The sequence below is a fragment of the Dermacoccus barathri genome (assembly GCF_015070805.1).
Taxonomy (GTDB): Bacteria; Actinomycetota; Actinomycetes; order Actinomycetales; family Dermatophilaceae; genus Dermacoccus; species Dermacoccus abyssi.
This window is the reverse complement of sequence record NZ_JADCTK010000003.1, coordinates 396,512-453,361: the sequence shown is the minus strand read 5'-3', so window position 1 is coordinate 453,361 and position 56,850 is coordinate 396,512. Positions and strand designations below refer to the sequence as shown.

Annotated in this window: 51 protein-coding genes, 3 tRNA genes, 1 other RNA gene and 1 pseudogene (2 of these 56 only partly in view); 35 read left to right on the top strand and 21 right to left on the bottom strand. The window is 68.2% G+C overall.

The annotated features are described in order from the left end of the window. On the bottom strand, positions 1-626 hold the 5' portion of the coding sequence (locus IM689_RS07860) for an ABC transporter ATP-binding protein (protein WP_193643539.1). 97 nt of this gene lie to the left of the window's left edge; only the first 626 of its 723 coding nucleotides appear in the window; it begins with the start codon at positions 624-626; its stop codon lies beyond the left edge, outside the window. 213 nt (positions 627-839) lie between these two features. Next, positions 840-1,817, bottom strand: coding sequence for an NAD(P)H-quinone oxidoreductase (locus IM689_RS07855; RefSeq protein WP_193643538.1), 978 nt, complete (start codon positions 1,815-1,817; stop codon positions 840-842). Between the two features lie 101 nt (positions 1,818-1,918). On the opposite strand from IM689_RS07855, the gene IM689_RS07850 reads away from it, so the two are divergent. After that, positions 1,919-2,428: a ferritin gene (locus IM689_RS07850; protein WP_047312532.1), complete on the top strand. Its 510-nt coding sequence runs from the start codon at positions 1,919-1,921 to the stop codon at positions 2,426-2,428. Positions 2,429-2,512: 84 nt separating this feature from the next. Here IM689_RS07850 and IM689_RS07845 read toward each other — a convergent pair whose 3' ends face one another. The 4 genes from IM689_RS07845 to IM689_RS07830 all read right to left on the bottom strand — a co-directional run bounded on the left by IM689_RS07845 (position 2,513) and on the right by IM689_RS07830 (position 5,015). Next, positions 2,513-3,094, bottom strand: coding sequence for a TetR/AcrR family transcriptional regulator (locus IM689_RS07845; RefSeq protein ID WP_193643537.1), 582 nt, complete (start codon positions 3,092-3,094; stop codon positions 2,513-2,515). A 944-nt stretch (positions 3,095-4,038) separates the two neighbouring features. Beyond that, positions 4,039-4,128: transfer RNA gene (locus IM689_RS07840), tRNA-Ser, on the bottom strand. An 81-nt stretch (positions 4,129-4,209) separates the two neighbouring features. After that, positions 4,210-4,725, bottom strand: a complete 516-nt coding sequence (locus tag IM689_RS07835) for a LytR C-terminal domain-containing protein (protein WP_193643536.1) — start codon at positions 4,723-4,725, stop codon at positions 4,210-4,212. Continuing rightward, positions 4,722-5,015 (bottom strand): type II toxin-antitoxin system VapB family antitoxin, encoded by a 294-nt coding sequence (locus IM689_RS07830; protein WP_047312530.1) that lies wholly within the window; start codon positions 5,013-5,015, stop codon positions 4,722-4,724. The genes IM689_RS07835 and IM689_RS07830 overlap by 4 nt, the downstream gene beginning before the upstream one ends. Before the next feature lie 61 nt (positions 5,016-5,076). Between IM689_RS07830 and IM689_RS07825 the strand changes: the two genes are divergently transcribed. Then, positions 5,077-6,621, top strand: coding sequence for a helicase HerA-like domain-containing protein (locus IM689_RS07825; protein ID WP_193643535.1), 1,545 nt, complete (start codon positions 5,077-5,079; stop codon positions 6,619-6,621). Between the two features lie 92 nt (positions 6,622-6,713). On the opposite strand, the gene IM689_RS07820 is transcribed toward IM689_RS07825, so the two are convergent. Then, a complete protein-coding gene (locus IM689_RS07820) occupies positions 6,714-7,520 on the bottom strand; it encodes a LytR C-terminal domain-containing protein (protein ID WP_165357913.1) in 807 nt (268 codons plus the stop codon). Between the two features lie 146 nt (positions 7,521-7,666). Between IM689_RS07820 and IM689_RS07815 the strand changes: the two genes are divergently transcribed. Further along, positions 7,667-7,756, top strand: a tRNA-Ser gene (locus IM689_RS07815). Positions 7,757-7,863: 107 nt separating this feature from the next. Continuing rightward, the gene (locus IM689_RS07810) at positions 7,864-9,201 is read left to right on the top strand and encodes an MFS transporter (protein ID WP_193643534.1); all 1,338 of its coding nucleotides are present in this window, start codon (positions 7,864-7,866) and stop codon (positions 9,199-9,201) included. Positions 9,202-9,270: 69 nt separating this feature from the next. Here the strand turns inward: IM689_RS07810 and ffs are convergent. Continuing rightward, an RNA gene (gene ffs, locus IM689_RS07805) (signal recognition particle sRNA small type) lies at positions 9,271-9,365 on the bottom strand. 134 nt (positions 9,366-9,499) lie between these two features. Between ffs and IM689_RS07800 the strand changes: the two genes are divergently transcribed. From IM689_RS07800 to IM689_RS07770, 7 genes are all read left to right on the top strand, one after another. Then, positions 9,500-12,424 (top strand): DNA polymerase III subunit gamma and tau, encoded by a 2,925-nt coding sequence (locus IM689_RS07800; protein ID WP_227484588.1) that lies wholly within the window; start codon positions 9,500-9,502, stop codon positions 12,422-12,424. A 201-nt stretch (positions 12,425-12,625) separates the two neighbouring features. After that, complete coding sequence (locus tag IM689_RS07795; protein ID WP_193643533.1) at positions 12,626-13,105, top strand: hypothetical protein; 480 nt, start codon at positions 12,626-12,628, stop codon at positions 13,103-13,105. A gap of 11 nt (positions 13,106-13,116) precedes the next feature. Further along, on the top strand, positions 13,117-13,713 hold the full coding sequence (gene recR / locus IM689_RS07790; protein WP_047312527.1) for a recombination mediator RecR: 597 nt from the start codon (positions 13,117-13,119) through the stop codon (positions 13,711-13,713). A gap of 155 nt (positions 13,714-13,868) precedes the next feature. Further along, a complete protein-coding gene (locus IM689_RS07785; protein ID WP_193643532.1) occupies positions 13,869-14,609 on the top strand; it encodes an MBL fold metallo-hydrolase in 741 nt (246 codons plus the stop codon). Positions 14,610-14,683: 74 nt separating this feature from the next. Beyond that, a complete protein-coding gene (locus IM689_RS07780; RefSeq protein ID WP_118914340.1) occupies positions 14,684-15,949 on the top strand; it encodes an aspartate kinase in 1,266 nt (421 codons plus the stop codon). A 53-nt stretch (positions 15,950-16,002) separates the two neighbouring features. Then, positions 16,003-17,046, top strand: coding sequence for an aspartate-semialdehyde dehydrogenase (locus tag IM689_RS07775; RefSeq protein WP_193643531.1), 1,044 nt, complete (start codon positions 16,003-16,005; stop codon positions 17,044-17,046). A 31-nt stretch (positions 17,047-17,077) separates the two neighbouring features. Then, on the top strand, positions 17,078-18,193 hold the full coding sequence (locus IM689_RS07770) for an aspartate-semialdehyde dehydrogenase (RefSeq protein WP_319803836.1): 1,116 nt from the start codon (positions 17,078-17,080) through the stop codon (positions 18,191-18,193). Positions 18,194-18,220: 27 nt separating this feature from the next. On the opposite strand, the gene IM689_RS07765 is transcribed toward IM689_RS07770, so the two are convergent. Further along, complete coding sequence (locus IM689_RS07765; RefSeq protein WP_193643529.1) at positions 18,221-18,625, bottom strand: hypothetical protein; 405 nt, start codon at positions 18,623-18,625, stop codon at positions 18,221-18,223. Further along, positions 18,622-19,005 (bottom strand): hypothetical protein, encoded by a 384-nt coding sequence (locus IM689_RS07760; protein ID WP_193643528.1) that lies wholly within the window; start codon positions 19,003-19,005, stop codon positions 18,622-18,624. The genes IM689_RS07765 and IM689_RS07760 overlap by 4 nt, the downstream gene beginning before the upstream one ends. A gap of 141 nt (positions 19,006-19,146) precedes the next feature. Here IM689_RS07760 and IM689_RS14695 point away from each other — a divergent pair. The 3 genes and pseudogenes from IM689_RS14695 to IM689_RS07750 form a co-directional block, all read left to right on the top strand. Next, positions 19,147-19,920: pseudogene (locus IM689_RS14695) on the top strand (transporter substrate-binding domain-containing protein); the annotation flags it as partial. Positions 19,921-19,986: 66 nt separating this feature from the next. Then, on the top strand, positions 19,987-20,610 hold the full coding sequence (locus IM689_RS14690; RefSeq protein WP_047312645.1) for an amino acid ABC transporter permease: 624 nt from the start codon (positions 19,987-19,989) through the stop codon (positions 20,608-20,610). Continuing rightward, on the top strand, positions 20,607-21,419 hold the full coding sequence (locus tag IM689_RS07750; protein WP_193643527.1) for an amino acid ABC transporter ATP-binding protein: 813 nt from the start codon (positions 20,607-20,609) through the stop codon (positions 21,417-21,419). The genes IM689_RS14690 and IM689_RS07750 overlap by 4 nt, the downstream gene beginning before the upstream one ends. Before the next feature lie 73 nt (positions 21,420-21,492). Here the strand turns inward: IM689_RS07750 and IM689_RS07745 are convergent, their stop codons facing one another. Beyond that, entirely contained in the window at positions 21,493-22,131 is a 639-nt protein-coding gene (locus IM689_RS07745; RefSeq protein WP_193643526.1) for a DsbA family oxidoreductase, read from the bottom strand. A gap of 124 nt (positions 22,132-22,255) precedes the next feature. Next, positions 22,256-23,437, bottom strand: coding sequence for an acyl-CoA dehydrogenase family protein (locus IM689_RS07740; protein WP_193643525.1), 1,182 nt, complete (start codon positions 23,435-23,437; stop codon positions 22,256-22,258). Between the two features lie 103 nt (positions 23,438-23,540). On the opposite strand from IM689_RS07740, the gene IM689_RS07735 reads away from it, so the two are divergent. The 5 genes from IM689_RS07735 (at position 23,541) to IM689_RS07715 (ending at position 29,260) form a co-directional block, all read left to right on the top strand. Further along, on the top strand, positions 23,541-24,317 hold the full coding sequence (locus tag IM689_RS07735; RefSeq protein WP_319803835.1) for a PaaX family transcriptional regulator C-terminal domain-containing protein: 777 nt from the start codon (positions 23,541-23,543) through the stop codon (positions 24,315-24,317). Positions 24,318-24,335: 18 nt separating this feature from the next. After that, the gene (locus tag IM689_RS07730; protein ID WP_193643523.1) at positions 24,336-25,964 is read left to right on the top strand and encodes an acyl-CoA dehydrogenase family protein; all 1,629 of its coding nucleotides are present in this window, start codon (positions 24,336-24,338) and stop codon (positions 25,962-25,964) included. A 16-nt stretch (positions 25,965-25,980) separates the two neighbouring features. Next, positions 25,981-26,790, top strand: a complete 810-nt coding sequence (locus IM689_RS07725; RefSeq protein WP_129664823.1) for a nitrilase-related carbon-nitrogen hydrolase — start codon at positions 25,981-25,983, stop codon at positions 26,788-26,790. A 127-nt stretch (positions 26,791-26,917) separates the two neighbouring features. Beyond that, positions 26,918-28,606: a flavin monoamine oxidase family protein gene (locus IM689_RS07720; protein ID WP_129664825.1), complete on the top strand. Its 1,689-nt coding sequence runs from the start codon at positions 26,918-26,920 to the stop codon at positions 28,604-28,606. Positions 28,607-28,687: 81 nt separating this feature from the next. Then, positions 28,688-29,260 carry a helix-turn-helix domain-containing protein gene (locus IM689_RS07715; protein ID WP_047312513.1) on the top strand — a complete coding sequence of 191 codons (573 nt, stop codon included), beginning with the start codon at positions 28,688-28,690 and terminating at the stop codon, positions 29,258-29,260. Positions 29,261-29,362: 102 nt separating this feature from the next. Here the strand turns inward: IM689_RS07715 and IM689_RS07710 are convergent, their stop codons facing one another. Continuing rightward, positions 29,363-29,812: a hypothetical protein gene (locus IM689_RS07710; RefSeq protein WP_129664827.1), complete on the bottom strand. Its 450-nt coding sequence runs from the start codon at positions 29,810-29,812 to the stop codon at positions 29,363-29,365. A gap of 71 nt (positions 29,813-29,883) precedes the next feature. Further along, on the bottom strand, positions 29,884-31,374 hold the full coding sequence (locus IM689_RS07705) for a sodium:solute symporter (RefSeq protein WP_129665145.1): 1,491 nt from the start codon (positions 31,372-31,374) through the stop codon (positions 29,884-29,886). Between the two features lie 247 nt (positions 31,375-31,621). Here IM689_RS07705 and speB point away from each other — a divergent pair, with 247 nt between their 5' ends. Both speB and IM689_RS07695 read left to right on the top strand, forming a co-directional pair. Further along, on the top strand, positions 31,622-32,644 hold the full coding sequence (speB, locus tag IM689_RS07700) for an agmatinase (RefSeq protein WP_129664829.1): 1,023 nt from the start codon (positions 31,622-31,624) through the stop codon (positions 32,642-32,644). Then, positions 32,641-34,377 (top strand): thiamine pyrophosphate-binding protein, encoded by a 1,737-nt coding sequence (locus IM689_RS07695; protein WP_193643522.1) that lies wholly within the window; start codon positions 32,641-32,643, stop codon positions 34,375-34,377. Before speB ends, IM689_RS07695 begins: the two co-directional genes overlap by 4 nt. 410 nt (positions 34,378-34,787) lie before the next feature. Here IM689_RS07695 and IM689_RS07690 read toward each other — a convergent pair whose 3' ends face one another. From IM689_RS07690 to gabT, 3 genes are all read right to left on the bottom strand, one after another. After that, entirely contained in the window at positions 34,788-36,197 is a 1,410-nt protein-coding gene (locus IM689_RS07690; protein ID WP_193643521.1) for an NAD-dependent succinate-semialdehyde dehydrogenase, read from the bottom strand. Continuing rightward, positions 36,197-37,654 (bottom strand): NAD-dependent succinate-semialdehyde dehydrogenase, encoded by a 1,458-nt coding sequence (locus IM689_RS07685; protein WP_129664835.1) that lies wholly within the window; start codon positions 37,652-37,654, stop codon positions 36,197-36,199. Before IM689_RS07685 ends, IM689_RS07690 begins: the two co-directional genes overlap by 1 nt. A gap of 78 nt (positions 37,655-37,732) precedes the next feature. Next, positions 37,733-39,079 (bottom strand): 4-aminobutyrate--2-oxoglutarate transaminase, encoded by a 1,347-nt coding sequence (gene gabT / locus IM689_RS07680; RefSeq protein WP_129664837.1) that lies wholly within the window; start codon positions 39,077-39,079, stop codon positions 37,733-37,735. Positions 39,080-39,251: 172 nt separating this feature from the next. Between gabT and IM689_RS07675 the strand changes: the two genes are divergently transcribed. Next, entirely contained in the window at positions 39,252-40,136 is an 885-nt protein-coding gene (locus IM689_RS07675; protein ID WP_129664839.1) for a LysR family transcriptional regulator, read from the top strand. Here IM689_RS07675 and IM689_RS07670 read toward each other — a convergent pair. Further along, the gene (locus tag IM689_RS07670; protein ID WP_129664841.1) at positions 40,105-41,724 is read right to left on the bottom strand and encodes an FAD-dependent oxidoreductase; all 1,620 of its coding nucleotides are present in this window, start codon (positions 41,722-41,724) and stop codon (positions 40,105-40,107) included. The two genes, IM689_RS07675 and IM689_RS07670, sit on opposite strands and share 32 nt — an antisense overlap. 6 nt (positions 41,725-41,730) lie before the next feature. Beyond that, positions 41,731-42,648 (bottom strand): AurF N-oxygenase family protein, encoded by a 918-nt coding sequence (locus IM689_RS07665; RefSeq protein WP_129664843.1) that lies wholly within the window; start codon positions 42,646-42,648, stop codon positions 41,731-41,733. A gap of 147 nt (positions 42,649-42,795) precedes the next feature. Between IM689_RS07665 and IM689_RS07660 the strand changes: the two genes are divergently transcribed. The 3 genes from IM689_RS07660 (at position 42,796) to IM689_RS07650 (ending at position 44,725) form a co-directional block, all read left to right on the top strand. Beyond that, positions 42,796-42,872 (top strand) — tRNA-Pro (locus IM689_RS07660). Positions 42,873-42,942: 70 nt separating this feature from the next. Beyond that, positions 42,943-43,251, top strand: a complete 309-nt coding sequence (locus IM689_RS07655) for a PIN domain-containing protein (protein WP_129664845.1) — start codon at positions 42,943-42,945, stop codon at positions 43,249-43,251. 4 nt (positions 43,252-43,255) lie between these two features. After that, the gene (locus IM689_RS07650; RefSeq protein ID WP_193643520.1) at positions 43,256-44,725 is read left to right on the top strand and encodes a class I SAM-dependent DNA methyltransferase; all 1,470 of its coding nucleotides are present in this window, start codon (positions 43,256-43,258) and stop codon (positions 44,723-44,725) included. On the opposite strand, the gene IM689_RS07645 is transcribed toward IM689_RS07650, so the two are convergent. Then, positions 44,722-44,886, bottom strand: a complete 165-nt coding sequence (locus IM689_RS07645) for a hypothetical protein (protein WP_165357915.1) — start codon at positions 44,884-44,886, stop codon at positions 44,722-44,724. The two genes, IM689_RS07650 and IM689_RS07645, sit on opposite strands and share 4 nt — an antisense overlap. Positions 44,887-44,971: 85 nt before the next feature. Here IM689_RS07645 and IM689_RS07640 point away from each other — a divergent pair, with 85 nt between their 5' ends. From IM689_RS07640 to IM689_RS07625, 4 genes are all read left to right on the top strand, one after another. Next, positions 44,972-45,166, top strand: a complete 195-nt coding sequence (locus tag IM689_RS07640; protein WP_129664849.1) for a helix-turn-helix transcriptional regulator — start codon at positions 44,972-44,974, stop codon at positions 45,164-45,166. Positions 45,167-45,370: 204 nt separating this feature from the next. After that, entirely contained in the window at positions 45,371-46,444 is a 1,074-nt protein-coding gene (locus IM689_RS07635; RefSeq protein WP_129664851.1) for an ABC-three component system protein, read from the top strand. Further along, a complete protein-coding gene (locus tag IM689_RS07630) occupies positions 46,441-46,911 on the top strand; it encodes an ABC-three component system middle component 2 (protein WP_129664853.1) in 471 nt (156 codons plus the stop codon). The genes IM689_RS07635 and IM689_RS07630 overlap by 4 nt, the downstream gene beginning before the upstream one ends. Positions 46,912-46,913: 2 nt before the next feature. Next, positions 46,914-48,785, top strand: coding sequence for an SMC family protein (locus IM689_RS07625; protein ID WP_129664855.1), 1,872 nt, complete (start codon positions 46,914-46,916; stop codon positions 48,783-48,785). 64 nt (positions 48,786-48,849) lie between these two features. Here the strand turns inward: IM689_RS07625 and IM689_RS07620 are convergent, their stop codons facing one another. After that, the gene (locus IM689_RS07620; RefSeq protein ID WP_193643519.1) at positions 48,850-49,962 is read right to left on the bottom strand and encodes a tyrosine-type recombinase/integrase; all 1,113 of its coding nucleotides are present in this window, start codon (positions 49,960-49,962) and stop codon (positions 48,850-48,852) included. A 371-nt stretch (positions 49,963-50,333) separates the two neighbouring features. Between IM689_RS07620 and IM689_RS07615 the strand changes: the two genes are divergently transcribed. The 6 genes from IM689_RS07615 to kdpC form a co-directional block, all read left to right on the top strand. Further along, positions 50,334-51,320 (top strand): cytochrome c oxidase assembly protein, encoded by a 987-nt coding sequence (locus IM689_RS07615; RefSeq protein ID WP_165357916.1) that lies wholly within the window; start codon positions 50,334-50,336, stop codon positions 51,318-51,320. A 75-nt stretch (positions 51,321-51,395) separates the two neighbouring features. Further along, positions 51,396-52,589 carry an alpha/beta hydrolase gene (locus IM689_RS07610; RefSeq protein ID WP_165357917.1) on the top strand — a complete coding sequence of 398 codons (1,194 nt, stop codon included), beginning with the start codon at positions 51,396-51,398 and terminating at the stop codon, positions 52,587-52,589. 171 nt (positions 52,590-52,760) lie between these two features. Beyond that, the gene (kdpF, locus tag IM689_RS07605) at positions 52,761-52,862 is read left to right on the top strand and encodes a K(+)-transporting ATPase subunit F (protein WP_197079011.1); all 102 of its coding nucleotides are present in this window, start codon (positions 52,761-52,763) and stop codon (positions 52,860-52,862) included. A gap of 11 nt (positions 52,863-52,873) precedes the next feature. Then, positions 52,874-54,511: a potassium-transporting ATPase subunit KdpA gene (kdpA, locus tag IM689_RS07600; protein WP_129664863.1), complete on the top strand. Its 1,638-nt coding sequence runs from the start codon at positions 52,874-52,876 to the stop codon at positions 54,509-54,511. After that, positions 54,508-56,523, top strand: a complete 2,016-nt coding sequence (gene kdpB, locus IM689_RS07595; protein WP_038569586.1) for a potassium-transporting ATPase subunit KdpB — start codon at positions 54,508-54,510, stop codon at positions 56,521-56,523. The genes kdpA and kdpB overlap by 4 nt, the downstream gene beginning before the upstream one ends. A gap of 1 nt (position 56,524) precedes the next feature. After that, positions 56,525-56,850: the 5' portion of a potassium-transporting ATPase subunit KdpC gene (kdpC, locus tag IM689_RS07590; protein WP_144694304.1), read on the top strand. The gene runs 247 nt beyond the window's last position; only the first 326 of its 573 coding nucleotides appear in the window; its start codon is at positions 56,525-56,527; the stop codon falls past the right edge of the window.

The following is a 56,850-nucleotide window of genomic DNA, read 5'->3' as shown; positions in this document are numbered from 1 at the left end:
CACGAGGCGTGACGCGAGTCGTGGGTGACGAGCAGAACGGCAGCGCCAGCGTCACAGCGGTCACGCAGCACCATGAGCACCTCTTCGCCGGTGACGGAGTCGAGGGCACCGGTCGGCTCGTCGGCGAGCACGAGGCTGCGGTCGCCGACGAGCGACCGAGCGATCGCGACGCGCTGCTGCTGGCCGCCCGAAATCTCCTCGGGGTAGCGGTCGGCGAGATCCTCGAGGCCGACCGACGCGAGCGCAGCGATGCCGGCCTTGCGGGCGTCGCGGGTGCTGAGGCCGTCGAGTTCGAGAGGCAGGGCGGCGTTCTCGGCGGCGGTCAGTGCCGGGACGAGGTTGAGGTCCTGGAAGACGAATCCGACGCGCGTACGGCGAAGCGCCGCCATCTCCCGCTGCGGCAGCCCGACGATCGAGGTGCCGCCGACGAGTACGTCACCGGAGGTCGGAGCGTCGAGGCCCCCGGCCATGTTGAGCAGCGTCGACTTGCCCGAGCCCGACGGCCCCATGACGGCGACGAGCTCGCCCGGGTAGAGCGCGAGGTCGACCTCGCGCAGAGCATGGACGTCACCGGCCGGTGACGTGTGGGTCTTGCTGACGTGTCGCAACTCGAGTGTCGGTTTCATCTTCGTTCCCTCCGTGAGGATCGGTCCGGTTCGCCGTTCCCTCCCCGAGACGACGAATTGGATTTGCTCCCGTTCCGTCCGCGCATACGCAGTATGTATACCCGGTATGGAGATGTATACCGGGTATGTCGATGAGGGCGCAAGGGCGACACGCACGAGCCCACGGCGAGCAATGCGCTCGTCGTGGGCTCGGTCAACGGAGTGGCTGTGCGATCAGACGGTGAGGATCACCTTGCCAATGTGCTGCGACGCCGCGAGCTCGCGGTGGGCGTCGGCCGCCCGGGTGAGGGGGTAGGTGGCGTGCACGATCGGACGCACCGCGCCGGATTCGAGGAGCGGCCAGACGTTTTCGCGCACGTGCGCGACGATGGCGGCCTTTTCCTCGCGCGGGCGTGAGCGCAGACCCGTCGCGGTGATCTGCGCACGCTTGGCGAGCAGCTTCGACAGGTCGAGTTCGGCCTTCGTCCCGCCCTGCATGCCGATGACGACGAGCCGCCCGCTTGGCGCGAGAGCCGCGATGTTGCGTTCGAGGTACTTGGCTCCGACGACATCGAGGATGACGTTCGCACCGCCTTCGGCGTCCATCGCGTCGACGAAGTCGTCCTCGCGATAGTTGATGAGAATGTCTGCTCCGAGCGCCTTGCAGGCGGCGAGCTTCTCCGCCGAGCCGGCCGTCACGGCGACGCGGGCGCCGGACGCCTTGGCGAGCTGGATGGCCATCGTGCCGATGCCACTGCTGCCGCCGTGGACGAGGACGAGTTCGCCGGGTTGGAGGTCGGCCGTGAGGAAGACGTTCGACCAGACGGTGGAGGCAACCTCCGGGAGCGCTGCTGCGGTGACGAGGTCAATGCCGTGGGGGACCGGCAGGATCTGGCCGACCGGGGCCACGACGTACTCGGCGTAACCGCCTCCGGCAAGGAGCGCGCAGACCTCGTCGCCGACCTTCCACCCCAGCGTGTCGGTTCCGACGGCCTCGATCGTGCCGGAGACCTCGAGCCCCGGAAGCTCCGATTCGCCGGGCGGCGGCGGATAGAAACCCTGACGCTGCATGAGGTCCGCGCGGTTGACGCCTGCAGCCGCGACGCGGATGAGCACCTCGTCGCCGGCGAGGTCTGCGGGGCTGGGCGTGTCGACGTCGGCGGGAGTGAGGACGCTCTCGTCACCGAACTCGGGCAGCGTGATAGCGAGCATGTTTCGAGCCTATGTGACGAAGCTCCGCGCGGGACGGGGCGGTTGGTCAGGCTTGCCTCGTCTCACCTGCGCCACGCCGAATGAAGTGGCACGATGCAGATATGAAGCTCAGCGCAGATCTCGAAAAGGCATTCAACGACCAGATCACCCTCGAGTTCGAGGCCTCGATCGTCTACCGCCAGCTCGCCATCGAGCTCGACGCTATGGACCTCCCGGGCATGGCTGCGTGGCTGCGGCACCAGGCGGACGAGGAGATCGTCCACGCCAACAAGTTCATCGACCACTTGCTCGACCGCGACAACCACCCGAAGATCGGCTCCCAGATGGCTCCGAGCGTCGAGGTTTCGACCGTGCTCGACGCCTTCGAAGCGGCCTACGCGCACGAGAAGAAGGTCTCGGAATCGATCCGCGAGCTGTACCGCTCCGCCGATTCCGAGGGTGACCTCGACTCGCGTCCGCTGCTCAACTGGTTCCTCACCGAGCAGATCGAGGAAGAGGCGACGGTCAGCGAGATCGTCGGTCGCGTCGAACTCATCAAGGACGACGGCCCCGGCCTCCTGCGCCTCGACGAGGAGCTCGGCCAGCGCCCCACGCGTTCGACCGAGGGCTGATTCGAGGCTCCTCCGGACGCAGAAAGCGGCCGGTACCTGCTCATCCGAGCGGGTACCGGCCGCTTTTCACGTGCCGGAGAGGCGTCAGGCCGTGGCAGCCACGTGCACGCGGGGAAGCGTGCGCGCCTGATCGATGAGGTGGTGCTCGACGGTGTCGAGCGCTGCAGCCGTGCGGGCTGCGCGTGCCACGGTCGTGGCACCGTTGAGGGCGCAGAGGGCGAGGGTGGCGAAGGAGCGGGCAGCCTCGGGCTCGACGCCACACTCGCGGAGGCCGTCGCTCAGGGTGTCGACGAACGTGGCGAAGACCACGGCGCATCGGTCGAGCTGTTCGGTGTTCTCCGCTGCGACGGTGACGGCGGTGGCGGCGCAACCCACTCCGAATTCGCCGTCGAGAACGTACGCGCGGTAGCCGTCGAGCACCGAACGAACGAACTGCTCGGGGTTGGCGCGGCGGATGGAGCCGATCTTCTCGACGAAGGCCTCTGCGTTTGCATCGAGAGCAGCAAGGACGAGTTCCTGCTTTCCCCCGGGGAAGTGGTGGTAGATCGAGCCGCGCGGGGTGCCCGTTGCCTGGGTGACCTCCGCGAACGAGGTGGATTGGAGGCCGCGTCGCGACAACAGGTCGCAAGCGCCCACGATCATGCGCTGACGCACGTTCTTGGCCATGAAACATCCTCCTGTGGGGCTTGCAGTGCGGTCGTGCCGCCTGCGAGCGATCATGCTGACTGGTGGTCCCACGCCGAGTGCCGTTGGCATGGCACACGATACGCGAATATTTGGACGGTCGTCCGAATCCCTGTTGGGTCCTGGGCCCTGGTCGAACAATGGGTGGCAGCCCGATCGCAAGGCTCTGAAGAAACCAGATGGTTGATTGTTGGTCAATATACCGGACGCCCCCGGGTTGGCGGGCGGAAGAGAGTACAGTGACTTCTTGCTGAGATCGCCCGGATGCGCTGCGAAACGGGTTCCGTTTCGCGGAGTTGGAAAATCGTCCAACTGTGGTGAGGTGGCCCGTTTTGCCCGTCACGTCGGGGGATTGTCGGCCCCGAGTGCGCGCAAAGCGGCGTGACGGGACCTTGGTCCCCACTTTTCGATCTGGTGGAAATGAGGGGCACTTTGGGGTGTGTGGCCCCTCCCTATGGGTGGAGGGTGCGTCCTCAGTGGCTGGAGTGGGCTTCATCGGTCCGTCGAGTGGTCCGATCGACAGGCGGTGGGCCTTCTCCCCCGTGCTTCATCAGATACGAATGGACCCCCACCCAGGGCGACTTCGTCGCTGGTCCTGGGCGGGGGTCCATTCGTATCTGGCGGTGGCGGTGGGAGCCGTCGTGACGCGCGGGGCTCGCTGTCGCTCGCTCGCGCGTCACTCCTCCCAAATCCCCCGTGCTTCATCAGATACGAATGGACCCCCACCCAGGGCGACTTCGTCGCTGGTCCTGGGCGGGGGTCCATTCGTATCTGGCGGTGGCGGTGGGAGCCGTCGTGACGCGCGGGGCTCGCTGTCGCTCGCTCGCGCGTCACTCCTCCCAAATCCCCCGTGCTTCATCAGATACGAATGGACCCCCACCCAGGGCGACTTCGTCGCTGGTCCTGGGCGGGGGTCCATTCGTATCTGGCGGTGGCGGTGGGATTTGAACCCACGGTGGAGTCACCCCCACACACGCTTTCGAGGCGTGCTCCTTAGGCCGCTCGGACACGCCACCGCCAGAAAGATTACAACAGTGGGTCACTGAGTCAAAAACGGGATGACCGGGGCGTGAGGAATGTCGTAAGCCGGCTGCTGATCAGGAGCAGCTGGGTGAGGCGGACGGCTTCTCCGCGGCCTTCTCGAGCGTCGGGAACTGCGGGCCGACGACAACATCGACACCAGCGCCGTCGCGCCCGTCCTGGACGAGCTTCGCGCCCGGGACGCGTGGCTCGACGTACTTCTTGGCGTTCTGGGCTCCGCCCGGACCGAACCGAATCTCGCCCACGTTGGGAATCTTCTTCTTGTATGGGTCGTTGCTCACCGTGCCGACATTGAAATCGTACGTGCGCAAGGCGTCGGCGGCGTCACCGGCAGCGCCCTTCGGCCCGCCCGCGTTGTAGACGTTGACGGGGAACGTGGCCTGAGGCGGCAGCGATGTCGTCGTGCCGCTGGGGCACTCGCCGGCCTTCGGCTTGCTCGGCTGGGACATGAACGTGGCGGCGAAGACGACGGAGCCGATGACCAGGAGGGCGCAGAGCGTCAGGATCGCCAACGAGCGCCGCTCGCGCCGACGGCGGGCACGCTCGAGACCGTTGTCGCGGACGTAGCTCACAGCGAAAGCACCCTGGCGTGGAACGTGGAACGCTGCTGCAACGCGGCGCGCAGGGCGCGGTGCAGGCCGTCCTCGAGGTACAGCTCGCCGCTGTAGGCGACGACGTGCGCGAAGATGTCCCCGTAGAAGGTCGAATCCTGCGAAAGCAGGGCCGAGAGATCGAGCGTGGCGCGGGTGGTCGTCAGATCTGCGAGGCGGACGACACGCGGCGTGATCGGCGACCAGTCCTTGGGCGTCACGAGGCCGTGGTCGGGGTAGGGGCGCGAGTCGCCGACGGCCTTGAAGATCACGGGCTCATTTTATGCGCGTCGTCTACTGCGCGTGCACACACGCGCCGGATATTGTCGCCGCGTGAGCGAAAACAATCAGCTTGAAGCCATCCGCACGGGTTACGCCTTCGAGGGCGGCTCGCTCGACCTCGGGGCTGCCGTCGACGCCGGCACTGCAGCACCAGACGTCCAGGTGCGTCTGCCGCTCGCGATGATGAACCGTCACGGACTCATCGCGGGAGCCACCGGTACCGGTAAGACCAAGACCCTCCAGCTCATGGCCGAGCAGCTCGCCACGAACGGCGTACCCGTCTTCATGGCCGACATCAAGGGCGACCTCTCGGGTCTGGCCGAGCCAGGCGAGTCGAACGACAAGGTCGCGCAGCGTGCGTCCGACGTGGGTCAGACGTGGGAGGCGAAAGGCCTCGAGGTCGAGTACCTCGCGCTGGGCGGTCAGGGCAAGGGTGTTCCCGTGCGCGCCACCGTCACATCGTTCGGCCCGACGCTGCTGTCGAAGGTGCTGGGCCTCAACTCGACCCAGGAGTCGAGCCTCGGGCTGATCTTCCACTATGCCGACAGCCAGGGTCTCGCGCTGCTCGACCTCAAGGATCTGCGCGCCGTCATCACTCACCTCACGTCCGACGAGGGGAAGGCCGATCTCAAGGAACTGGGCGGTCTCTCGTCGGCCACGGCCGGAGTCATCCTGCGCAATCTCATCGCTTTCGCCGACGGCGGCGCCGAGGCGTTCTTCGGTGAGCCGGAGTTCGAGACCTCGGACCTGCTGCGTACTGGCGCTGACGGTCGCGGCATCATCACCTGCCTCGAACTGCCGAGCGTCCAGGAGCAGCCGACGCTGTTCTCCACGTTCCTCATGTGGATGCTCGCCGACCTGTTCCAGGAGCTCCCGGAAGCCGGCGACCTCGACAAGCCGAAGCTCGTCTTCTTCTTCGACGAGGCGCACCTGCTCTTCGACGAGGCGAGCAAGGCGTTCGTCGACCAGATCGAGCAGACCGTTCGTCTCATCCGCTCCAAGGGCGTCGGTGTCTTCTTCGTCACGCAGACCCCGAAGGATGTCCCCGCCGGCGTTCTCGGTCAGCTCGGTAACCGGGTGCAGCACGCGCTGCGCGCGTTCACGCCGGACGATCAGAAGGCGCTCAACGCCACCGTACGTACCTTCCCGAAGAGTGGGTACGACCTCGAGGAGCTCCTCACGACGCTCGGCACCGGCGAGGCCGTCGTCACGGTGCTCTCCGAGAAGGGCGCCCCGACGCCGGTCGCGTGGACCCGCATGCTCGCACCGACGTCGAAGATGGCCCCGGCGAGCGAGGAGACGATGGATCGCGTCATCGGCGCCTCCGCCCTCGCCTCGAAGTACTCCGAGGCCGTCGACCGCGAATCCGCGTACGAGCGTCTTCAGAACAAGTTCGCCCAGGCTCCCGCCGAGAGCGACAACGCCGAGGAAAAGCCCAAAGCCGCTCCGAAGGAAGCAGCGAAGCCGAAGGAGGAGCCCGGCATGGTGAGCCAGGTCGTGCGCTCCAGCGCGTTCAAGTCGTTCATGCGCTCCGCAGGCACACAGATCGGCCGAGAGATCACCCGCAGCCTGTTCGGCACGGGCCGCCGTCGCTGACGCGTCTTCCCCACGGACGAAGCGGGCCGCGCCTTAGGGGGTGCGACCCGCTTCGTCCGTTGAACCGTCGAGGTGAGGCGTGAACGGCGACCTCAGCAGCTCGGTGTCGGTGAGGAGCCCGGAGCCTTCGTCGCCTGTGAGAGCGGGGCCACCTTGCCGCCTTTGAGCCACTTCGACCCGAGGTAGAGGCGCACGTCGCGACCCGTCATGCTGACGTTCGCCTTCTCGTCCTGCAGAAGTCGCGAGCCGGGGATGCTCATCTGGACTCGCTGGGCGTCGGGCAGGCCCTCCTCGTCGTAGACGATGACGGCCGTGTCGTCTGGGTAGTAGGCGCGATCGTTGGCCTTCGCCTCGCTGTGGAAGCCCTGCTTGGCCAGCTGGTTGCTCACCGTCGCAGCGAGTCCGCTCTGGAAGGTCGTGTTGAACACGGCCACCTTGACGTCCTTGATGGGGCGCGGCGGCTGCGGCGTCAGCGTGAAGTCGTTGCCGATGACGACGTCGACCGTCGGGTCGGCCCGTTCGTCCTGGTACAGGTTGGCGTGCGGGATCTGAGTGGCCAGGTTGAGGGCGATCGTGCGCCCGGACTTGCCGTACCGGATCTCCGCGTACTTCGGTGTCGGCCGGTCGTCGGCGAGCGGGTCGTTCGCCACCTCGAGGAGGTTGAGTCCTCGCCATCCGAGGCGCCTGGCGACTGTGGCCGCCTCACCCTTGGAGTCGCTCGCGTTGTACACGTTGGCGTACATCGTCGGCCAGGCGACGGTGCGAGACGGCTTCGGGTTGCCGGCCGGGCAGGTGGGCGCAGCCTTCTTCTTCGGCTCTTCCTTGCTGCTGCAGGCCCCCAACGTCACCGTGAGCGCCATGGCGAGGCAGGCGGCGCCCGCAGCGCGGTAACGAGGCATCGGCAGGCTCCTGATCGACCTTGGAGGGGCGGGTGTCATCGCACGCGCGATGCGTCGTCAGTCTACCGGCCCCAGGAGCGCTTCCCCGGGTGCGCCACGGCCGCACGATTGGGAGTTGAACGCAGGTTTGCAGTAAGGTTTCCGGCGGAGGATTCGCATAGTGGCCTAGTGCGCACGATTGGAAATCGTGTTGGGGATGAAACCCCTCATGGGTTCAAATCCCATATCCTCCGCCACACAGCGATAAGGCCCCGAGACTTCAGCGTCTCGGGGCCTTCGCGTGTCTTGGGGCGACGTGGGAGCCGGGTGTCGCCTGAGGTCGCGGGGCTGGCACCATTGGTCGGTGCCCTCCGCTTCGATGTTCCGCGACTTGCCACGCCCCGCGAAGTGGATGCTCACCAGTCTCGTGTTCGACTTCGTCGGCACCGGCCTCATCATGCCGTTCGCCGTCGTCTACCTCCACGAGGTGCGTGACTTCTCACTCCAGACGGCAGGTGTTCTCCTCGCGCTACCCGCCATCGTCGGGTTGCTCGCTGTCGGACCGGGCGGTGTGCTCATCGACCGCTTCGGTGCGCGCCGCGTCGTCATCGCCGCGGTGTCGCTCGAGATCGTGGCGCAGTTGCTCATGGCCAACGCGCTCACCGTGCCCGTGGCTGCGACGTCGCTCGTCTGCTCCGGTTTGGCTACAGGCGTCATCTTCCCGGCGGTGCAGGCGATGGTCGCCACCGTCATGCCCACCCACCAACGTCAGCACTACTTCGGGCTCAGCTTCACGCTGCTCAACCTCGGGCTCGGCATCGGCGGGATGCTGGGCGGCGCCGTCGTCGACGTGGAGCGCCCCGGGACGTTCGAGCGCATCTACTACATCGACGCGGTCACGTTCCTCATTCCGCTGATGCTCTACCTCGGCCCGCTGCGGCGCTACGGCGGCCCGGTGGCGCACGGCGCTTCGTCGGGCGACGACGGCGCGATGCCGGTCAGCGGCGGGTACCGACTCGTGCTGCGCGACCCGGCGATGCGGCTGCTCGTCGTGCTCGGGTTCGTCACGGCGTTCATCGGTTACGCCCAGTTCGGCGTCGGGTTCCAGGCGTTCTCGCGGACGGTCGCGCACATCTCCACCCAGGTGCTCGGGTGGGCGTACGCCGCCAACACGGCCGTCATCGTCGTGGCGCAGCTGTTCGTGCTTAAGTTCGTCGCCGGACGCCGACGCACCCGCGCCCTGCTCGTCATGTGTGTGCTGTGGGCGATCTCGTGGAGCGTGCTCGGCGTTGCCGGCCTGGCGGGGGAGTCGAACGTCGTACTCGCCTCGGTGCTCGTGTGCGTCTCGGCCGCGATCTTCGGCGTCGGTGAGACCTTCCTGCAGCCGACGCTCCCCGCGATGGTCAACGACCTCGCCCCCGACCACCTGCGCGGCCGCTACAACTCGGCCTCTGCCGGTGCCTTCCACATCGCGGAGATCGTCGGTCCGCCGTTCGCCGGCCTGCTCATCGGGCACGCACTCGCCGGGTGGTACGCCGTCGCGCTCGTCGCGGGATGCGCCGTGGCTGCGTGGGTGACGATCGTCGTCGAGCGACACCTGTCGCCGAAGGTCAACGGCGTCGGCGTGAGCGCGCCGGAAGAGATCGACGTCGAGGGCGAGATGGCGCTCGAGGTGCAGCGCGCGAAGCTCTCGACGGAGTGACGTTCGGCGTTGCCGTAGTGCGATGGCCAGGGCGGCGTGTGCGCTCGCGCGGGGAGTCTGCCGGGGCATGTAAGCGCCCCCCACGTACCTGGAAGAGCTCTCCTACCCTTGCTGCATTCCTGCCCTGGGGGAGTTCGGAGAGGTACCACCACGTGGGGGGCTTGCTCGTACTCTACCGGGCACCCGGCGGCGTCCGCGAATCGCATTCCCCGCCCCGATGATGAGCGGTCGCCGCGGCCCCTGTGCCCGCATGTCCAGGAAACATCGGGTTGTCGGTGGCCACTACTAGGCTGACGCCATGACAACGGCCCTCTACCGCCGCTACCGCCCCGAGACGTTCGCCGACGTCATCGGCCAGGAGCACGTCACCGAACCGCTGATGCAGGCGCTGCGCACCGGGCGGGTCAATCACGCCTACCTGTTCTCCGGCCCACGCGGGTGCGGAAAGACGACGTCCGCGCGCATCCTCGCGCGCTGCCTCAACTGTGAGCAGGGCCCCACGCCCACGCCGTGCGGCGTGTGCGATTCGTGTGTGGCGCTGGCGCGCGGAGGTGCGGGTTCGGTCGATGTCATCGAAATCGACGCCGCGTCGCACGGTGGTGTCGACGACGCGCGTGACCTGCGTGAGCGCGCGTCGTTCGGTCCGGCGAGCAGCCGTTTCAAGATCTACATCATCGACGAGGCGCACATGGTGACGCCGCAGGGGTTCAACGCCCTGCTCAAGATCGTCGAGGAACCGCCGGAGCACGTGAAGTTCGTCTTCGCGACGACGGAGCCGGAGAAGGTCATCGGCACCATCCGTTCGCGTACGCACCACTACCCGTTTCGGCTCGTGCCACCGAAGAAGCTCACCGACTACATGGAGCAGCTTCTCGACGCCGAGGGTGTGGCCACGGAGCCGGGCGTGCTGTCGTTCGTCACCCGCGCGGGCGGCGGTTCGGTGCGTGACTCGTTGTCGGTGCTCGACCAGCTCATCGCGGGCTCCGGGCCCGAGGGCCTCACGTACTCGGGCGCAGCGGGCCTCCTCGGGTTCACCGACGACGAGCTGCTCGACGGCATCATCGAAGCCTTCGCGGCGGGCGATTCCGCGGCCGTGTTCCGTCAGATCGACCGCGTCATCGAGTCGGGTGCCGACCCGCGCCGGTTCGTCGAGGATCTTCTCGAGCGTCTGCGTGACCTCATCGTCGTGCGGGCCGTCGCCGAGGGGGCGGGCGCCGTTCTGCGTGCCGTTCCGGAGGACCAACTCGAGCGGATGCGCAGCCAGGCAGCATCCTTCGGCGACGGCGCGCTCTCGCGGGCGGCCGACGTCATCAACGCGGGGCTGAGCGAGATGACGGGTGCCACCTCGCCGCGTCTGCAGCTCGAACTCATGTGTGCGCGCGTTCTGTTGCCGGGCATCGCGGGGCTCGACGGTTACGCGGCGCGCCTCGACCGCATGGAACGACGCCTCGACATGGGCGAACTGCCGCCGCGCTCGCCGGCCGGCCCGGTGCAGCACGCGCCGGCTGTTTCGCCCGGTGGCCCGGCTCCTGTGCGTCCGCCGAGTGGCGCGGTGTCCCAGGCCCCGTCGGCTGCGCCGAGCGAAGGGCCGCGCGCTCAAGCCGACCAGGCCGATCGGAGTGCTGCGTCGCGTGACGACGGTGCGCGCGGTTCGGGCGACGAACGCGGGGGTGAGGCCGAGCGTCAGGGCCAGCGGGCCCAGGCCGCTGCGCGCGACGACGAGGCCGCGGGTGCTCCGTCGGGCCCGAGCGGCGGTGTCGACGAGACCGAGCGCGAGCAGGTGCAGCGTCAGTTCGAGCAGTCCCAGCGGGCCGGTGGCCCGGGGTGGCAGGGCGAACAGGCGCAGCAGGCATCGCAGTCCCAGCAGTCGCAGGCGCCGCAGCAGCCGACGTCGGCATCCGGCGGCGGGCGCGGTGGCATGTCCACCGACGACATCCGTCGCGCATGGCCGGACGTACTCGATCGCATCTTCCGCATCAAGCGCGTCACGTGGACACTGCTGAGCCAGAACGCGCAGGTGCTCGAGTTCGACGGCGCTCGCCTCGTGCTCGGAGCGTCGAGCAGTGGCCTTGCGGCCACCATGTCGCGCGGGCAGCACCCCGAGGTCGTGCGTCAGGCCCTCATCGAGGCCATCGGTGTCGACGTCACGGTCGAAGCGCGCGCGATGAACGGCGGTGCGCCACAGGCGCAACCGCAGAGTGAGCAGCCCGCCGAGCCGTGGCAGTCGCCGTCACAGGGCGGGGGCTCGCAGGCACAGCGGGGGGCCGCCCAGTGGAACTCGCCGTCGGCGGGCTCCGACCAGGGCGGCCAGTGGAACTCCCCTTCGAAGGGCGAGCAATGGATTTCGCCGAGCGACGGCGCTCAGGCACGTGGGCAGCAGCCTGCTCCGGCCGAGCCGCCCTCGAGCGCCCCGGCGCAGTCGCAGGGCAAACCCGGCGGTTGGCGCGAACGGACGGGCTACCAGGGTTCGGGCACGACAGGTCACGTTCCTGTCGATCCCGCGCAGGCCGGTGACCCGCCCGCGCACGGCACACCGCGTGAGGCGGCCACGCCGTCACAGGACGCCGGTCTCGCCACGGCGGCCGCGCGCAGCAGCGCGTGGGGCTCCGACTCCGACGGCGACTGGTCCTCGCAGGCCGCGCCCGCACCGGACTGGGCAACCGGTAACGACGGGCCGGCGCAGCCGTCATCGACTGCCTCTGCCACGCCCTCACCGGCGCCCGAGGTCGACGCGGGCCCCGCTGACGCCGACGAGCCGACTCCTGACTGGATGGAGGAGGAGCCCGAAACCGACGTCGAGGCGGTCTACGACCCGCTGCCACCCAAGTCGGAGCTCGGGGCCGGAGCCGCGCAGGAGACTGCTGGCGGCGAACCCTCCGGTGACTCGGCGTCCGACGAGGCGACCCCCGACGGTCAGGCGGCTGCCGCAGCCGACCCTCAGGCCGCCGGGCACCTCGCGTCTCCCACGCCCCAGCCCACGCAGGGCGCGGTCGACGACGGACGAACTCTCACGCCGCGTCAGCGCGCTGAGAAGGCAGCCCGGGAGGCAGCGCAGAAGCAGGAGGATGCGCGTCGCGTCAACGGCGGCTCGGCGTACGACGACACGTCGGCGAGCATCGACGACGAAGACATCGAGAACTCCGATGCGGTCGGCCTGCCCGTCATCAAGTCGGTGCTCGGCGGCACGGTCATCAAGGAGGAAGGCCCCGACCAGGGCTCCTGATGATGAGGTCCGGGCGGCTCGGCACGCGGTTGATCGGAAGTCGGCGCAATCGTTCGCGCCGAACTGACCCGGTGGGGGGGCAGAACCGATGCTCTGCTGCGCGACCGGGATGACGGCGGCGGCCCGCACGCGTGCTTTCCCAAAGCGGCTTTCACGTTCACGCTCGAGTGCGACCTCCCCGCGCCGGAGGCGTGGAGCCGTGTGGCCGACAGCGAACGTCACGGTGTGGCGGTGCCGTTCACGAACGTGAGCGGCCCGAAACCTGAGAACCTGCGCGTCGGTTCGCGGCTCGTGGCACGAACGGCGCTCGGTCCGTGCGGCTTCGACGACGTCATGATCGTGCGCGCCGCCGAACCCGGGCGCCTGCTCGTGTTCGAGAAGGTCGGCCGAGTCATCGGGAGAGTGGTCGACGTCCGTTTCACGCCGCTTCCCGCCCTTACCGATGCCCGCGGCATGACCCGTCCGGTTTCCACGGGCGGTGTTCGCCCGGACGCTCCGAGCGCTGACGGCGGGAACGAGCTCACCCGCGTCGAGTGGCGGCAGACGATCGCTGTGCCGTGGCTGCGAGGTCCGCTCACCCCGCTCGGCACGTTCGCGGCCACCCTGGCTTCCCCTCTCGCACGGCGGGGTTACGAGCGCGTCGTCGCGCGGGTGCTCACGGGTGTCGGTGGCGGCGCGTAACCTTTCTCCTTGTGTACGAAGGCGTTGTTCAAGACCTCATCGACGAGCTCGGTCGTCTGCCCGGCGTCGGCCCGAAGTCGGCTCAGCGCATCGCGTTCCACCTGCTCGAGGCCGACGAGGACGACGTGCGGCGCCTCGCCGAGGTGCTGTTACGCGTCAAGGAGACGGTGCACTTCTGCGAGATCTGCTTCAACGTGGCCGAGAGCAACCTGTGCCGCGTGTGCGCTGATCCGCAGCGCGACACGACGATGATCTGCGTCGTCGAGGAGAGCAAGGACGTCGTCGCCATCGAGCGCACCCGAGAGTTCCGTGGGCGTTACCACGTGCTCGGCGGCGCACTGAACCCGATCGAAGGCATCGGGCCGGGCGACCTCCACGTCACCGAACTCATGGCGCGACTCGGCGACAGCACGCTCACCGAGATCATCATCGCGACCAACCCGAACCACACCGGCGAAGCGACGGCGAGCTACCTCGCGCGCCAGATCGGGCCCATGGGCATCAAGGTGAGCAGGCTCGCGTCCGGCCTGCCGGTCGGCGGCGACCTCGAGTACGCCGACGAGGTGACGCTCGGCCGCGCTTTCGAGGGCCGACGCGTCTTCGCCTGACGTTCCCCGAACCCTTCCGTTCGCGGACTTCCGCCGAGGCCGCCATCCGCCTCTCGAGCGACCGATCGCTTACGCCCCTTGACGCATCGTGAACTCGTAGGTTGAGTTCAGGCGCGTCCGATCGGAGTGACGCATCGCGCACCCCGGGGGTCGTCGTGGAACAAGTTGCCGACGGTATGTGGCTGGGGCGCGGTACCGACGTCAACTGGATGCTCGTACGCGACGGCTCCGATCTCACCCTCGTCGACGCCGGGTACCCCGCAGACATCGCGCGCCTCGAAGCGGACCTCCGCAGCATCGGCCACGACCTCGGCGACATCGGTGCCGTCCTCGTCACGCACGCGCACATCGACCACATCGGTGGACTCCAGGGCTTGTTGAGCCGGCACGACGTTCCCGTCCTCATGGCCGCGCAGGAGCTACCGCTGGCTACCGGCGAGCAGGAGAAACCCGGCTCGCGCTCGGAGCTCATGCGGATGGCGTGGCGCCCCAACGTCGCCATGTGGCTGGGGCGTGTCATGCGAAGCGGCGCGCTCCACGACGAACCCCTGCGGGGAGCACAGACGTGGAGTGACGCCGGTCCGCTCGACCTTCCCGGACGGCCGGTGCCCGTCGCGTCACCGGGTCACACGCCGGGTCACACGGCGTACTTCTTCCCCGAACACGGCGTCCTCGCGACGGGTGACGCCCTCGTCACGGCGCACCCGCTCACCGCGGCGCACACCCCGCACCTCCTGCCGTCGGTCTTCAACGCCTCCGACGCCGGAGCTCTGGCCGCGCTGGACGCCCTCGCAGCCGTAGACGCGGACGTCATCGTCCCGGGCCACGGCGACGTGTGGCGCGGCCCGATCGCCCGTGCCGTCGACCCGGCCCGTTCCGTACCAACCAGCATCTGAGCGTCGAAAAAACGCGCGGGGCGCCATCACTACACTCGAAAGCGCCCGAAGCAGTCGACCCCCGGAGCAGCACTGTGAGCCTCGTCGTCCAGAAGTACGGCGGTTCGTCTTTGGCGGACGCCGAGAGCATCAAGCGCGTCGCCCGCCGCATCGTCGACACGAAGAAGGCCGGCAACGACGTCGTCGTGGTCGTCTCGGCCATGGGTGACACGACGGACGAACTGCTCGACCTCGCCGCCGAGGTCAGCCCGGCCCCGCCGAGCCGCGAGATGGACATGCTCCTCACCGCCGGCGAGCGGATGTCGATGGCGCTCGTGTCGATGGCCATTTCCAACCTCGGCCACAGCGCACGCAGCTACACCGGTAGCCAGGCCGGCGTCATCACCGACGCGCAGCATGGCAAGGCCCGCATCATCGACGTCACGCCGGGCCGCATCACCGAGGCCATCGGCGAGGGCCACATCGTCATCGTCGCGGGCTTCCAGGGCGTCAGCCAGGCCACGAACGAGATCACCACCCTCGGCCGTGGCGGCTCCGACACCACCGCCGTCGCGCTCGCCGCCGGCATCAAGGCCGACGTGTGCGAGATCTACACGGACGTCGACGGCATCTTCACCGCCGACCCGCGCATCGTGCCGACGGCCCACAAGATCGACCGCATCACCAACGAGGAGATGCAGGAACTCGCCGCGTCCGGCGCGAAGGTGCTCATGCTCCGCTGCGTCGAGTACGCCCGCCGCTTCGACCTTCCCATCCACGTGCGCAGCTCGTTCAGTCATCACGAGGGCACGTGGGTCGTGAACCAGAAAGAAGGAGACTCCGTGGAAGACCCGATCATCGCCGGTGTGGCTCACGATCGCAGCGAAGGCAAGATCACGATCGTCGGCATCCCGGACAGCCCCGGCCGCGCCGCCGCCGTGTTCAAGGCGATCGCCGGTGTCGGCATCAACGTCGACATGATCGTCCAGAACGTCTCGGCCGGCACGGAGAAGAAGACCGACATCTCCTTCACGGTGCCCAAGGAGGACGCCGGGCGCGGCGTCGAGGTGCTCAAGGCGATGCAGGACGAGCTCGGTTTCGAGCAGCTGCAGTACGACGACCAGGTCGGCAAGCTCTCGCTCGTCGGCTCCGGCATGCGCAGCAACCCGGGCGTCTCGGCCACGCTGTTCCAGTCGCTCGCCGACGCCGGCATCAACATCGAGATGATCTCCACGTCCGAGATCCGCGTTTCCGTCGTCACGAGTGACGATGAACTGGACGAGGCCGTGCGCGTCGTCCACAGCGCCTTCGGCCTCGACGCCGACGGCGAAGCGGTCGTCTACGGCGGCACCGGCCGCTGAGGCGCCCACCCCAAGACTTGTGTGAGGGCGCGTCGCGCCCGGAGGAGAACGAAATGGCGAAGGAACTCAACGTCGGCGTCGTCGGTGCCACCGGCCAGGTGGGCGGCGTCGTGCTCGAACTGCTCGAGGAACGAAACTTCCCGATCAACAGCCTGCGCCTGTTCGCGTCGGCGCGCAGTGCGGGCAAGCACGTCACCTTCCGCGGCGAGGCCGTGACGATCGAGGACGCCGCCACGGCCGACCCGAGCGGCCTCGACATCGCCATCTTCTCCGCAGGTGGCGGTACGTCGAAGGAACTCGCGCCGAAGTTCGCGGCAGCGGGCGTCACCGTCATCGACAACAGCTCGGCGTGGCGCCTCGACCCCGACGTTCCGCTCGTCGTCTCCGAAGTCAACGGCAAGGAGATCGCGAACGCGACGAAGGGCATCATCGCCAACCCGAACTGCACGACGATGGCTGCGATGCCGGTGCTCAAGCCGCTGGCCGACGCCGCCGGCCTCAAGCGCCTCGTCGTCTCGACCTACCAGGCCGTCTCCGGCTCCGGTGTCGCGGGCGTGCGCGAGCTCGCCGAGCAGATCCGCAAGGGCGCGGAGGCCGACCTCGAGAGGCTCGCTCTCGACGGTGAGGCCGTCGACCTCGGCGCGCCGAACAAGTACGTCGCCAACATCGCCTACAACGTTCTTGCGATGGCCGGCTCGGTCGTCGACGACGGCACGAACGAGACGGACGAGGAGCAGAAGCTGCGCAACGAGTCGCGCAAGATCCTCGGGCTGCCCGACCTCGCGGTCGCCGGCACCTGCGTGCGTGTGCCCGTGTTCAGCGGCCACTCGCTGTCGGTCAACGCCGAGTTCGAGCGCGACATCACGCCCGAGCAGGCGCGCGAACTTCTCGCCGACGCCCCCGGCGTCGAGCTCACCGAGGTGCCGATGCCGCTCGTCGCCGCCGGCAAGGACGCGAGCTACGTCGGGCGCATCCGCCAGGACGGTTCGGTCGACGGCAACAAGGGCCTCGTGCTGTTCATCAGCAACGACAACCTGCGCAAGGGTGCCGCGCTCAACACGGTGCAGATCGCAGAACTCATCGCTGCCGGAGAGTAGTTTCCCAGGCTGCGCGCCTATGCTCGAAGGCGTGAACTCGACTCAGTCGCAACGTCCCACCCTGGCCGTCGTCGGCCCCACGGGGCTGGTCGGTCAGGCCGTGCTCGAGATCCTGTCGACCCGCGTCGACGCCTGGGAGGACGTGCGTCTGCTCGGCTCGGACAAGGACGCCGGGCGTCGCCTGCTCGTGGGTGCCGAGGAGGTCGAGGTCGAGGCGCTCGACAGCGAGAGCTTCTACGGCGTCGACGTCGTCATCTTCGCCACGCCGCCCGAGGTCTCGGCCAAGTGGGTGCCGTTCGCGACGGCGGCGGGCTCGCTCGTCGTCGACACGTCCGAGGCCTTCCGTGACGACCCCGAAGTGCCGCTCGTCGTGCCCGAGGTCAACTCGCGCGCCATCGACAACCGGCCGCGCGGCATCGTCGCGATGCCCTGCGGCCCGGCCATCATCATGCTGCCGGTGCTCGCCACGCTGCACGAGCACTGGAATCTCACGCACGTGACGGCGACGTCGCTGCAGGCCGTCACGGGTGCCGGCCGCGCGGGCGCCGAGCGGCTCTTCGCGGAGGTGGGCGCCCTCACCGGCAACCCGCGCGTCGGGCAGATGCCCGGTGACGTGCGCCGGTACGTCGCCGATCTACCGGACGACTCGCCGTTCCCTGCGCCCATCGTGAGCAACGTCGTGCCGTGGATCGGGCGACACTCCGGCCGCGGGTGGGCCAGCGAGGAAACCGACATCAAGCACGAGCTGCGTCATGTGCTGCAGCTGCCGAACCTCAAGGTGGCGGTGACGTGCGTGCAGATCCCGATCGTCACGACCCACATGTCGACGCTGCACGTCAGTTTCGACAAGAAGGTGACGCCGAGTGACGCTCGTCGTGCCATTACCGAGGGCGCGAACGGCGCCATCGTCATGCCCGACGAGGAGGGCGTCGACTGGCCCACGCCCGTCGACGCGATCGGTACCGACCCGGTGTGGGTGGGGCGCGTGCGTCAGGTGGAGAACAACCCGCACACGCTCGACTTCATCGTCTGCGGCGACAACATCCGCAAGGGCGCTGCGCTCAACGCGCTGCAGCTGGCCGAAATGCTCATCGGCGTGGGCCCGTACGCCGTGCGTGAGGACGACGGAGCGCCGACGGCTCACTGAGCGGCGTCGCTCGCAGGTACAACCGCGTCAGGTCAGGTCAGTCTCCGGCGTTCGACCGAGTTGCCGTTCGAGTGAGCGCTGACGCCACAGTTGCCAGAACACGAACGGGGCGAGCGCGAGAACGATCACGGCCAGTGCGTCCCGCAGACCGAAGCTCTCGCCGTCGGCGACGGTGGTCACCAGGCTGAAAAGCATGACGAGAGGGCCGACCACCAGTGTGATTGCGGTCAGTCGCCGCGAACCGTGCTCCTTGAGGAGCGCGGCGCACTGAAGGTCGCGCTCATGCGGATCGTCGAGCCTGCGACGCGCGTGCGTTGCCCTTTTGATGCGCTTGCGTTCTGCGGTGGGCATCGCGTCGCGTTCACCGAGCAACCGCGACGCCTCCATCCGCGTCATCTCGCGGGGTGGGGTGGTGCCGTTCTCGACGGTCATCTGAAGTACTCCTTCGTCAGCCCGAGCTTGCGCTCGACGGCGTTACGGCCAGCACCTTCTCGGAGGGTGAAAGCGGCCACGCCCATCATGCCCACGAAGGCGATCCACGCGGGGACGTCGGTCGGGTCCAGAGCGACGCGCCCGACCTGCAGCACCGCGAGGACGAGGAACACCCAGCGAGCCCAGATGCGCCACCAGCGGGCCTTTCCGAGAAGAGCGATCTGAGTGCGCAGATCGTCGGGGTCCGTGAGCACCTCACCGCGATTCAAGGCCCGGTTGATGCGGCCTTTCGTCGCGCTGTCCGCGCACGTGAATTCGTACTGAAGCGTGGCGATCTCGCCCTTGGACAACTGGGGGAGATTCGGTGGGGCGTCACGCATGCCTGGACCATAGGCCCACGTCCTCGCTCAGAGCACGCCCCCGTCCAGAGACTGCGGTTCGAGGTGCGCCTCCCATAACGTCACGTTCTCGCATCTCAAATAGGAGATATGGGCGCGTGAGCGTACTCTCGACGGGTGAGAATGGCCGACCGTGACGGCCTCGGGGCGCTGCGAGCCCGAGGAATCTTCGTCGCGCTTCTGAGTTTCGTCGCAGCGATCCTGTTCGCCGGAGCGGCTGCTCCCGCAGCCCACGCCGCGGGGAACGACCAGCTGCCGAAGACGCTGCGCGTCGGCACCGAGGGTGTCTACCCGCCGTTCAGCTTTCACAAGGGTGGCGAACTGACGGGCTACGACGTCGATTACTTCCGCGAGGTCGGTAAGCGCCTCGGCGTAAAGGTGCAGTTCGTCGAGACGCCCTGGGATTCGATGTTCGCCGGCCTCAACTCGGGCCGCATCGACATCATCGCCAACCAGGTGACGAAGAACAAAGAGCGCATCGCCCAGTACGACCTGTCGTCGCCCTACGTCACGACCACGGGTGTCGTCGTGACCAAGAAGAGCGACAACAGCGTCAAGAAGCTGGCGGACCTCAAGGGCAAGAAGTCGGCCCAGAGCATCACCTCTGACTGGGCCAACACGGCGAAGGGCGCCGGCGCGAACATCGTGTCAGTCGAGGGCATGGACAAGGCCGCCGCTCTCGTCGAACAGGGGCGGGCGGACGCCTTCGTCAACGACGAACTGGCCGTGAAGTACTACCTCGCCACGCACCCGAACTCGGATCTGAAGATCGCCCTGACGACCGAGGACAAGAGCGAGTCGGTCTTCACTGCCCGCAAGGACACGAACATCACTCCGGCCGTCAGCAAGGTCATCGACCAGATGGAAGCTGACGGCACGTCGAAGAAGCTCTATGACAAGTACTTCACGACGAAGGCCACCGGTCAGTCGACGTGGGACGTCATCAAGGAGAACTTCGGCTCGATGCTCCTGGCAACGGTCAAGGTGACGATCCCGCTCACCGCCGTCGCGTTCGTCGTCGGCCTCGTGCTCGCGCTGGGCGTCGCCCTCGCACGTCTCAGTTCAAACGCTGCCATCTCCTGGCTGGCCCGCGCGTTCATCTCGATCTTCCGCGGGACGCCGCTGCTCGTGCAGTTGTTCATCATCTTCTTCGGCCTGCCGGAGCTCGGCCTCAAGCTCAACCCGTGGATCTCGGCCGGGATCGCCCTGTCTCTCAACGTGGCTGCCTACGCCGCCGAGATCATCCGCTCGGCGATCCTGTCGGTGCCCAAGGGGCAGTGGGAGGCCGCGGAGACGATCGGCATGAGCCGCTCCACGGCACTCAAGCGCATCGTCCTGCCGCAGGCGTCACGCGTTGCTGTTCCGCCGCTGTCGAACACGCTCATCTCGCTCGTCAAGGACACGTCGCTCGCCGCGACGATCGGCGTGACCGAGGTGTTCCACCAGTCGCAGATTGCGGCCGCTCCGACGGGCAAGTTCCTCGGTCTCTACATCACAGCTGCACTCATCTACTGGGTTCTCTGCTTCGTCCTAAGCATCGTTCAGACCCGACTCGAAGACCGACTCGGAAGGCACGTGGCCCGATGACCGATCACACGACCACCCAGGCGACCGGCCCCCTCGTCGAGGTCACCGGTCTGCGCAAGGCCTTCGGTGGCACCACGGTGCTGCGCGACATCGACTTCACGGTGCCCAAGGGCTCGGTGACGGTGCTCCTCGGACCGTCCGGTTCGGGCAAGACGACGGTGCTGCGCTCGCTCAACGTGCTCGACCTGCCGGACGCCGGCGTCGTGCGCATCGGCGACGCAAGCGTCGACTTCTCGGCGGTGACGCGCGGACGTGACGGCCGCGCCCGCGGCGAGTCGGCCAAGAGCGTCGCCGAACTGCGTCGTCAGAGCGGAATGGTCTTCCAGCAGCACAACCTCTTCCCGCACAAGAGCGCGCTGGAGAACGTCATCGAGGGCCCGGTCGTCGTGCAGGGTGAGCCGGTGCGCGAGGCCGAGGAACGCGGACGCGAACTGCTCGCCAAGGTCGGCCTGGCCGACCAGGCGGACAAGTACCCGTACCAGCTCTCGGGCGGTCAGCAGCAGCGCGTCGGTATCGCCCGGGCGCTCGCCCTGCGACCCGAACTGCTGCTCTTCGACGAGCCGACGTCGGCCCTCGACCCCGAACTCGTCGGGGGAGTGCTCTCCGTCATGCGTGAACTCGCCGACGAAGGGCGCACGATGTTCGTCGTCACGCACGAGATCCGCTTCGCCCGCGACGTGGCCGACCAGGTGCTCTTCATGGATGGCGGCGTCGTCGTCGAGCGCGGAACGCCGGCCGAGGTCATCGACGCCCCGCGGATGGAGCGCACGCAGACGTTCCTCAAGCGCATCCTCGACCCACTCAGCTGACGCTGCGCTGGTACGCGAACGCCCCGACCCTGCTCGAACGAGCGGAGTCGGGGCGTTCGCCGGTGCCAGAGGATCAGAGGCCCTCGGTGCTGGCCGTGTCCGGGCCGCCGCCCGGACGCGTGCGCTTGAGCTCGTAGAACGACGTCACCGGGGCGAGCGTGGAAAGGCCGTCCCAGATGGCGAGGCCCTCCTCCTCGTTCGGCATCGCGTTGAGGACGGGGCCGAAGTAGCCGCGGCGCTCGCCATCGTCGTCGGTGAAGACGATGACCGGAACGCCGGTGTCGTCGCCGACGGCGTCGAGCGCGGACTGCATCTCGCTCTCGAGGTGGGCGTCCCACGACGTGTCCTCCGCGGCCTTCGCCAGGTCGGCGGGCAGACCGGCGTTGTAAAGGACCTCGGTGACGAGGGCGTCGTCGAACTCACGGCCCGCGGTGTGCACCTCACGGCCGAAGGCCGAGTACAGGTCGATCGTCGAGGCGCCCTGTTCCGCGGCCGCAGCGATGATGCGGTGGACGCGGTGGCCGCCGCGGTGACCCTCGGAGTGCGGGTTCTCGTTGGGGCCGTTCTCGTCCAGTTCGTCGTTCTTGATGGCGAGGCTGAACGGGCGCCAGGTGATCTCGAGGTCGCGCTGCTTCTCGACCTGGAGGAGCCAACGGCTCGTGATCCAGCAGAAGGGGCACGAAGGGTCGAAGTAGAAGTCGATGCGCTGCATGCTCGTGAGACTAGCAACGCTGGCTGAACGTACCGACCGCTCGAACCCTGTGAGCTTTGGCCCGATCTGTGAGCTGCGCAGCTCACACACCGGACCAGAGCTCACATGTCGAGGTGAGCCGCCGTCAGCGGAAGGCCGGCTCGCCCGTCAGTGCGTTGCCGATGACGAGCTGGTGCACCTCGCTCGTGCCCTCGTACGTCATGACGGACTCGAGGTTGCCGGCGTGACGGATCGGCGAGTACTCGGTGGAGATGCCGTTCGCGCCGAGGATCGTGCGGCACTCGCGCGCCACGGCAATGGCCTCGCGGCAGTTGTTGAGCTTGCCGAGGCTGATCTGCTCGGGCGTGACGCCGTCGCCGTCCTTGAGGCGGCCGAGGTGCAGCGCGAGAAGCATGCCCTTGCTCACCTCGAGCGTCATGTCGGCGAGCTTGCCCTGCGTCAGCTGGTAGCCGCCGAGCGGTTTGCCGAAGACCTTGCGCGACTCGGCGTAGTCGATGGCGGTCTCGAGGCTGTCGCGGGCCGCGCCGATCGATCCGAAGACGATGCCGAAACGCGCCTCCGACAGGCAGGAGAGCGGGCCCTTGAGGCCGCGCACCTCGGGGAAGACCGCGTCGGCGGGCAGGCGGACGTCGGCGAGCGACAGCTCGGCCGTCACCGAGGCGCGCAGCGACATCTTCTTCGTCACCTCGGTGGCCGTGAAGCCGGGAGTGTCGGTGGGCACGACGAAGCCGCGGATCTTGTCGTCCGTCTGCGCCCAGACGACGGCGACGTCGGCGACGCTGCCGTTCGTGATCCACATCTTCGTGCCGTTGAGCACCCAGTCGTCGCCGTCGCGCTTGGCGAAGGTGCGCATGCCGCCGGGGTCGGAACCGAAGTCCGGCTCGGTCAGGCCGAAGCACCCGATGGCCTCGCCCGCGGCCATGCGGGGCAGCCACTCGTTCTTCTGCTCCTCGCTGCCCCAACGCCAGATCGCGAACATCGCGAGGCTGCCCTGCACCGACACGAGCGAGCGGATGCCGGAGTCGGCCGCTTCGAGCTCGTGGCAGGCGATGCCGTACGTCGTCGCCGTCGAACCCGCACAGCCGTAGCCCTCGAGGTGCATGCCGAGCAGACCGAGATCGCCGAGGCCCTTCGCCAGTTCACGCGCAGGCACTGTGGCCTCGTCGTACCAGGTCGGCAGGTGCGGGCGCACCTGGTCGTCGCAGAAGCGACGCACGAGGGCCTGCACCTCACGCTCGTCCTCGGTGAGCAGACCGTCGATGCCGAGGAGGCGGTTGAGCTGGGGGTTGCGCGAGAAGTCACTCATGAATCCATCGTGCCTCACCTCACCTCGACGCCGCGGCGGACTTCTTCGCCCGATTAGTGTTACACCCTTGTCACGGGCGTTGGTGAAACGTAATACTTGGGCCGTGAGGGAGACCGCGAGTGCCGAGGCCTGGGTGCGCGACCTGCGTCCTCTCAGCGCGCGCTCCGCTGCCCTCAGCCTGCTGCTCGGCGCGGAGCCGCCCGAGCTTCGCGGCGCCGACCTCGTGCGTCTCGGGGAGACCTTCGGCATCAGTGGCCCGACGATGCGCGTCGCGCTGTCGCGGCTCGTCGCCGCCGGTGAACTCACGACGGCCGACGGCGTCTACGCCCTCACCGACCGGCTCGCCGCGCGCCAGAAGGCGACGCTCGCGCAACTCGCCCCGGTGACAGAACCATTCGAGGGCGGGTGGGTGACGGCCGTGGTCGTCGGGGCCGGCAGTCGAAGCGCGAGCGATCGGGGAGAGCTGCGTCGGGCCATGAGCGCGGCGCGCTTCGGTGAACTGCGTGAGGGCGTGTGGATGCGCCCGGACAACCTGACCGGGGCCCGCGTCGAGCGCGACGAACTCGTCCACCTCACTGCCATTCCCGATGGCGGTGTAGTGGCCGCGAAGGCCCTCGTCGCCCGCTTGTGGAACCTCGACGAGTGGGCCGCTCGCGCCGAGGCACTCGTCCGCGCCTTCGAGAACCCCGACGTCGACGAGGCCACGCGTCTCGCCGTGGCTGCGGCCACCGTCCGCCATCTGCGCAGCGACCCGATGCTGCCCGAGAGCCTGGCCCCCACGAACTGGCCGGCGCGGTGCCTGCGCCGCACCTACGACGCCTACCGCGCCGAGCTTCGCCGCACCGTCGGCCTCAGCCCCCACCCCTACGCCGCCGCCTGACCCGAACGAGGAGAGACCATGCAGACCCACGAGGTGCTCAACCAGTCCACGCCGCTCGAGGACTACAACCCGGGGGCCTACCCCGTGCTGCGCGAAGCGCTCGAACGGGCGGATGCGGGCGAGTCGCTCGCCGAACTCGACGAGGTCGGTGCGCTCGCCGGTTCGAGTGAGGCACTGCGCTGGGGCGACCTCGCCGAGCGCAACGTGCCGCGGCTGCACACGCACGACCGGTTCGGCAACCGCATCGACGAGGTCGAGTACGACCCGGCCTACCACTCGCTCATGGAGCACGCGACGCGCTTCGGCCTCCACGGGGCGCCGTGGGCCAGCGACGACCCGAACGCGCACCTCGTGCGCGCGGCGAAGTACTCGGCCTGGATCACCGCCGACGCCGGGCACGGCTGCCCGATCACGATGACGTACGCCGCCGTCCCCGCACTGCGCGCCGACGAGGAACTGGCCGCGCGCTACACGCCGCTGCTCACGGCCCGCGGCTACGACCCGAACCTCGCCTACGCGCCGACGAAGCCCGGAATCATCGCCGGAATGTCGATGACGGAGAAGCAGGGCGGCTCCGACGTGCGCGCCAACATGACGAGCGCCACACCGCAGCCCGACGGCACCTACCGCCTCGTGGGCCACAAGTGGTTCACGTCGGCCCCGATGTCGGACATCTTCCTCACGCTCGCCCAGGCACCCGGCGGCATGACCTGCTTCGTCGTGCCGCGCGTGCTCGAGGACGGATCGCGCAACCCGATCCGCATCCAGCGCCTCAAGGACAAGCTCGGCAACCACTCCAACGCGAGCAGCGAGATCGAGTACGAGAACGCCGTCGCCTACCGCCTCGGCGACGAGGGCCGCGGCGTCCGCACCATCATCGAGATGGTCAACGTGACGCGCCTCGACTGCGTGATCGGCAGCGCGACGATCATGACGCAGGGCGTCCAGCGCGCCGCCCACCACGTCACGCACCGTGCGGCGTTCGGCAAGTCGCTCATCGATCAACCGCTCATGCGCAACGTCATCGCCGATCTCGAGATCGAGGCCGAGGCCTCCCTGACGGTGGCGCTGTGGCTCGCAGGCCTCACCGACAAGGCCCACGCCGGTGACGAGCGCGCGGCCATGCTGCGCCGCATCGGTCTCGCCGTGAGCAAGTACTACGTGTGCAAGCGCGGGCCGTCGCACGCCGTCGAGGCGCTCGAGTGCTTCGGTGGCAACGGCTACGCGGAGGATTCGCGGATGCCGCGCCTGTTCCGTGAGTCGCCGCTGCTGTCGATCTGGGAGGGAAGCGGCAACGTCGCCGCGCTCGACACGTTGCGCGCCATTGCCCGTCAGCCCGAGTCGCTCGAGGTTCTCTTCGACGAACTCGACGCCGCTGCCGGAGCCGACGCCCACTTCGACGCCTACGTCGCCGAGCTCAAGAACGAGTTCGCCGACACCGGCGACCTCGAGTACCGGGCACGCACCGTCGTCGAACGCCTCGCCCTCGCGCTGCAGGGCTCGCTGCTCGTGCGTTTCGGTCACCCGGCAGTGGCCGACGGCTTCACCGGCTCGCGCCTCGCCGGCGTACCAGGCAACGCGTTCGGCACCCTCGGACGCGGCGTCGACACCGCGGCGATCATCGAGCGGGTAACGCCGAAGGTCTGACGCTTAGGCTCACACCATGCGAATTGCGGTGATGCAGGCGAACGCGACCGTCGGGGATCAGGCGGCCAATCTGCGGGCGATCGACGAGGCCGCTGCGCGGGCGGCCGGTGAGGGTGCCGACGTCCTCGTCACGCCGGAACTGTTCGTCAGCGGGTACGCGCCGCTGTTGCTGCGCACCGTCGATCCCGACGCCGAGCGCGGCATCCTCGCGGAGCTGGGCCGCATCGCGAAGCATCGCAAAGTGGCCCTCGTCGCGAGCTACCCGCAGGTCGAGGAGCTCGCCGAGGAGAAGCGGCGTCAGTACATCTGCGCCGTGCTCTTCGACGCGAGCGGTGAACTCGCGGTGACGTACCGTAAGGTGCACCTGTTCGGCGACGACGAACCGCGGGCCTTCGCCTGCTCCGAGGCCCCGCCGACGACGGTGGAGCTCGCGGGTCTGCGGGTGTCACTGCTCATCTGCTTCGACGTCGAGTTCCCCGAGGCCGTGCGCGCCGCCGCATTGGCCGGGGCCGACGTCGTTCTCGCGCCGACAGCGCTTGCGGCCGGATTCGATGACGTACCGCAGGTTCTCCTGCGCGCCCGTGCCCTCGAGAACGGCGTCGCGCTGGCGTACGCCAACCACACGGGGGAGGAGGACGGGCTCGTGCTCGGTGGCGGCAGCGTCATCGTCGGGCCCGACGGCGGTCTGCTCGCGGAGGGCGACGACGCACCCCGCATCATCCTCGGCGACGTGACGCGCGACGACATCGACGCCGCTCGCCGTGAGGTGGACTACCTCGGCCGTCGCCGCCCGACGACGTACGCCGCCTGGGAGCGCGACGGCTGAGCTTCTCGGACCTCACATTCGAACAGGTTGAAGACGATGGTTGCTCTCGGAGCAACGTCCGTCGCCTTCTTGTGGCATCGTGGGTTCGCGCGGATCGGCAGTCGACCGCCGAAGGGGTGAAGGTGACATGACAGCAGTGACCGAGTTTCCGAGTGACGGGGCCGCGAAGCAGCCTCCGATCACGATGCTGAACCCTGATTTCCCCTTCAGCTACGACCACTTCCTCGCACACCCTGCCGGCCTCGGCAGCGTGCCCGAGGAGATGTACGGCGCCGAGGTTGCCGTCGTCGGTGGCGGTGTCTCGGGCCTCGTCGCGGCCCTCGAACTCATGAAGATGGGCCTCAAGCCCGTCGTCTACGAAGCCGACCGCATCGGCGGGCGCCTGCGCTCGGAGAGCTTCGCCGCCGCGAAGGACGTCACGGTCGACCTCGGCGGCATGCGCTTCCCCGAGTCGAGCAAAGCGCTCTACCACTACATCGACATGGTCGGCCTCGAGACGGAGGCGTTCCCCAACCCGCTCTCGGAGGTCACGCCGAGCACCGTCGTCGAGCTGGGCGGCGTGAAGCACTACGCCGAGACACCCGCCGACCTGCCCGAGTTCTTCACCCACGTGGCCGACGCCTGGCGCGCCGCGGTCGAGGACGACGCGCAGTTCCTCGAGATGCAGACCGCCATCCGTGAGCGAGACGTGCCCACGATCAAGCGCATCTGGAACGAGTTCGTGCCGCGCATGGACGAGCAGACGTTCTACGGCTTCATCGCGGCGAGTGACGCGTTCAAGAAGGCGGGTTTCGCGGCGCGCGAGGCGTTCGGCCAGGTCGGGTTCGGCACGGGTGGTTGGGACACCGACTTCCCCAACTCCATCCTCGAGATCCTGCGCGTCGTCTACACCGACGCCGACGACCGTCACCGCCGCATCCTCGGTGGCGCCCAGCGTCTGCCGGAGGGGCTGTGGGCGTACGAGCCGGCCGAGATGAAGCACTGGCCGGCCGGCACGTCGCTGCGGTCGCTGCACAACGGAGCTCCCGCGGGGGAGGTGCGCCGCATCCGCCGCGCGGAGAACGGCGACATCGAGATCTCCGAACGCTGGGGCCGCAAGGCGACGTACAAGGCGGCCATCACGAGCTGCCAGTCGTGGCTGCTGTCGACGCGCATCGACACCGAGGAGGCCCTGTTCTCCCCGGAGATGTGGATGGCGCTCGAACGCTCGCACTACATGCAGAGCTCGAAGACGTTCGTCATGGTCGACCGGCCGTTCTGGAAGGACAAGGACCCGAAGACCGGCCAGGACGTCATGTCGATGACGCTCACCGACCGCCTCAACCGCGCCACGTACCTGCTCGACGACGGCCCGGACAAGCCTGGCGTCATCCTGCTGTCGTACACGTGGAACGACGACGCGATGAAGTGGCTGTCGCTCGACGCGACGCAGCGCATGGAGCTCATGCTGCACTCGCTCGCGCAGATCTACCCGGACGTCGACATCGCGAGCCACGTCGTCGGGCAGCCGATCACGGTGTCGTGGGAGTCGGACCCGAACTTCATGGGCGCGTTCAAGGCGAACCTGCCGGGGCACTACCGCTACCAGCAGCGGCTGTTCACGCACTTCGCGAAGAACGACCTGCCCGAGCACCAGCGCGGCATCTTCCTCGCGGGCGACGACATCTCGTGGACGGCCGGCTGGGCCGAGGGCGCCGTGCAGACGGGCCTCAACGCCGTCTGGGGTGTCATGAAGCATCTCGGCGGCGAGTGCAGCCCGGAAAACCCCGGACCGGGCGAACTGCTCGGCGAGTACGGCCCGATCAGCCTGGACTGAAACCGAATTCGGACGGTCTCCCTCGGTGGAACAGCGAACGGGTAGGGTTTCGCGCAACTCAACTCGGGACGAGAGGCGCGCATGAAGTCGCTACCGGTTCAAGGCCTGCGCGAGAGCGTGGCCGTCGGCGCGCGCCTGCGTAACGCCCGCCTGGCCCGCCGCTACACGCTGGAGCAGACGGCTCAGCTCGCCGGCATGACGAAGGGTTTCCTCTCCCGGGTGGAGCGCGACCTGACGTCGCCGTCCGTGGCGTCACTCGTCACGCTGTGTCAGGTGCTGCAGATCGACGTCGGCTCGCTGTTCACGGCGCCGCGCACGTCGCTGGTGCGGCTCGAGGAGGCCTCGCCCGTCGACCTGGGCGGAAACGGCATCGACGAGCGCCTCGTGACGAGCCGCGAGGAACGTGCCGTGCAGGTGCTGCGCGCGGTCATCGCGCCGGGAGGCGCGGGAGAGAACGAGCTCTACGCCATCGACTGCGACGTCGAGGTGTGGCACGTCGTCACTGGCCGACTCGAGGTGCGTATGCACGACGAGACCTTCGAAGTGGGCGAGGGCGACACGCTCACCTTCCCCGGCCGCGAGCCGCACACGTGGCGCAACCTCCACGACGAGGAGACGCTCGTCCTCATGACGCTCGTGCCCGACAGTCGCTGATCGTCCCCACATGCGCGACATGCCGCGCTTGTGGGGAGATCTGCGCACGAGAAAGCCCCATGGGCGCGACATGTCGCACTCATGGGGCCTTCTTGGCGTCGACTACCAGGTCTGGCGCTTGGCCTTGCGCTTGTGCGATGTCAGCAACAGGTAGGCACCGAGGGCCGGGACGCCGACGAAGATGGCCATGCCGATGAACCAGCCGATCGTGTAGGCCGCGCCGCTTCCGTAGGGCGGGTTCTGGGCCGTCGAGCCCAACGCACCCAGTGCGATGATGCCGGCGACGATGGCGAGGATGATGCCGAACGTCGTCGCGACGCCACTGCGCTTCGGCGCCATCCGGCCGTACGGCTGCTGGCCGTACTGCTGGCCGAACTGCTGCGGCTGCTGGTAGCCGCCGTACGGAGGCTGCTGCGGCGCGCCGTAGCCCTGCTGGCCGTACCCGCCAGGCTGCTGGAGGTTCTGCGCACCGTAGGCGCCGGTCTGCCCGCCGTACTGCTGAGGGTTCTGACCCTGCTGCGGGTCGCCGTAAGGGTTCGGATTCTGGGTCATGCATCAAGCAAACGGCGCCCGGCGGTGAGATGCAAGTCACCGTCTGGCGCCGTTCGACGCGTTCGCCTCGATCAGGAGGTGCGAACACCCTCCGTCTCGATACGGCCGCTGACGCGAGCGTCCCACTCCTCGCGCACCTCGGGGCGCACGGGCTTCGTCGCGAGCGAGACCGCGACGAACGTGACGAGGGAGGCGAGCAGGCCGAAGTAGATCGGCTTGTTGTCGAGGATGCCGAGCAGCGGGTCGCCCAGCTGAACAGCGAGAACGGCCATCGTGCCGAGCGTGACCACGGTGCCGACGATCATCGACGCCGCAGCGCCCTGGCCGTTGCCACGCTTCCACACGAAGCCACCGAGGATCGCGATGAGCAGACCGCCCACGAGGATGTCGTACGCGATCGTCAGGGATGCGACGACGATGTCCCCGCCGGCCTTGAGGGAGCTCATCCACGCCGCAATGGCGATGATGACCATGCCCAGGCCGAGCACCCAGGTGCGGTTCTCGCGGATGTTCTTGTCGCTGTGCGGGTCCTCGGCTGACTCACCGGTGGCCTTGGCCTTGCCGGTGATCATCGGCACGACGTCGTTGCGGGCCACGGTCGCGGCGGCGATGAGCGCGCCGGACGCGGTCGACATCATGGCGGCGACGGCGGCGGCGAGCACGAGACCGCCGATGCCGGCGGGCAGGATCTTGTCGGCCACCTCGGCGTAGACGTCGTCCTTCACCTTGATCTTGTCGCCCAGCGAGGCGTGGGCCGCCATGCCGATGACGGCGCCGGCCGCACCGTAGAAGATGCAGTAGATGCCGGCGGCAGCGCCACCCCAGCGAGCGACCTCGGGGGAGCGGGCCGTGAACACGCGCTGCCAGATGTCCTGGCCGATGAGGAGGCCGAGGGTGAAGACGACGAACCAGGTGAGGATCGTCTGCGGGTCGGCGCCGAAGTTCTTGTCGCCGATGAGGTTGAACGCCTGGTCACCCATGCGCTCGCGGATGCCGTCGAAGCCGCCGGCCTTGCTCAGCGTGAACGGCAGCATGAGCGCGAAGATGCCGATCGTCTTGATAATGAACTGCACCTGGTCGGCCAGCGTGATCGACCACATGCCGCCGATGACGGAGTAGACGAGCACGACGCCACCGCCGACGACGATGCACAGCCAGCGGTCCCAGCCCAGGAGAACGTGGAGGACGGTTGCGTAGGCGCCCGTCGACGTCACCGAGAGGAAGATCGTGTAGGCCAGCATGACGATGCTGGACGCGCCGGTGGCCTTGTGGCCGTAGCGCAGGTCGAGCATCTCGCTGACGGAGTAGACGCGCAGCTTCTGGATCGTGCCGGCGAACAGGAGCGAGAGCAGCAGAACACCGACGCCGATGGCGACGACGAGCCACATGCCCGACAGGCCCATCTTGTAACCCAGGCCGACACCGCCGACGGTGGAGGCGCCACCGAGCACGACGGCCGCCATCGTTCCGGTGTAGAGGAAGTAACCGAGGCGACGCCCGGCGACGAGGTAGTCCGAACTGTTCTTGGTGCGCGAGCGACCCCAGAACCCGAACGCCAGCATGGCGACGAGATACAGGACTACGATCGCGAGGTTGAGGTCCACGGAAAGGGCCTCCTTCGCTGGATGGGTGGCACGGCACGGTGTGTCGTCTGCGTCACATGGAGTGGGGGTTCGACCAATGTAAGAGATCGACTCTTAACAAACAACGGATTCCCCTGGGTAAACACGTCCGTTAACCTGATTGTGATCGAACGCACGTGACCTGGGCGTCGCACGACAACCCGGGCCGACCCAAGGAGCTCACGACATGGACCACCCCCGCGTCGAGACGAACGGCCGCATCGGCCCGGTCAACGCCGCCCTCACCCCGCGCTACGCGGGCCTGGGCACCTTCGCGCGCCTGCCGCGCATCGAGGACGTGTCCAAGGCGGACGTCGCCGTCGTCGGCATGCCCTGGGACTCGGGCGTCTCCTACCGCCCCGGTGCGCGCTTCGGTGCGACGCACGTGCGTGAGAGCTCGCGCCTCCTGCGTCCGTTCAACCCCGCGCAGTCGGTCTCGCCGTTCGCGGAGCTGCAGGTCGCCGACGCCGGTGACGTGGCACTCAACCCGTTCAACATCGACGAGGCGCTCAAGACGGCCGAGGAGGCCGCGGCGCAGTTCGTCAGCGACGGCACCTCTCTCATCACGATCGGCGGCGATCACACCCTCGCCCTGCCGCTGCTGCGCGCGCACGCCAAGAAGCACGGCCCCGTCGCGCTGCTGCACTTCGACGCCCACCTCGACACGTGGGACACCTACTTCGGCGCCGAGTACACGCACGGCACGCCGTTCCGTCGCGCGTTCGAGGAAGGCATCATCGACTCCTCGGGCGTCTGCCACGTCGGCACCCGCGGCCCGCTCTACGGCACGCAGGACCTCGAGGACGACGCGCGCTTCGGCTTCGGTGTCGTGACGAGCAACGACGTCATGCGCATGGGTGTCGACGAGGTCGTCGGCTTCCTGCGTGAGCGCGTGGGCGACCGTCCGCTGTACGTCTCGCTCGACATCGATGTTCTCGACCCGGCCCACGCGCCCGGCACCGGAACGCCCGAGCCGGGCGGTCTGACGTCGCGCGAGCTGCTCGAGATTCTGCGCGGCCTGCGCGGCACGAACCTCATCGGCGCCGACGTTGTCGAGGTCGCCCCGCCGTACGACCACGCCGAGCTCACGGGTCTCGCCGCGGCGAACGTCGTGTACGAGTACATGTCGCTGCTCGCCCTCGGCAAGGACGCCCCCGCGGGCGGCCCGGCCTACGGCGAGTCCAACACGACCTACGGGGAGAGCAAGTGAGCGAACAGATCCGTTCGACGGCGGCAGGGGAAGCCGCTCCGAAGATCCGCAACGGTGGCGACCTCGTCGTCGAGACGCTCGAGGCGCTCGGCACGACGACCGTGTTCGGCATCCCGGGCCAGCACGCGCTGGGCCTGTTCGACGCGCTGCGCCGTTCGGGGCTGCACTTCATGAGCAGCCGCGTCGAGAACAACGCTGCTTTCGCGGCCGACGGGTACTCGCGCGTCTCGGGCAAGCCGGCGGCGCTCTTCCTCTCCACCGGCCCCGGCGCGTTGACGGCGCTTCCGGGTCTGCAGGAGGCTTACGCCACCTCGGTTCCGATGGTCGTCGTCGCGTCGCAGGTGCCGGTCTCCGGCCTCGGCGGTGCGCGTCGCGGCATGCTTCACCAGCTCGACGAGCAGCGTCGCGCCGCCATCGACGTCACGAAGTCTCAGCGCACGGTGACGCACCACGCCGCCATCCCGACGGCCATCGAGTCGGCGTGGCTGGAAGCGATGACCTACCCGCGTGGGCCGGTCTGGGTCGAGGTGCCGCAGGACGTCCTGCTCGCCAAGACGGAGATCCCGCCGATACGCACGGCCAACGCCTCCCCGACGCCCGAGGGGCCGCGCCCCGAACTCGTGTGGGCCGCAGTGCAGTTGCTCGCTTCGGCGAAGCGTCCCGCCATCGTCTCCGGTGGTGGTGTGCGCCGCGCCGGTGCGGAGAGGGCGCTGCTCACCCTCGCCGAGAAGCTCGACGCCCCCGTCGTCTGCTCGCCGGGCGGCAACTCGGGCTTCCCCGTCGAGCACCCGCTGTCGATGGGGTCGTGGGTCGAGGACCGTGCGGTCACCGGCCTGCTCGCCGACGCCGACGTCCTGCTCGCCGTCGGCACGTCGCTCGGTGAGGTGACGTCGAACTACTTCACGCTCGAGCCGTCCGGCAAGCTCATCCACGTCGACGCCGAGCCGCGCGTGCTCGAGTCGAACCACCCCGCACTCGGTATCGCGTGTGACGCGAAGGCCGCGCTCGAGGCGTTCGTTTCGGCTTACCCCTCGCAGCCGACGGAAGGTCGCGAGTCGGGCGCCGAGCGGGCCGCGGAGGCGCGCAAGGCCATCGTCGAGCGCCTCGACGGGCAGGACCTCGCGCACGAGCGCGCGTTCATGGACGCCATCCGTGCCGGCATCCCCGACAATGTGCCGACGTTCTGGGACATGACGATCGCCGCCTACTGGGGCTGGAACTGCTGGGACGGCCGCACCGGCGGCTTCCACTCCGGCCAGGGCGCCGGCGGCCTCGGCTTCGCGTTCCCCGCAGCCCTCGGCGGCGCCGTGGCGCTCGCGGAGAAGCGCGGGCTGAAGCTCTCCGACGTCGACGCGGAGTTCTCCGTCGGCGGCAGCGAGCGCGTCGTCGCCGTCGCGGGTGACGGTTCGGCGATGTACTCGATCTCGGAGCTGGCCACCGCTGTGCAGCACGGCATTCCGGTGACGTGGCTCATCGTCGACGACGGCGGCTACGGCATCCTGCGCGAGTACATGGTGGCCACCTTCGGGCAGGCCACCCACACCGAGCTCGCCCGCCCGGACTTCATCACGCTTGCCAGGGCGTTCGGCGTCGAGGCGCAGGAGGTCTCGGTCGGTGACGACGCGGGTTACTCGGAGCTCACCGACGCTCTGCGTGCGACGTTCGACGCGTCGGTCACCGGCCCGCGCGTCATCGTCGTCAAGACGCACCTCGAGATGTTTGCCATGAGCTGACGATCCGTCTCGGGTCGTGCCGCCCGTCGCCTCGCTGATCAGCGGGCGGCGGGCGGTTCGTCGTTGGTGCTGACGTTGGCGCTGGGCAGGCTTTCCTGCGATTGGGTAGGGGCCGCCTCGGCGCAGCCGAGTGTGACGGCCGACGAGCCGGCCGAGATGGCGACGGTCGGCGCCCGCTGACGGGAGTCGCTCGTCGTCGCTGGGCAGACTTCCCTGCGGTTGGGTAGTGGTTGCCTCGGCCCAACCGTTCGCAGGAAACTCTGCCCAACGGTTGCCGGCACCGCGAGGGCGACCATCGCACCGCACCGAAACGAAACGTCCCCACGTGCGCGAGATGTCGCGCCTGTGGGGACGTTTCGTTGTCGACTTTCCCCGATCGCGCGATATCTCGCGCGACGGGGGAGGCGGCGTCACTCGGACGAGGCGGCCGCCTTGTCGCCGGCGATGCGGATCATCCGGTGGTTGCTGAACTCCTCGAACCCGTACGTGCCGAGCTCGCGCCCGAAGCCCGAGCGCTTCACCCCGCCGAACGGCAACTCGGATGACGAGCCGGGCGGCTCGTTGATCGACACCATGCCCGACTCGAGCTGGTCGGCCACGCGCATCGCGGCGTCGACCGACGCCGAGTGCACCGAGGCGCCCAACCCGAACAGAGTGTCGTTCGCAATGCGTACCGCGTCGGCCTCGTCCTTCGCCTTGTAGACGACGGCGACCGGGCCGAAGATCTCCTCCGACCACGCGCGCATCTCGGGCGTGACGTCCGTGAGGACCGTCGGCGTGACGAACGAACCCGCGTGGTCGGGCCGCGTGCCACCGGTGATGACACGAGCGCCCGCCTGCACGGCGTCGTCGATCTGCGACTGGATGTCCTGGGCCGCGTCCTCGTTGACGAGCGGGCCCGCGTCGGTCTTCTCGTCCGCCGGGTCGCCCATGACGAGCGCCTCGACGGCCTCCGAGAAACGCGACACGAACGAGTCGTACGCCTCGTCGCCGATGACGATGAACCGCTTCGCCGCGTTGCACGCCTGCCCCGAGTTCTCGAAGCGCCCGGAAACGCCGTCCGCAACGGCCTTCTCCAGGTCGGCGTCCGGCAGCACGATGAACGGGTCGGAGCCGCCGAGTTCGAGCACGGCCTTCTTGAGGTTGCGCCCGGCGTTCTCGCCGACGGCCGAACCGGCCCGCTCGGAACCGGTGAGCGAAACACCCTGCACACGCGGGTCCTCGATGAGCGAGGCGATTTGCTCGTTCGTCGCGTACAGGTTGGTGTAGACACCCTCCGGCACGCCGGCCTCGCGATAGATTTCCTTGATGACGGCCGCGGAGCGCGGGCACTGCGGCGCGTGCTTGAGCAGAATCGTGTTGCCCAACAACAGGTTCGGCGCCGCGAAGCGAGCCACCTGGTAGTACGGGTAGTTCCACGGCATGACGCCGACGATGACGCCGATCGGCTCCTTGCGCATGAACGCGCGCCCGTCCCGCTCGCCCAGGTCGAGCTCGACGTCGGCCAAGGCCTCGGCAGCGTGCTTCGCGTTGAACCGGTGGATGTCACCGGCCAGCCACACCTCACCCGTCGCGTGCGAGGAGGGCTTGCCCATCTCGACGCCGATGATGCGGGCCAGCTCGTCCTGGCGTGCGTCGTAGAGGTCCGCGACGCGGTTCATCACCGCGACCTTCTCCTCGAGCGGGGTGGCACGCCAGGACGCACGCGCCTCGTACGCAGCCTCGAGCGCGGCCTTGACCTGCTCGTCACTCGCCGTCGGGAAGGTCTCCTCGACCTCACCCGTCAGCGGGTTCGTGACCTTGTAGATGGCGTCCGACATCAGATCGTCATTCCCACGTACTTCGTCTCGAGGTACTCGTCGATACCGTCGAAGCCACCCTCGCGACCGAAGCCGGATGCCTTGACGCCGCCGAACGGCGCGGCCGCGTTGGAGATGACGCCCGCGTTGACGCCGACCAAGCCGTACTCGAGCTTCTCGGACACGCGCATGGCGCGAGAGAAGTCGGTGGTGAAGAAGTACGCCGCGAGGCCGTACTCGGTGTCGTTGGCGCGCTTGATGACGTCGTCCTCGTCGGTGAACGTCTGGATCGCGGCCACCGGGCCGAAGATCTCCTCACGCACGATGTCCGACGTCGGCGACACGTCCGTGAGCACCGTCGGGGCGACGAAGTGACCGCCGGCGGGCACCTCGTCGTCGCCGCACACCTTCGTCGCGCCGTCGCCGACGGCCGACTCGATGAGGCGCTTGACGTTCTTGACGGCCTTCTCGGTGATGAGCGGGCCGACGGTGACGCCCTCGTCCATGCCGTTGCCGACCGTCATCGCCTTCATCTTGGCGGAGAACTTGTCGCCGAACTCCTCGGCCACATCGGCGTGCACGTAGATGCGGTTGGCCGCGGTGCAGGCCTCACCGATGTTGCGCATCTTGGCGGCCATGGCGCCTTCGACGGCGGCGTCGAGGTCGGCGTCGTCGAAGACGATGAACGGCGCGTTGCCACCCAGCTCCATCGAAACGCGCAGCAGCTGCTCGGCGCTCTGCTCGACGAGCTTGCGGCCGACACCGGTGGAGCCGGTGAACGTCAGCTTGCGGGCACGCGGGTCACGGATGAGCGGCTCCATGACGCCACCGGAGTCGGTGGTCGTGATGACGTTGACGACGCCCTTCGGCACACCGACCTCCTCGAGCAGCGCAGCGAGCGCGAGCATCGTCAGGGGCGTCTCCGAAGCGGGCTTGATGACCATGGTGCAGCCGGCCGCGAGGGCCGGGCCGATCTTGCGCGTACCCATGGCGAGCGGGAAGTTCCACGGCGTCACCATGATGCACGGGCCGACGGGCTGCTTCATCGTGAGCAGGCGCGAGGCACCGTTCGGCGCGGGCATGTACGTGCCCGAGATGCGCACGGCCTCCTCGGCGAACCAGCGGAAGAACTCGGAGCCGTACGTCACCTCACCCTTGGCCTCGGCGAAGGGCTTGCCCATCTCGAGGGTCATGAGCGCGGCGAAGTCGTCGGCGCGCTCGGTGATGAGCTCGAACGCCTTGCGCAGCAACTCCGAACGGTCGCGGGCCGGGGTGGCGGCCCACTCGGCCTGCGCCTCGGCGGCCGCGGTGAGGGCGGCGTCACCGTCGGCGGGCGACGCGTCGGCCACCTTCGCGAGCACCTCGCCCGTGGCGGGGTTCGTGACCTCGAGGGTCTTGCCACCCTCGGCGTCACGCCACTCGCCACCGATGAACAGGCCGGTGGGAACCGAGCCGATGAGCTTCTTGACATCAACCATGGAACGAATCTCCTTGTCTGGAGCGAAGAACGAGGTCGGACGTGCCCTTCACGCTAGTGGGCAGGTCCGACAAAAGGGTCAGGAGAGAGCGGAGTCGAACGAGGCCGCGATGATGTCGAGGCCCTCGCCGAGCAGCGCGTCGTCGATGACGAGCGGCGGAAGGAAGCGCAGGACGTTGCCGTACGTGCCGGCTGTCAGGGTGACGACGCCCTCGCTGTTCGACAGGCCTGCGACCTTCTTCGTGAGGTCGGCGTCGGGCTCCTTCGTGCCCGGCTTGACGATCTCGACGGCCATCATGGCGCCGCGGCCACGGATGTCGCCGATGACGTCGTGCTTCTTCGCGATCTCGCCGAGGCGCTCGCGGAAGATCTTCTCGATCTCCTTGGCGCGCGCCGGCAGGTTCTCGCTCTGCATGGTCTCGATGGCGCCGAGCGCACCGGCGCAGGCGACGGGGTTACCGCCGTACGTACCACCGAGGCCGCTGGCGTGGACGGCGTCCATGATCTCGGCGCGGCCCGTCACGGCAGCGAGCGGCAGACCGCCCGCGATGCCCTTGGCCGTCGTGATGAGGTCGGGGACGACGCCCTCGGCCTCGCACGCGAACCAGTCGCCGGTGCGGCAGAAGCCGCTCTGCACCTCGTCGGCGATGAAGACGATGCCGTTCTCGCGGCACCATTCGGCGATCTTCGCGAGCCAGCCGGTGGGCGGCACGATGAAGCCACCCTCACCCTGGATGGGCTCGATGATGACGGCTGCGACGTTCTGCTCGCCGACCTGAGCGTGGACGGCGGAGGTGAATGCCTCGAAGGCGTCCTCGACGATCGTCTCGGGGTTGCCGGGCCAACGGAAGGGGTAGGCCATGGGCATGCGGTAGACGTCCGAGGCGAACGGGCCGAAGCCCTGCTTGTACGGCATGTTCTTGGCCGTGAGCGCCATCGTCAGGTTGGTGCGGCCGTGGTAGGCGTGGTCGAACGCGACGACGGCGGTGCGCCCGGTGTGGTGGCGTGCGATCTTGATGGCGTTCTCGACGGCCTCGGCGCCCGAGTTGAACAGCGTCGAACGCTTCTCGTGGTCGCCGGGGGTGAGTTCGTTGAGCTTCTCGCAGACGGCCGTGTACTCCTCGTACGGCGTCACCATGAAGCAGGTGTGCGTGAAGTCGTCGAGCTGGTTCTTGGCCTTCTCGACGACCTTCGGGGCCGAGTTGCCGACGCTCGTGACGGCGATGCCGGAGCCGAAGTCGATGAGCTGGTTGCCGTCGACGTCGACGAGGATGCCGCCGCCCGCGCGCTCGACGTACACCGGCAGGCCGATGCCGACGCCCGCGGAGACTGCAGCCTTCGTGCGCTGGTGCAGCTCCTGGCTCTTCGGGCCGGGGATCGAGGTGACGAGCTTGCGCTCCTGGGGGATCTGCGAGGACGTGGTCATCGTCGGCTTCCTCTCGAAGGTTGGTGCCACCGCCGTCGTGCGCGGTGGTGGACACAAGGGTCTGAGGCCAACTCTCGCCGCTCGCACCTATGCTGTCCAATATCAGTTTTCGATGATTGGCATTCCAATCTGGAATGACCCTGCGAGGGGTTCGTCGGCGTGAGGTGAAGGCATGGAACTGCGCGCGGTGCGTTGCTTCGTCGAGGTGGCCGACGCCGGCACGGTGACGGCCGGCGCGGAGCGTCTGGGGGTCGGTCAGCCTGCCGTGACGCGGCAGATCCAACAGCTCGAACGGCAGCTGAAGATCCGGCTCTTCGACCGCGAGGACGGGCGTCTGCGCCTCACCTCCGCGGGGCGCGACGTGCTGCCCGTGGCGCGCCGACTCCTGCGGCAGGCGGAGGACGTCAGCACTGCCGCCAGGGGAGTGGCGGCCGGTCGGTTGCAGCACGTGCGCCTTGTCGCGCCGGGCACGACACGTGATGACGTCCTGGCGCCGTGGGTGGCGACGTGGGGCGCGGACGCGCCGTTGCCACGCATCGACGAGGCGCAGGTTGACGGCATCTACCAAACACTGCGACGCGGGGCCGATCTCGTCGTCGCACCTGTCGCGCCGCCGCGGGACTTCGCCTCGAGCATCGTCGCCGAGCTGGGGTTGTGGGCGTACGTGGCGCCGACGCATCCGTGGGCTTCTCGCGAAGGCGTCGACCTCACGGAGTTGGCCGAGGCCGACCTGTTGCTCCTCGAGCGCAGCTTCCACGCGCGGCGCATCTTCGACGCCTCGATGAACGCAGCCGGGCTCGGCGTGGAGCCGACGGCGCAGTTCGGTTCACCCGTCGTTGCGCAGGCCGTCGCGGCATCCGCGCGCGGCGTCTGCGTGCTCACCGACGACCCGCGCTTCGGGCTCGTGCCACTGGCCATCCATGACGACGACGGGCGGGCCCTGACGGTGCGTCTGCACGCCGCGTGGCAACGCGGGCATCACGCTGCAGCGACGCTCGAGCGTCTGGCGGGCGACCTCGCGTCGTTCACCCGCGAGCGCTACGGCCGCGGACGCTGAGGCGACGCCCGCGGGCCGCCGTGCGAGCGAGCTCGTCGGTCGTCACGAACTTCACGCGCGGACGGTCGGCGGCCTCACCGCGTGAGCGCTCGGCGCGGTCGATGGCGCGGGCGCCGCGGGCGTCGGTCGTCGAGATGCCCTTGAGGCGCAACGCATCGCGCAGGGTGTCCCGGGTGCGCTTCGGCGAGACGATGACGCCGCCCGCCACGTCGTCGACGAACGTCTGGACGGTTGCGGCGGCGCACAGCCGGTTCGCGCCGATGCCGCCGCGCGCTCCACGTTTCGCCCAGCCTGTGACGTAGATGCCCGCGCCGTCACGCACGGCACCGGTGGTCACCACGCGCCCGCCCTCGTGGCGGTAGGCGCCGGTGGCTGGGTCGTGAGGGAGCCCGAGCGTCGTCGCTCCCACGGCGTCCACGTCGTAGCCGAGCGACGTGATGACGACGTCCGCGTCGAGTTGCGCCGGACCGTCAACGCGCTCCACGCGTACGCCGACGTGCCCCCCGTGGTCGACGAATTGTTCGATGCGGGAGCCGAACACGACGGTGATCCGTGCGCCGGCGTGTGGTTCGAACGAGGGAGTCGGTTCGTCGGCGTCGACCAGGCGCACTGTGAGGCCGGGGATGCGGTCCAGGGCTCGGAACTCGGCTTCGGTGTACGCCGCGTGGGCCGCGTCGCCGCGTCCGAGCAGGACGACGTCGTCGAGCCGGTGGACGCGCAGCCAGTCGAGGGTGCGGTCGGCGACGTCGGTGCGGCCCAGTTCGTCGGGGGAGAGCGTGAGCAGGCGCGCGAGGTCGAGCCCGACGTTGCCGGTGCCGACGACGACCGCGCGGCCGAGGTTCGCCTCCGCCAGCGGTGAAGCGTCGAAGCCCGGCACGCCGCCGCTCCACCGGACGACGTCGAGCGCGCTCGTGACGCGTGGTGCGTCCTCGCCGTCGATGCCGAGTCGGCGCGCGGCGCCCGCCCCCGTGGCGAGGAACACGGCAGCGAACTGCTCGCCGAGTTCCGCGAGCGTCACGTCGCGCCCGAGGCGAACGCCGCCGACGAATTCGACGCGCGGGTGGCGCAGCGCGAGGGCGAAGGCGCGCTCGATCTGCTTCGTGTGGGGGTGGTCCGGCGCGACGCCGCTGCGTACGAGACCGCCGGGCGTGAGGTGCTCGTCGATGAGGGTGATGCGCGCTTCGGTGCGCGCGAGCAGTTCGTTGACCGTGTACATGCCGGCGGGGCCGGTACCGACGACGGCGACGTCGAGGTCGTCGGCGATGTGACGTCGCTGCGGAGCAGCAGCGCCGCTCGGGTCGGGGCGCGCCTCGTCGGAGCCGGAGGAACCGCTTGGACCCGAGTAGTAGCCAGCATTGATGTCGGCGTAGATCGCGTCGTGCGCGCCGAGGCGGTCGACCGGGAAGATCGCACCGACCGGGCAGGCGTCTGCGCAGGCCCCGCAGTCGATGCACGAGGCGGGGTCGATGTGAAGGATCTCGCTCGTGCCGAAACCCGGCTCACCGGGCGCTGGGTGGATGCAACCGACCGGGCAGACGCGCACGCAGGCGGCATCGGTGCAGCAACTGTTCGTGATGGCGAAGGGCACGGCGCCTCAGATGACGTGGATGCGCTGGTAGATGCGCACGGCGCGCGGCGTGAGGAGGCCGCACTCGTCGAGGAAGTCGACGAGGTGGGTGCACGACGAGCGCAGCATCGAGTGGAAGTGCGTGTTGGCCTTGGCTTCGCGGACGGCGCGGGCCGGGTCGAGGCCGGCGTCGGCGTAGGCCTGCGGGCTGATGAGGGAGCGGACGATGAAGTACGCGACGGTGGCGATGAGGTTGCCGGACGCGCGACGTCGGGCGGCGCTCGCGTTGGCCAGGGACGCACGCATCTCCTCGCGTGCGAAGTGCATATGGCGCGATTCCTCGAGCACGTGGATCTCGTTGACCTTGCGCACGAGCGGCAGCACGCGCTCGTCGGCCATGACGCCGCGCTGCAGGACGTCGAGGATCTCCTCGGCGACGAGGATCGAGCCGTACGCCCACTCGCCGCCCGCGACCTGGCTGAGCAGGCGCGAGAGGTGCTGCACGTGGGCGGGTGGGTAGTAGCTGGTGCCGGTGATGCGCTCGGAGGCGCGCGCGAACATGATCGAGTGACGGCACTCGTCGGCGATCTCGGTGAGGGTCCACTGGAACTCGGCGTCGTGGTAGCGGCCGAGGAACTGGTCGCGCAGCATCATTTGCTGGAGCACCATCTCGAACCAGATGCCCATGCTCATGACGGAGGCGGCCTCGTGACGCGTGAGGCGCACCTGTTGTTCGGGCGTGAGCTCGTTCCAGTAGTCGGTGCCGAACAGCGAGCTCCACTCGGGCGAGAAGCCGTGCTTTTCGGCGTCCAGGGGCGCGTCCCAGTCGATGGCGACGAGCGGGTCGAAGCTCTTGATCTCGGCGCTGCGCAGGAGGCGTTCACCCACTTCGGTGGGGCCCGTGTCGACGCGGGACGTGTGCGGCGACTGCAGTTGTGCGGTCATCGTGAATCACCTCGGGTGCGGGAGCCGATCTGGATGTGATGCCGGTTACGTCACCGTAGCCTATGGCGGATTCGCGTGCTCCGATTCGCCCATGTACAGTGTGGTGTCGCTGCCGAACGTGTTCGGTGGCGACAATGACGACAGTCGCGGGGTGTGGCGCAGCTTGGTAGCGCGCGTCGTTCGGGACGACGAGGTCGCAGGTTCAAATCCTGTCACCCCGACCAGATAGAAAACCGGCTCTGACCTGCGGAAACGCAGTCAGGGCCGGTTTTGCTTTGCCCCTCGCGGGCATAAGTGGGGCACAACGGCACCGGCTGCGGACAGGAAAGACGATTCGGCGCCCTCTCCCGAGGCTGGGGTCCGGCCAAGATCGCCGACCTCCACGCCAACTTCGGCAGGACGCCGACTCTGCCTGTCACGCCGGAAACCGTCCTCGCGTTCGCGACCTTGCGCGACGCGTGCAAGTGCAGCGGCCATCCGCTCGCCGACAAGCAACACATGGGCGATGCGTGGGTCGCAGCCACGGCGATTTCATATGATCTGCCACTGCTGGCCGGCGACGGCATCTACACCGACGCACCGAAGGTCCGCCTCCTGGAGTAGAGCAATGACTGACTCGCGCCGCTTGGTCGACAAGCTCTGGTCATACTGCGACGTCCTGCGCGACGACGGCGTCGGCGTCATCGAATACACCGAGCAACTGACGTACCTTCTGTTCCTAAAGATGGCGCACGAGCGGGCCACCCGGAAGCTGCGGCCGGAGCAGATCGTGCCCGAGGAGTACTCGTGGCAGAAGCTGCTCGACGCCCAAGGTGACCAGCTCGAGTTCGAGTACACCCGCATCCTCGTCGGCCTCGCCCGCGAGGACGGTGTCATCGGCACGATCTTCCGCAAGGCGCAGAACCGCATCCAGGACCCAGCGAAGCTGCGCAGGCTCGTCGTCGACCTGATCGACAAGGAGAACTGGTCGCAGTCTGGCACCGACATCAAGGGCGACGCGTACGAGGAACTGCTGTCCAAGGGTGCGTCGGACAAGGGGTCCGGGGCTGGTCAGTACTTCACCCCTCGGGCTCTGATCCAGGCGATCGTCGACGTCATCCGGCCCACCGTCGCCGACACGGTCGTCGACCCGGCGTGCGGCACCGGCGGTTTCCTCCTGGTGGCTCATGACCACGCTGCGCGCGGCGCCGAGTCGATGACACCGAGGCAGCGCGACCACCTGCGCGACGGGTTCGCCTCGGGATACGAACTCGTCGACGGCACAGCACGATTGGCCGCGATGAACCTCCTGCTCCATGGCATGGGCGCTTCGAACGGTGACTCACTGATCGAGGTGCGCGACTCACTCATCGCCGACCCGGGCCGACGCTGGTCGGTCGTGCTCTCCAACCCGCCGTTCGGTCGCAAGTCATCGGTGACGATGGTCGGCGCCGACGGCCGAGAGGTCCGGGAGGATCGCGAGATCGAACGTCAGGACTTCGTCGCGACCACGAGCAACAAGCAGCTCAACTTCGTCCAGCACATCGCGACGATCCTCGACACAAACGGACGCGCGGCGGTGGTGCTGCCTGACAACGTGCTCTTCGAGGGTGGCGCCGGCGAGACGAGCCGCCGCAAGCTGCTCGCCGACTTCGACCTGCACACGATGCTGCGGCTACCGACCGGGATCTTCTACGCCCAGGGCGTGAAGGCCAACGTGCTCTTCTTCGACAAGAAGGTCGCCCGCCCCGGGCAACCGTGGACTGAGCGGCTCTGGGTCTACGACCTGCGCACCAACAAGCACTTCACACTGAAGCAGAACCCGCTGCGCCGTGCGGACCTCGAGGAGTTCGTTGAGGCGTACACGGCGGCTGAGCGCGTCGAGTCCGAGCGCTGGAAGCCATTCACGTACGACGAGATCGTCGCCCGCGACAAGGCCAACCTCGACATCACCTGGCTGAAGGACGACTCACTCGAAGACCTCGACAACCTGCCGTCGCCGGACATCATCGCTCGCGAGATTGTCGAAGACCTCATGGCCGCGCTGGCCGAGTTCGAAGCAGTAGCAACGGCTTTGGAGGAACAGCTGCGCGGCTAGTACTCCTGACCGTCAGCAATCCGCCTGATCCAGTCGGGCACCGATTGCCCGCTCTTCGCGCTGGCGGCGATGTAGACGCGCGCTGCGGCGACCTTGTTCGCACGGGATACGGCTGCCCGCCATGGCGTGAGCACCGGGCTCAATTTTGCGCGGCCCGTCATGTGTCCTCCTGGCGGTCCAAGTCCACTCCATGATCTTCGTTCCCGTGTCTGACCGCCAGCGGCGCGATCTGACCTTCGGGAACGTATGACGAACACTCTCAAGCCCCGCCGCCAGTTCGAATCCCTCGCCGACGCTGCCGAGCGGACCGGCCTCAGCATCCGCACCCTCCGCAAGCGAATCGCTGTCGGGGAGTTGCCCGCCTACCGCAGCGGGCCACGTGTTCTGCGGGTTGACCCTGCCGACGTGGATCGCCTCATGGTTCTGGTTCCGACCGCGTAGCTGAGGCGGCCGGACGCCGTGAATCGGCCTAGGACACGTCCTACCGCCCAGATAAACGCGACCACAAAGGATCGCGAGCTTGCGGTCGGGCGCGGCGATCGGCGCGAACATCCCGCGCGGCGGCACGCGTTCCTCTAAAGTGCTGAACCGACAACGGTTGATGACACGAAAGGGTGCTACGGGGTGTCGGCTTCGCCTGCAGGGGTGGTCCTCTCAGATCTACCCGAGCCCGCAGCCTGCCCACCGCTCATTCTCGCTGGACCGCCGGTTCCGCCTGCTCATCGCATCTTCTTCTACTCCAGCGGCGAGTGGGAGGAGTTCATCAAGGAATGGGCCCTCGGCCTAGACGAGACCTACGTCCAGGTCAAGCGGCTCGGCGGCGGTGGCGACGAAGGCATTGATGTCGCCGGGTTCAAGTCCGACCAACAGTTGGAAGGGCCGTGGGACTGCTTCCAAGGCAAGCACTACGCCGGTCCGATTGGGCCCTCAGACGCGTGGCCGGAAATCCTCAAGGTCTTCCTGCATGTGGTCGCCAGCGACTACGTCATGCCCGACACATACAGGTTTCTCGCGCCGAAGGGTTGCAGCACCACGCTGAACCGGTTGCTAAGCAAGCCGTCGAAACTGCGAAAGAGGTTTCTCGAAGCAGTGGCGGACGGCCGGTCCTTGGTGAAGGGCATCGACGCGGAGACGTTGGGCCGAGTGCGTGGCCTGGCGCAGGAGACCGACTTCTCGATGTTTAGGTCGGTGGAACTGCACGAGGCCCTTGACACGCACAAGAAGACCCCGCACTACGTGGCGCGCTTTGGCGGTGCCCACCTGCCGGCGCCCTCGCCGTTCCCTGAGCCGCCAGATGAGTTCGGAGAGCATGAAGTCACCTACATCTCGGAGTTGCGCAAGGTCTATGCCGAGGGCTGCGCGGATGACCTCTCCAACGCGAACAACTTCGGGGGGCACCCGACATTCGGCGAGCATTTCAAACGGCAGAGGTATTCGTTCTACGCCGCCGAGTCCGTTCGGATGGACGCGCGCGACGCGGTGCCCGACGGCACCTTCGAGAGACTTCAGGATGACGTTTATGACGGCGTGATTGAGACTGCCGCGGCGCAGCACGACTCGCGCATGAAGCGTCTGACGGCGGTGCTTGAGCACTCGACGGTGGTCGACTTGAGCTCGCATCCCTTGGTGTCGTGGGCTGCTCCGCAGGCCCGGAGAGGCATCTGCCACCAGTTAGCCAACGACGAACGCCTGACCTGGACCCCAAAGGAGCAGTCGTGAAGCCGCTCAACAGCCCTCTCGATGTCGGCCTGCGGGTGCTGATGTTGCTACAGGAGGCCTTCCCGCAGCACTTGGACCTGAATCAGCTTGTTCTTCTCGACCACTCCTTGCTGCACAGTGCCGATCTTGGGGGTCCGGAAAGCCTTCATCCGGCCGTCCCAATTCGTGCCGGCGAACTCGGCATCAAGCGTGAGGCGATCGAGGCGGGCTTGGAGGTCATGGTTCGGGCCGGGCTCGCGCAGGCTGGCGTGGGTGACGGCGGTATCGAGTTCTGGGCCAGCGAGTCAGCGGACGGATTCACCAACCTGCTGGAGACGGAGTACGCGAGCCAGCTGCACTCCCGCGCCGCTTGGGTCGTCGCCCATTTCGCCACGCTTGACGAGCAGTCGCTCCGATCGGCGCTGTCGTCGGTCGCGAAGCACTGGTCGGAAGAGTTCACGCGGGTTGCCGAGGAAGAGTTGTACTGACAATGCTCCAGCTGAGACTCCTTCACCTGACCTTCATCGGTAAGAACGTAGAGCCCGCGAGCGTCGCGTTCGGCCCGGCAGTGACGCTCGTGCGTGGCCCGTCGGACACCGGCAAGTCGTTCATCGTCGACGCCATCGACTTCATGCTGGGCGCGAACGCGCTAAAGGAGATTCCCGAACGCGAGGACTACTCGACGGTGCTGCTTGGGCTTGAGTTGCCGGACACGACCGTAGTCACCCTGAGCCGGTCGGTCGACGGCGGCAACTTCGGCGTTTATTACTCAGATGTGCGCGAGGGTCCGCTCGGTGTTCCAGACGACACGTTGGCGGCGAAGCACAACCCGGTTGCGCTAGGAAACGTCTCTCGGTACCTGCTGAACGCTATCGGGCTGGACGGGCGCAAGGTTCGCAAGAATGCGCGGAACGAGACGGACAGCCTGAGTTTTCGCAACGTCGCCCACCTGTGCGTAGTTGATGAGACTCAGATGCAAGCCGAAGTGCCGCCAGCGCTGACCGGCAGTTACGTTACGAAGACGAAGGAGATGTCCGTCCTGAAGGTATTCCTTCAGGACGAGGATGACTCAAGTCTGATTCCGGTTGAGTCGAAGTCTGAGTTGGCGAAGCTCAGCAACGCCAAAGTCGACGTTGTTGACCGGCTACTCCGTGAGCTTGAGGCGCAACTATCCGATACGCCTGTGGCCTCTGACCTGCGCGACCAGCTAGCCAGGCTCAACGTCTCGATTGACCAGCAGAGCGGCTCCGTTAGCCAACTGGTTGAGCGCCGTGCCACCGTGACGAAACAGCTTGGTGACCAGCAGAGGCAGTTTGCCGCATACGAGGCAGAGTGGGGCGACGCGAACGCGCTCAAGAACCGATTCGACATCCTGAGTGAGCGGTACGCCTCTGACCTCGCCCGCCTCGCCACGGTGCGAGAGACCGGCATGCTGCTCGGCTACTTCACGGCCGGTACCTGCGTCTTCTGCGGTGCCGAGCCCGCGAACCAACATAAGAACACCGCTTGTGAGGGAGACACGACTAGCTTCGGTGCCGCGGTCGATGAGCAGGCCCGCCGCACTCGTGTACTTGCTGACGACCTTCAAGCCACAATTGCCGATGTTAACGACCGGCGTCAGGAACTCCGACAACTCGCCAGGCGGTCGGACGCGTCGCGCAAGGAACTCGAGGCGAGCCTGGTCGAACTCGAGGAGTCGCTGGCCTCGGACAACAGCGAGCTCAAGGATCTCGTCGGCAAGCGGGCATCCATCGAGCGGTTCTTGAGCCTGTATGACCAGGTGGAGGCGCTTGAGAAGATGAAGCGCATCGTCGTGGACGAGTCCACCGCTGAGACGGCTGCTGTTGCGGCGAGCGTGAGCCTGCGGGCCCAGCGCGAGTTCTCGGCCGAGTTGGCAAAGCGCCTCGCAGCGTGGGGATTCCCCACGCCGAACGATGTGCGCTACGACGCGTCGTCGCAGGATGTCGTGGCAGGAGACCAGCTGAGATCGTCACACGGTAAGGGCGTTCGTGCCATCCTTCACGCTGCGTTCACGCTGAGCCTGGCGAAGTACTGCACCGACCGGGAAATTCCGCACCCAGGTTTCGTGGTGCTTGACACGCCGGTGCTGACCTACCGGCCACCGGACCAAGACCCTTTGGCCGACGGCGAGCCGCCTCGACACGTGGTCGATGGGTTCTATCGCGATATCCAGCGGCAGGCGACAGGTCAGGTCATCGTCATGGAGAACACCGACCCGACCGAGCCGCTGGACGACCAGACGGTAGAGATCGTCTTCACGGCCAAGGAGCACGGCAGGTACGGGTTCTTCCCGGTTGACGGACTCCGAGGTGCGAAGCGGCACAGCGACCCGCGCGCCTGAATCACAAGCCGCGTCATTTCGCCGCGTGTGAGACGAGCCACGTGAGACGGCCTCGCCGACTGGCTCAGTATCCAGCCAGTTCCGACAGCTTCTTCGCGATTTCGGCGTCCCGCCCGCGCGCCACGTGCTGGTACCGGCTGGCTGCATCCGCGCTGAGGTGACCAAGACGGTCTTGGGTCTCCTTGCCCGTCGCGCCCGCCATCGCAGCCAGGACGGCTCCGGTGTGCCGAAGGTCATGGACTCGCATGGTCGACCGGCCCACAGCGTTGCGTGCCTTGATCCAGTGGCGGCGAACGGTGTTCGAGCCCACCTGACGATTGGGGTCCTTGATCGCGTGGAACAGCAGACCGTCCGGCCCTCGCGCAGCAAACTGCTCGATGTGCGCAGCGACGAGCTCAACCATGTGCGGCGGCATCGTCACGCTCCGTCCAAGGCCGTTCTTCGGCGGCCCGACGATCGGCTCCCCGCCGTCCCAGACGACTGCGCGACGCACATGGATTACGCCGCTCGCGAGGTCGATATCTCTGCGCCGCAACTCGGACAGTTCGCCGAACCGAAGTCCACACCACGCGGCGACGAGAACGAACGCGTGATACCGCTGCGGCATCTCAGCCATGAGCGCCTTGATCTCCGCAGGAGTGGCGGGGTCGATCGTGATCTGCCGTTTCGTGACGCCGGCGCTTCGGATGTCGCACGGGTTCCGCGCGAGGATGTCGTCGCGCACCGCTTCGTTGAGGATCGTGCGCAACAGGGAGTACACATGCGCGCGCTGGGTCGGGTGTTTGGGGTCCAGTCCGCTGTGCCAGGTGCGGACGACAGCGGGCGAGATGTCCCGAAGGGACATCTCGCCGAAAGCGGGCAGGAGGAAGCGGTCGAGCTGGCTGCGGTACAGCGCTCGAGTGCGGGTCTTGATGTCGCGCTGCTCGAGCCAGGTCTCGGCGTACGGCGCGAACGCCTCGGTCGTGCGCTTCACCTTCGCCCGTCGAGACTTCGCCGGCGACCACTCGTCGTTCTGGATGAGCCGCCGCTCGGCAGCCAGCCAGCCCTCGGCGTCCGCCTTGGTCTGGAACGTCGACGGCGCACGATGGAAAGCATGATCAGGAAACATGTAGTAGGCCTGGAAGTGGCCGTTCGACCGCTTGCGGATCGTCCCGAAGTCGCCCTTGGCCCGTGCCATCAGCGGCCGCCCGCGGACACATTTGGACATAACGCGGGCATAATTTGTGGTTCGCCGTGTCCTCTTGTGCCCATGACTCTCACGCGTTAGCGTGTACAGCGCCGCAGGTCAGACGCCTACGGTGCAGATCAGAGCTAAGCGCAAATCTGTCGAGTGAACAGTTCAAATCCTGTCACCCCGACCAGCGTCAGCAAGGCCCTCATCGGTTCGCCGATGGGGGCCTTCGCCGTACCCGTCCGAATGCGGGCCCAGCCGTGTGCGTCGTGGCCGCAGTGCGCAGTTGCCCGATCCCGAGGAGACGCGAGCGCGTTCGAAACCGCCGCCGAGGCGAGTTCACCGCCCTCCCAGCCGACGCGCGCACAATGCCCGCTGTGAACGAACTTCATGCCTCGTCATGGCTGACCGACTGGCGACCGGGCTCATGGGGCACCCTCTTCGTCGCAGTCGTGACGATCGGCTACGTCGCCGCCTGGATCCGCGCACGCCGACGCGGACGAGCGAACGTCTCGTGGCTCGCGTGGTTCCTGACGTTCGGTGCCGGCGGCCTCGCCTACACGCTGTGCGGCCCCGTTGAGGTGTGGTCGACGCGACTCATGTGGGTGTTCGCGCTGCAGGTCGCGCTGCTCGTCGCCGTCATCCCGACCGGCTTCGCGCTCGCGCGCCCCGTCGACGTCATCGAGGGCGCGACGGGGTCGACGGCGCTGCGTCGGATGCTCGGCGGCCGCCTCGGACGGGCGCTCATGTACCCGTTCGTCAGCTCGATCCTCGCGATGGTGAGCGTCATCGTCGTCTTCTTCACGCCCTACGGCCAGGCCGCGCTCGACTCCACGCCGATGCGCATCGTGCTCACCGTGCACCTGCTGGTCGTCGGGGTCACCGTCGTGCTGCCCCTGCTCGCCGGTGATCTGCTGCCCTCGTGGGCCGGCCCCGGCGTGCGCGTCCTGCTCGCCTGCGTCGACGGCCTGTTCGACGCGATCCCCGGCATCCTCGTCATGACGCATCACGACCTGCTCATGCCGCACTTCCCCGGCTTCGCCGCGTCCGCCGCCACCTACCGCGGCGACATGTCCGCCTCGCTCGATCAGAAGTTCGCCGGCGGAGCGCTGCTCGCCGTCGCCGAAAGTGTCGGGCTGCCCCTGCTCGCAGCCGTCTTCATCGAGTGGATGCGCGCCGACCGCGCGAGCGCCCGCCGCGCCGACGCCGAACTCGACGCCCAGTACGGCGACGGCCCCGGCACGACGACGCCGTGGTGGATCACCGCGGCGCCCGCCACGTCCGAGGGCGGCGCCGACGCGACCCCCACCTCCGAGGGCGAAACCGACGTCCCACCCGATCGAGCGTCGACGCCCTCGAGGTGACGCACACCACGATTCGGAGCGTTCTCCCAGCGTGGCTCACGGGCAATTCCCCGGATGAGTCCTTACCCTTCCTCCATGGGGTTGAACGGGACGTGGCTACCGATCGTGCTCGGCTGTGCCGCGGCGCTCGTTCTCCTCGTCATCGTCCGGGGACGCTCGTGGGGGCGCAAGCCGTGGATGCAGGCGCTGTCGCGCCTCGGCCTGACGGCACTGTTCACGACGCTCGTGCTCGCGCTCGTCGGTGCCCTGTTCAACAACGAGTACGCGTTCTACACGAGTTGGGGTGACCTGCTCGGCGACTCGCCCGAGGACACACCGCGTCACTACGGCGCGCCGACGCCGGCGCCGGCCCTCGATCAGCAGGCCCCCTCGGCGAGCGCCACCCCGACGGCGCCGACGACGCCGCAGGCCCTGCCCGCGCTGCCGCAGCCGGGTCAGCGCCTGCAGAAGTACGAGATCCCGGGCCCGAAGAACGCGGACGGGCGCCCGACCGCGTCGCGCAAGGTGTACGTCCAGCTGCCCGTGGGGTACGACCCGCACTCCGCGACGCGTCACCCCGTCATCGTCGCGATGCACGGGCTGCCGGGCAGCCCCGAGTCGTACAGCAAGCTCGACCACTTCTACGCGCGCCTCGACAAGGCCGTCAGCGACCGCCGCATCGCCGCGCCCATCGTCGTCGTGCCGCAGCTCAACCGCACCCCCGACGACGACACCGAGTGCATCGACAACCCGCACGGCCTGCAGACCGAGACGTGGCTCGCCTCGACGCTGCCGACGTGGGTGAAACACACCTTCGCCGTCGCGCCCGGGCGCGGGTCGTGGGCGACGTGGGGGTACTCCCGCGGCGGATGGTGCGCCTCGATGTTGACGATGAAGCACCCCGCGACGTTCGGCGCCGCCGTCGCCTACCAGGGCTACTTCCGTCCCCAGTTCGACGGCCACCCGCCGTTTCCCCCCAACTCGCCGCAGGCGCGCAGCTACGACCTCATCGCCCTGGAGAAGGCCAACCCCGTGCCCGTGTCGCTGTGGCTGTTCGCCTCCGACGCCGACAAGGTGAGCTACCCCTCCGTCAAGGAGTTCCTCACCGTGGTGAAGCGGCCCACCGACGTCACGGCGCGCATCGCGCAGGGCGGCGGCCACCGCCTGTCGGTGTGGACGCGCAAGATCCCGCGCTCGTTCGACTGGCTCGCCCAGGTGCAGCCCGGGTTCGCGCCGAGCTCGACGTTCCACCCACAGGGCAAGAGCCGCCTCGTCGACGGCTCGAGCTGAGGACGCCCGCTCACCCGGGCCAGGCGCCCGGAACGCCTCCGGACGGCCGGCGGCGCTGAGCACGCCCTCGCGAGCGCGCCTGCGGAGACAACCTGCGGAAAGAACCCGCGTAAAGAACGCGTCAAGACGCGACAAGGCGACCTCAAGACGAGCGGTGCGCCGCCTGGGCGGTTGCACGCTCGATCCATGATCGAAATCGTCATCGCGGGCATCATCGCCCTCGCACTGCTGGGGTACCTGCTGTACGCCCTCATCCGGCCCGAGAAGTTCTGAGGGCCGCGCACATGAACGTCACTCTTCAGGCGATCTGCATGATCGCCACCATCGCGCTGCTGCTGGCGTTCATCCACGTGCCGCTCGGCACCTGGATGTACCGCTGCTTCACGGACGAGCGTGACTGGGCGCCGGAGCGCCTCATCTACCGCGCCGTCGGCGTCGACCCGCGCGTCGAGCAGGGCTGGCGCACGTACGCGATCGCCAGCGTCATGTTCGGCGTCGCGTCCGTCGTGCTGCTGTTCGCGCTCATCATGGCGCAGGGCGTCCTGCCCTGGGGCCTGGGGCGCAGCCAGGACTGGCACACGGCCTTCAACACGGCCGTGTCGTTCACGACGAACACGAACTGGCAGAGCTACGGCGGTGAGTCGGGCGCCGGGTACACCGTCCAGATGGCCGGCCTGACCGTGCAGAACTTCGTCTCCGCCGCGACGGGCATCGCCGTCGCCGTCGCCCTGTGCCGCGCGATCGCGCGCAGCAACGCCGCGACGATCGGCAACTTCTGGGTCGACCTCGTGCGCAGCTGCACCCGCATCCTGCTGCCCATCGCGTTCGTCGGCGCGCTCGTGCTCGTCGCGGGCGGCGTCATCCAGAACCTCAGCAGCCCGCACGACGTGACGACGCTCGTCGGCGGCAGCCAGACGATCCAGGGCGGCCCCGTCGCCTCCCAGGAGGTCATCAAGCTGCTCGGCACGAACGGCGGCGGATTCTTCAACGCGAACTCGGCGCACCCGCTCGAGAACCCGAACGGGTGGACGAACCTGTTCGAGATCCTCCTCGTGCTCGCGATCCCCTTCTCCCTGCCGTGGATGTACGGCCTCATGGTCGGCGACCGGCGTCAGGGCGCCGTGTTCACGACGGCCATGGGCGCCCTGTTCACCCTGAGCGCCGGCCTCGGCATCTGGGCCGAGACGAGCGGTGCGCTCGGCTCGATGGAAGGCAAGGAGCAACGCTTCGGCATCGTCGGATCGGTACTGTTCGGCACCGCGACGACGGGCACCTCGACCGGCGCCGTCAACATGATGCACGACTCGATGAGCCCCCTCGGCGGCGGCCTCATGATGCTCAACATGATGCTCGGCGAGGTCTCGCCCGGCGGCGTCGGCACCGGCCTGTACAACATCATCATCTTCGCGCTGCTCACCGTCTTCATCGCCGGCCTCATGGTCGGGCGCACGCCCGAACTGCTCGGCAAGGCCATCGGCCGCCGCGAGATCACGTACGCGGCGCTCGCCGTCGTCGTCATGCCCGCGCTCGTGCTGGTGTTCACCGCCGCCGGCGTCGTGTTGCCCGTCGCGAAGGACGCCCTGCTCAACCACGGCCCGCACGGCCTCAGCGAGATGATGTACGCCTACACGTCGGCGTCGAACAACAACGGTTCCGCCTTCGCGGGCCTGTCGGCCGACCAGCCTTACCTCAACCTCACGCTCGCGGCGTGCATGTTCCTCGGACGCTTCCTGCCGATCGTGCTCGTGCTCGCCGTCGCCGGCGCGCTCGTCTCGCAGCAGCGACGCCCCGCCACGGCCGGCACGATGCCGACCCACGGGCCCGTCTTCACCAGTCTGCTCGTCGGCATCATCGTCATCGTCGCCGGGCTGACCTTCTTCCCCTCACTCGCTCTCGGCCCGATCGCGGAGGCCCTCTCGTGAACGCATCACTCGCCCGTACGGCTCTCGAATCGGCGCCGGACGCCCTGCGCAAGCTCGACCCGCGCCACCTCGTGCGCACCCCCGTCATCTTCGTCGTCTGGGTGGGCTCGGTGCTCACGACGGTGCTGTCGATCATGCACCCGTCGGTGTTCTCGATCTCCGTCACGATCTGGCTGTGGCTGACGATCCTGTTCGCCAACCTCGCCGAGGCCATCGCCGAAGGGCGCGGCAAGGCACAGGCCGACACGCTGCGTCAGACCCGCGTCGACTCGATCGCCCGCCGCCTCATGCCGCACGGCGGCGAGGAGCGCGTACCCGGCACCGAACTGCGCGTCGGTGACCGTGTCGTCGTCGAGGCCGGCGAGGTCATCCCCGGTGACGGCGACGTCGTCGACGGCGTCGCGACGGTCGACGAGTCGGCCATCACCGGTGAGTCGGCGCCCGTCATCCGCGAATCGGGTGGCGATCGCTGCGCCGTCACCGGTGGCACGACGGTGCTGTCGGACCGCATTGTCGTCGAGATCACGAGCAAGCCCGGTGAGACGTTCATCGACCGGATGATCGCGCTCGTCGAGGGCGCCGAGCGGCAGAAGACGCCGAACGAGATCGCCCTCGGCATCCTGCTGACGACGCTGACGATCATCTTCGTCCTCGCCGTCATGGCGATCTGGCCGATGGCGAGCTACTCGGGCCACGACATGTCGCTCGTCGTCCTCGTCGCGCTGCTCGTCTGCCTCATCCCGACGACGATCGGGGCCCTGCTGTCCGCCATCGGCATCGCCGGCATGGACCGTCTCGTGCAGCACAACGTGCTCGCGATGTCGGGACGCGCCGTCGAGGCCGCCGGTGACGTCTCGACGCTGCTGCTCGACAAGACCGGCACGATCACCTACGGCAACCGCCGCGCCGGTGACGTCGTCCCCGTCGAGGGTGTCTCGCGCGAGGACCTCGTGCGCGCCGCGTGCCTGTCGTCGCTCGCCGACGAGACGCCCGAGGGTCGCTCGATCGTCGAATACGCTGCGGCAGAAGGGTTCACGGCGACCGAGATCCCCGACGTCGTCACCGTTCCGTTCACCGCGCAGACCCGCATGTCCGGTATCGACCTGCCCGACGGCAGCGCCATCCGCAAGGGCGCCGGCTCGGCCGTCGCCGCGTGGGTGCACGAGCTGGGCGGCCACATGGCGCACGACATCGACGCACGCGTGGAGGCGATCAGCCAGGCCGGCGGCACGCCGCTCGTCGTCGCCGAGCGTGACGCCGACGGCACCGCCCGCATGCTCGGCGTCATCCACCTCAAGGACGTCGTCAAGCCCGGCATGGCCGAGCGTTTCGCGCAGATGCGCGAGATGGGCATCCGCACCGTCATGATCACGGGCGACAACCCGCTGACGGCCGCCGCGATCGCGAAGGAGGCGGGGGTCGACGACTTCCTCGCCGAGGCGACGCCCGAGGACAAGATGCGCCTCATCAAGGCCGAGCAGGAAGGCGGGCGTCTCGTCGCGATGACCGGCGACGGCACGAACGACGCGCCCGCCCTCGCGCAGGCCGACGTCGGCGTCGCGATGAACACGGGCACATCGGCGGCGAAGGAGGCCGGCAACATGGTCGACCTCGACTCCGACCCGACGAAGCTCATCGACGTCGTCGCCATCGGCAAGCAACTGCTCATCACCCGCGGAGCGCTGACGACGTTCTCGATCGCCAACGACGTCGCGAAGTACTTCGCGATCATCCCCGCGATGTTCGTCGTCATCTTCCCGGGCCTCAGCAAGCTCAACATCATGCACCTGCACAGCCCCGAGTCGGCGATGCTGTCGGCGGTCATCTTCAACGCCCTCGTCATCGTCGCGCTCATCCCGCTCTCGCTCAAGGGCGTGGCGTACCGATCGCTCGGTGCCGCCGCGATGCTGCGCCGCAACCTGCTCGTCTACGGCGTCGGCGGCGTCATCGCGCCCTTCGTCGGCATCAAGCTCATCGACCTCGTCCTGTCCGTCATCCCGGGAGTGAAGTGACATGTTCGTTCTCCGTCAGAGTTGGGCCGCGCTGCGTGCGCTCCTCGTCCTCACCGTCGTCCTCGGCATCGCCTACCCGCTGCTCGTCACGGGCGCGGCGCGGGCGATGCCGGCCCGGGCGGACGGCTCGATCGTCCGCACCGAGGGCCGCGAGGTGGGTTCCAGCCTCATCGGCCAGCCCACGAGCGACGCGAAGTGGTTCGCGGCGCGCCCGTCCGCCGTCGACGCCCCCGGCGCCGAGAGCGGCGGCTCGAACCTCGGCCAGAACGCCGACGAGCAGAAGAAGGCGATCGCCGAGCGTCGCACGGCGCTGACGAAGGCCAACCC

What these genes read in the sequence shown, in the direction of transcription:
- IM689_RS07610 (WP_165357917.1), top strand. Translation starts at nt 51,396, where the DNA reads ATGGGGTTGAACGGGACGTGGCTACCGATCGTGCTCGGCTGTGCCGCG.
- IM689_RS07750 (WP_193643527.1), top strand. Translation starts at nt 20,607, where the DNA reads ATGACCGATCACACGACCACCCAGGCGACCGGCCCCCTCGTCGAGGTC.
- IM689_RS07800 (WP_227484588.1), top strand. Translation starts at nt 9,500, where the DNA reads ATGACAACGGCCCTCTACCGCCGCTACCGCCCCGAGACGTTCGCCGAC.
- IM689_RS07850 (WP_047312532.1), top strand. Translation starts at nt 1,919, where the DNA reads ATGAAGCTCAGCGCAGATCTCGAAAAGGCATTCAACGACCAGATCACC.
- gabT (WP_129664837.1), bottom strand. Translation starts at nt 39,079, where the DNA reads ATGACCACGTCCTCGCAGATCCCCCAGGAGCGCAAGCTCGTCACCTCG.
- IM689_RS14690 (WP_047312645.1), top strand. Translation starts at nt 19,987, where the DNA reads ATGCTCCTGGCAACGGTCAAGGTGACGATCCCGCTCACCGCCGTCGCG.
- IM689_RS07730 (WP_193643523.1), top strand. Translation starts at nt 24,336, where the DNA reads ATGCAGACCCACGAGGTGCTCAACCAGTCCACGCCGCTCGAGGACTAC.
- IM689_RS07760 (WP_193643528.1), bottom strand. Translation starts at nt 19,005, where the DNA reads ATGCGTGACGCCCCACCGAATCTCCCCCAGTTGTCCAAGGGCGAGATC.
- IM689_RS07725 (WP_129664823.1), top strand. Translation starts at nt 25,981, where the DNA reads ATGCGAATTGCGGTGATGCAGGCGAACGCGACCGTCGGGGATCAGGCG.
- IM689_RS07625 (WP_129664855.1), top strand. Translation starts at nt 46,914, where the DNA reads ATGCTCCAGCTGAGACTCCTTCACCTGACCTTCATCGGTAAGAACGTA.
- IM689_RS07715 (WP_047312513.1), top strand. Translation starts at nt 28,688, where the DNA reads ATGAAGTCGCTACCGGTTCAAGGCCTGCGCGAGAGCGTGGCCGTCGGC.
- IM689_RS07745 (WP_193643526.1), bottom strand. Translation starts at nt 22,131, where the DNA reads ATGCAGCGCATCGACTTCTACTTCGACCCTTCGTGCCCCTTCTGCTGG.
- IM689_RS07650 (WP_193643520.1), top strand. Translation starts at nt 43,256, where the DNA reads ATGACTGACTCGCGCCGCTTGGTCGACAAGCTCTGGTCATACTGCGAC.
- IM689_RS07740 (WP_193643525.1), bottom strand. Translation starts at nt 23,437, where the DNA reads ATGAGTGACTTCTCGCGCAACCCCCAGCTCAACCGCCTCCTCGGCATC.
- IM689_RS07690 (WP_193643521.1), bottom strand. Translation starts at nt 36,197, where the DNA reads ATGTCGGACGCCATCTACAAGGTCACGAACCCGCTGACGGGTGAGGTC.
- IM689_RS07675 (WP_129664839.1), top strand. Translation starts at nt 39,252, where the DNA reads ATGGAACTGCGCGCGGTGCGTTGCTTCGTCGAGGTGGCCGACGCCGGC.
- IM689_RS07720 (WP_129664825.1), top strand. Translation starts at nt 26,918, where the DNA reads ATGACAGCAGTGACCGAGTTTCCGAGTGACGGGGCCGCGAAGCAGCCT.
- IM689_RS07640 (WP_129664849.1), top strand. Translation starts at nt 44,972, where the DNA reads ATGACGAACACTCTCAAGCCCCGCCGCCAGTTCGAATCCCTCGCCGAC.
- IM689_RS07775 (WP_193643531.1), top strand. Translation starts at nt 16,003, where the DNA reads ATGGCGAAGGAACTCAACGTCGGCGTCGTCGGTGCCACCGGCCAGGTG.
- IM689_RS07710 (WP_129664827.1), bottom strand. Translation starts at nt 29,812, where the DNA reads ATGACCCAGAATCCGAACCCTTACGGCGACCCGCAGCAGGGTCAGAAC.
- IM689_RS07685 (WP_129664835.1), bottom strand. Translation starts at nt 37,654, where the DNA reads ATGGTTGATGTCAAGAAGCTCATCGGCTCGGTTCCCACCGGCCTGTTC.
- IM689_RS07845 (WP_193643537.1), bottom strand. Translation starts at nt 3,094, where the DNA reads ATGGCCAAGAACGTGCGTCAGCGCATGATCGTGGGCGCTTGCGACCTG.
- speB (WP_129664829.1), top strand. Translation starts at nt 31,622, where the DNA reads ATGGACCACCCCCGCGTCGAGACGAACGGCCGCATCGGCCCGGTCAAC.
- IM689_RS07705 (WP_129665145.1), bottom strand. Translation starts at nt 31,374, where the DNA reads ATGCTGGCGTTCGGGTTCTGGGGTCGCTCGCGCACCAAGAACAGTTCG.
- IM689_RS07645 (WP_165357915.1), bottom strand. Translation starts at nt 44,886, where the DNA reads ATGACGGGCCGCGCAAAATTGAGCCCGGTGCTCACGCCATGGCGGGCA.
- kdpA (WP_129664863.1), top strand. Translation starts at nt 52,874, where the DNA reads ATGAACGTCACTCTTCAGGCGATCTGCATGATCGCCACCATCGCGCTG.
- IM689_RS07665 (WP_129664843.1), bottom strand. Translation starts at nt 42,648, where the DNA reads ATGACCGCACAACTGCAGTCGCCGCACACGTCCCGCGTCGACACGGGC.
- IM689_RS07855 (WP_193643538.1), bottom strand. Translation starts at nt 1,817, where the DNA reads ATGCTCGCTATCACGCTGCCCGAGTTCGGTGACGAGAGCGTCCTCACT.
- IM689_RS07820 (WP_165357913.1), bottom strand. Translation starts at nt 7,520, where the DNA reads ATGCCTCGTTACCGCGCTGCGGGCGCCGCCTGCCTCGCCATGGCGCTC.
- IM689_RS07765 (WP_193643529.1), bottom strand. Translation starts at nt 18,625, where the DNA reads ATGACCGTCGAGAACGGCACCACCCCACCCCGCGAGATGACGCGGATG.
- IM689_RS07620 (WP_193643519.1), bottom strand. Translation starts at nt 49,962, where the DNA reads ATGGCACGGGCCAAGGGCGACTTCGGGACGATCCGCAAGCGGTCGAAC.